General features: G+C 51.0%; 46 protein-coding genes and 1 pseudogene. 9 read left to right on the top strand and 38 right to left on the bottom strand.

Annotated features, from left to right (window positions below; translation table 11 throughout):
- Positions 1-1,327: 1,327 nt before the first annotated feature.
- Positions 1,328-1,666 carry a helix-turn-helix transcriptional regulator gene (locus B5G34_RS19525; protein ID WP_343286577.1) on the top strand — a complete coding sequence of 113 codons (339 nt, stop codon included), beginning with the start codon at positions 1,328-1,330 and terminating at the stop codon, positions 1,664-1,666.
- On the opposite strand, the gene mobP3 (B5G34_RS15775) is transcribed toward B5G34_RS19525, so the two are convergent.
- From mobP3 (B5G34_RS15775) to B5G34_RS15705, 17 genes and pseudogenes are all read right to left on the bottom strand, one after another.
- Positions 1,663-3,084, bottom strand: coding sequence for a MobP3 family relaxase (gene mobP3, locus B5G34_RS15775; RefSeq protein ID WP_242957088.1), 1,422 nt, complete (start codon positions 3,082-3,084; stop codon positions 1,663-1,665). The genes B5G34_RS19525 and mobP3 (B5G34_RS15775) overlap by 4 nt on opposite strands.
- Positions 3,072-3,491 carry a hypothetical protein gene (locus B5G34_RS15770; RefSeq protein WP_087339739.1) on the bottom strand — a complete coding sequence of 140 codons (420 nt, stop codon included), beginning with the start codon at positions 3,489-3,491 and terminating at the stop codon, positions 3,072-3,074. Before B5G34_RS15770 ends, mobP3 (B5G34_RS15775) begins: the two co-directional genes overlap by 13 nt.
- A gap of 187 nt (positions 3,492-3,678) precedes the next feature.
- Positions 3,679-4,224, bottom strand: coding sequence for a helix-turn-helix domain-containing protein (locus tag B5G34_RS15765; protein WP_087339736.1), 546 nt, complete (start codon positions 4,222-4,224; stop codon positions 3,679-3,681).
- Positions 4,221-4,409 (bottom strand): DNA-binding protein, encoded by a 189-nt coding sequence (locus B5G34_RS15760; protein ID WP_087339733.1) that lies wholly within the window; start codon positions 4,407-4,409, stop codon positions 4,221-4,223. The genes B5G34_RS15765 and B5G34_RS15760 overlap by 4 nt, the downstream gene beginning before the upstream one ends.
- 190 nt (positions 4,410-4,599) lie before the next feature.
- Entirely contained in the window at positions 4,600-4,761 is a 162-nt protein-coding gene (locus tag B5G34_RS19300; protein WP_242957087.1) for a hypothetical protein, read from the bottom strand.
- Between the two features lie 21 nt (positions 4,762-4,782).
- Positions 4,783-5,307, bottom strand: coding sequence for a hypothetical protein (locus B5G34_RS15755; protein WP_242957086.1), 525 nt, complete (start codon positions 5,305-5,307; stop codon positions 4,783-4,785).
- 238 nt (positions 5,308-5,545) lie between these two features.
- Positions 5,546-7,606, bottom strand: coding sequence for a protease Lon-related BREX system protein BrxL (brxL, locus tag B5G34_RS15750; protein WP_087339730.1), 2,061 nt, complete (start codon positions 7,604-7,606; stop codon positions 5,546-5,548).
- Between the two features lie 28 nt (positions 7,607-7,634).
- Entirely contained in the window at positions 7,635-10,151 is a 2,517-nt protein-coding gene (pglZ, locus tag B5G34_RS15745) for a BREX-1 system phosphatase PglZ type A (RefSeq protein WP_087339727.1), read from the bottom strand.
- Between the two features lie 11 nt (positions 10,152-10,162).
- The gene (locus B5G34_RS15740; RefSeq protein WP_087339724.1) at positions 10,163-10,696 is read right to left on the bottom strand and encodes a hypothetical protein; all 534 of its coding nucleotides are present in this window, start codon (positions 10,694-10,696) and stop codon (positions 10,163-10,165) included.
- Positions 10,696-11,730 (bottom strand): AAA family ATPase, encoded by a 1,035-nt coding sequence (locus B5G34_RS15735; RefSeq protein WP_087339719.1) that lies wholly within the window; start codon positions 11,728-11,730, stop codon positions 10,696-10,698. Before B5G34_RS15735 ends, B5G34_RS15740 begins: the two co-directional genes overlap by 1 nt.
- 97 nt (positions 11,731-11,827) lie before the next feature.
- A pseudogene (pglX, locus tag B5G34_RS19520) lies at positions 11,828-15,104 on the bottom strand (BREX-1 system adenine-specific DNA-methyltransferase PglX).
- 25 nt (positions 15,105-15,129) lie between these two features.
- A complete protein-coding gene (locus B5G34_RS15725; protein WP_087339716.1) occupies positions 15,130-16,314 on the bottom strand; it encodes a hypothetical protein in 1,185 nt (394 codons plus the stop codon).
- A gap of 26 nt (positions 16,315-16,340) precedes the next feature.
- On the bottom strand, positions 16,341-16,787 hold the full coding sequence (locus B5G34_RS19515) for a hypothetical protein (protein ID WP_343286576.1): 447 nt from the start codon (positions 16,785-16,787) through the stop codon (positions 16,341-16,343).
- Entirely contained in the window at positions 16,756-18,774 is a 2,019-nt protein-coding gene (gene brxC / locus B5G34_RS15720) for a BREX system P-loop protein BrxC (RefSeq protein ID WP_343286575.1), read from the bottom strand. Before brxC ends, B5G34_RS19515 begins: the two co-directional genes overlap by 32 nt.
- Positions 18,774-19,376 carry a DUF1819 family protein gene (locus B5G34_RS15715; protein WP_087339714.1) on the bottom strand — a complete coding sequence of 201 codons (603 nt, stop codon included), beginning with the start codon at positions 19,374-19,376 and terminating at the stop codon, positions 18,774-18,776. The genes brxC and B5G34_RS15715 overlap by 1 nt, the downstream gene beginning before the upstream one ends.
- 24 nt (positions 19,377-19,400) lie before the next feature.
- Positions 19,401-19,637 (bottom strand): helix-turn-helix transcriptional regulator, encoded by a 237-nt coding sequence (locus tag B5G34_RS15710; RefSeq protein ID WP_087339711.1) that lies wholly within the window; start codon positions 19,635-19,637, stop codon positions 19,401-19,403.
- A gap of 321 nt (positions 19,638-19,958) precedes the next feature.
- Positions 19,959-20,519: a response regulator transcription factor gene (locus B5G34_RS15705; protein WP_087339707.1), complete on the bottom strand. Its 561-nt coding sequence runs from the start codon at positions 20,517-20,519 to the stop codon at positions 19,959-19,961.
- Between the two features lie 151 nt (positions 20,520-20,670).
- On the opposite strand from B5G34_RS15705, the gene B5G34_RS15700 reads away from it, so the two are divergent.
- The 3 genes from B5G34_RS15700 to B5G34_RS15690 are packed head-to-tail and all read left to right on the top strand — an operon-like array spanning position 20,671 to position 23,060.
- On the top strand, positions 20,671-21,582 hold the full coding sequence (locus B5G34_RS15700; protein WP_087339704.1) for an ATP-binding cassette domain-containing protein: 912 nt from the start codon (positions 20,671-20,673) through the stop codon (positions 21,580-21,582).
- Positions 21,579-22,328 (top strand): ABC transporter permease, encoded by a 750-nt coding sequence (locus B5G34_RS15695; protein ID WP_087339701.1) that lies wholly within the window; start codon positions 21,579-21,581, stop codon positions 22,326-22,328. Before B5G34_RS15700 ends, B5G34_RS15695 begins: the two co-directional genes overlap by 4 nt.
- A 3-nt stretch (positions 22,329-22,331) precedes the next feature.
- A complete protein-coding gene (locus B5G34_RS15690; RefSeq protein ID WP_087339698.1) occupies positions 22,332-23,060 on the top strand; it encodes an ABC transporter permease in 729 nt (242 codons plus the stop codon).
- A gap of 39 nt (positions 23,061-23,099) precedes the next feature.
- On the opposite strand, the gene B5G34_RS15685 is transcribed toward B5G34_RS15690, so the two are convergent.
- Together B5G34_RS15685 and B5G34_RS15680 are read right to left on the bottom strand one after the other, a co-directional pair.
- Entirely contained in the window at positions 23,100-23,858 is a 759-nt protein-coding gene (locus tag B5G34_RS15685) for a MerR family transcriptional regulator (RefSeq protein WP_087339695.1), read from the bottom strand.
- A 60-nt stretch (positions 23,859-23,918) separates the two neighbouring features.
- A complete protein-coding gene (locus B5G34_RS15680) occupies positions 23,919-24,536 on the bottom strand; it encodes a CatA-like O-acetyltransferase, family 2 (protein WP_087339748.1) in 618 nt (205 codons plus the stop codon).
- Positions 24,537-24,701: 165 nt separating this feature from the next.
- Between B5G34_RS15680 and B5G34_RS15675 the strand changes: the two genes are divergently transcribed.
- The gene (locus tag B5G34_RS15675) at positions 24,702-25,262 is read left to right on the top strand and encodes a flavin reductase family protein (protein ID WP_087339692.1); all 561 of its coding nucleotides are present in this window, start codon (positions 24,702-24,704) and stop codon (positions 25,260-25,262) included.
- A 74-nt stretch (positions 25,263-25,336) separates the two neighbouring features.
- On the opposite strand, the gene B5G34_RS15670 is transcribed toward B5G34_RS15675, so the two are convergent.
- The 12 genes from B5G34_RS15670 to B5G34_RS15615 form a co-directional block, all read right to left on the bottom strand.
- Positions 25,337-25,996 (bottom strand): vWA domain-containing protein, encoded by a 660-nt coding sequence (locus B5G34_RS15670; RefSeq protein ID WP_087339689.1) that lies wholly within the window; start codon positions 25,994-25,996, stop codon positions 25,337-25,339.
- Between the two features lie 90 nt (positions 25,997-26,086).
- Positions 26,087-26,575 (bottom strand): prolyl-tRNA synthetase associated domain-containing protein, encoded by a 489-nt coding sequence (locus B5G34_RS15665; RefSeq protein ID WP_087339686.1) that lies wholly within the window; start codon positions 26,573-26,575, stop codon positions 26,087-26,089.
- Between the two features lie 19 nt (positions 26,576-26,594).
- A complete protein-coding gene (locus tag B5G34_RS15660) occupies positions 26,595-27,593 on the bottom strand; it encodes an O-acetyl-ADP-ribose deacetylase (RefSeq protein ID WP_087339683.1) in 999 nt (332 codons plus the stop codon).
- A gap of 56 nt (positions 27,594-27,649) precedes the next feature.
- Positions 27,650-27,898, bottom strand: coding sequence for a hypothetical protein (locus tag B5G34_RS15655; protein WP_087339681.1), 249 nt, complete (start codon positions 27,896-27,898; stop codon positions 27,650-27,652).
- A 2-nt stretch (positions 27,899-27,900) separates the two neighbouring features.
- On the bottom strand, positions 27,901-29,019 hold the full coding sequence (locus B5G34_RS15650; protein WP_242957083.1) for a site-specific integrase: 1,119 nt from the start codon (positions 29,017-29,019) through the stop codon (positions 27,901-27,903).
- 53 nt (positions 29,020-29,072) lie between these two features.
- A complete protein-coding gene (locus B5G34_RS15645; protein WP_087339678.1) occupies positions 29,073-29,276 on the bottom strand; it encodes a hypothetical protein in 204 nt (67 codons plus the stop codon).
- Entirely contained in the window at positions 29,273-29,587 is a 315-nt protein-coding gene (locus B5G34_RS15640) for a hypothetical protein (RefSeq protein ID WP_087339676.1), read from the bottom strand. Before B5G34_RS15640 ends, B5G34_RS15645 begins: the two co-directional genes overlap by 4 nt.
- 140 nt (positions 29,588-29,727) lie before the next feature.
- Positions 29,728-31,518 carry a MobP3 family relaxase gene (gene mobP3 / locus B5G34_RS15635; protein WP_087339673.1) on the bottom strand — a complete coding sequence of 597 codons (1,791 nt, stop codon included), beginning with the start codon at positions 31,516-31,518 and terminating at the stop codon, positions 29,728-29,730.
- Positions 31,515-31,925 carry a hypothetical protein gene (locus B5G34_RS15630; RefSeq protein WP_087339669.1) on the bottom strand — a complete coding sequence of 137 codons (411 nt, stop codon included), beginning with the start codon at positions 31,923-31,925 and terminating at the stop codon, positions 31,515-31,517. The genes mobP3 (B5G34_RS15635) and B5G34_RS15630 overlap by 4 nt, the downstream gene beginning before the upstream one ends.
- Before the next feature lie 305 nt (positions 31,926-32,230).
- The gene (locus tag B5G34_RS15625) at positions 32,231-32,602 is read right to left on the bottom strand and encodes a hypothetical protein (protein WP_140397273.1); all 372 of its coding nucleotides are present in this window, start codon (positions 32,600-32,602) and stop codon (positions 32,231-32,233) included.
- Complete coding sequence (locus B5G34_RS15620) at positions 32,583-33,035, bottom strand: helix-turn-helix domain-containing protein (protein ID WP_087339662.1); 453 nt, start codon at positions 33,033-33,035, stop codon at positions 32,583-32,585. The genes B5G34_RS15625 and B5G34_RS15620 overlap by 20 nt, the downstream gene beginning before the upstream one ends.
- Positions 33,032-33,241, bottom strand: coding sequence for a helix-turn-helix domain-containing protein (locus tag B5G34_RS15615; protein ID WP_087339659.1), 210 nt, complete (start codon positions 33,239-33,241; stop codon positions 33,032-33,034). Before B5G34_RS15615 ends, B5G34_RS15620 begins: the two co-directional genes overlap by 4 nt.
- A gap of 394 nt (positions 33,242-33,635) precedes the next feature.
- Between B5G34_RS15615 and B5G34_RS15610 the strand changes: the two genes are divergently transcribed.
- Positions 33,636-34,865, top strand: coding sequence for a DUF6076 domain-containing protein (locus tag B5G34_RS15610; RefSeq protein WP_087339656.1), 1,230 nt, complete (start codon positions 33,636-33,638; stop codon positions 34,863-34,865).
- Between the two features lie 172 nt (positions 34,866-35,037).
- Here B5G34_RS15610 and B5G34_RS15605 read toward each other — a convergent pair whose 3' ends face one another.
- The 7 genes from B5G34_RS15605 to B5G34_RS15575 are packed head-to-tail and all read right to left on the bottom strand — an operon-like array spanning position 35,038 to position 46,853.
- A complete protein-coding gene (locus B5G34_RS15605; protein ID WP_087339652.1) occupies positions 35,038-35,673 on the bottom strand; it encodes a hypothetical protein in 636 nt (211 codons plus the stop codon).
- A gap of 23 nt (positions 35,674-35,696) precedes the next feature.
- A complete protein-coding gene (locus B5G34_RS15600; protein ID WP_087339649.1) occupies positions 35,697-36,080 on the bottom strand; it encodes a rhodanese-like domain-containing protein in 384 nt (127 codons plus the stop codon).
- Complete coding sequence (locus tag B5G34_RS15595) at positions 36,077-36,610, bottom strand: GDSL-type esterase/lipase family protein (RefSeq protein ID WP_087339646.1); 534 nt, start codon at positions 36,608-36,610, stop codon at positions 36,077-36,079. The genes B5G34_RS15600 and B5G34_RS15595 overlap by 4 nt, the downstream gene beginning before the upstream one ends.
- A 38-nt stretch (positions 36,611-36,648) precedes the next feature.
- Positions 36,649-39,366: an AAA domain-containing protein gene (locus tag B5G34_RS15590; protein ID WP_087339643.1), complete on the bottom strand. Its 2,718-nt coding sequence runs from the start codon at positions 39,364-39,366 to the stop codon at positions 36,649-36,651.
- Between the two features lie 54 nt (positions 39,367-39,420).
- A complete protein-coding gene (locus B5G34_RS15585) occupies positions 39,421-40,731 on the bottom strand; it encodes an McrC family protein (protein WP_242957082.1) in 1,311 nt (436 codons plus the stop codon).
- A gap of 30 nt (positions 40,732-40,761) precedes the next feature.
- Positions 40,762-44,106 (bottom strand): AAA family ATPase, encoded by a 3,345-nt coding sequence (locus B5G34_RS15580; protein WP_162609500.1) that lies wholly within the window; start codon positions 44,104-44,106, stop codon positions 40,762-40,764.
- Complete coding sequence (locus tag B5G34_RS15575; RefSeq protein ID WP_087339638.1) at positions 44,106-46,853, bottom strand: DUF3427 domain-containing protein; 2,748 nt, start codon at positions 46,851-46,853, stop codon at positions 44,106-44,108. Before B5G34_RS15575 ends, B5G34_RS15580 begins: the two co-directional genes overlap by 1 nt.
- Before the next feature lie 490 nt (positions 46,854-47,343).
- Between B5G34_RS15575 and B5G34_RS15570 the strand changes: the two genes are divergently transcribed.
- The 3 genes from B5G34_RS15570 (at position 47,344) to B5G34_RS15560 (ending at position 49,976) form a co-directional block, all read left to right on the top strand.
- Positions 47,344-48,108, top strand: a complete 765-nt coding sequence (locus B5G34_RS15570) for a DUF5986 family protein (RefSeq protein WP_087339635.1) — start codon at positions 47,344-47,346, stop codon at positions 48,106-48,108.
- Positions 48,109-48,214: 106 nt separating this feature from the next.
- Positions 48,215-49,366 (top strand): XRE family transcriptional regulator, encoded by a 1,152-nt coding sequence (locus tag B5G34_RS15565; RefSeq protein ID WP_087339632.1) that lies wholly within the window; start codon positions 48,215-48,217, stop codon positions 49,364-49,366.
- 55 nt (positions 49,367-49,421) lie between these two features.
- Positions 49,422-49,976: a hypothetical protein gene (locus tag B5G34_RS15560; RefSeq protein WP_242957081.1), complete on the top strand. Its 555-nt coding sequence runs from the start codon at positions 49,422-49,424 to the stop codon at positions 49,974-49,976.
- Positions 49,977-50,144 lie beyond the last annotated feature (168 nt).

Raw genomic sequence — 50,144 nt, 5'->3', positions numbered from 1 at the left:
AGTGGCCATCCTGTCAATGCACCATGACTGCGGTGACCATGCACCATTTCAGCGGTCTGAGTGCACCATTCGTGCGGTCTAAGGGCACCGTTTCAGGCGGCGTATTCACGGATGCCGTACCTGGTCAAGAAGGGCTCTTTGACCACATGTTTGACCACAGACAGCGCCGGAGCACTCGGAAACAATGGAATTAAGAGCGTCAAAGAGTGAGTGAAATGTAGCGGAAAGGGTTAAAACCAATTGGAAATAACCACAAAAAATTTACTTCAACCGTTTGGGAGCAGGATGCCGCAGGTTCGAATCCTGTCACTCGGACCACCTTTCTTAGAAAAACCGCCTGTTTAGGCGGTTTTTCTGCGTTTTGAGTTCAGTTTTTGTGGTTTGGAGATTGCTGTTTTGCGGCGGTTCCAAGGGCGGAGATGCGGTGGACACACGAACGAGGATAGCCGCCGAAACCACCAAATCCCTAACCCATCCCTAACGGGGAAACTTCCGCATTTTGCCGTTTCTATCGGTCCGGTTGTCGGCTACTCCTGATCGTATGTCTACGCTGTGTAGGTCGTGAAGCAGGATTTCTCTTGCTATAAGTCAATCTTTGACCAATCTTAAATTCAATAGAGCGTCCACCAGTATTCGAACACTTTGCGATACTGGTTGCCCTTCTTCGATAGGTCGAAATACTTACGGACCTTTCGATTGGATCTTCGCTTCAGATACCGTTGACAATTGCTGGACTTCATATACTGAACATGCAGTCCAGAATGAAGTAACGTTCTTAATCTCTCATAGTCTCCCTTGATATACCCCATGTTTGGTGCATACCTGCTGTGTTGAATCAAAAACAGAAGATGGTCTGAGTGCCTGACACACTGGGTGCGGCGATATTGGCGGCCAGAACGTCGATCGCACCCGGGCTCGTTTTTAGTAGATCCCAAGATCTCGGCGATCCGCTTGTTTAACTCTTGCTCTGTCATAAGTCTTCCTGTTCTGTACGGCTCGGGTGATAGGGTTGACCCCGTGCCAGGAGCCACGCTGTTTCGCGTGGTATTCCCGCTGGGCTTTCTTACTGCGTTTGTCCAATGGAACCAACTGCGTCACAGCTGATCATCTCCTTTTTTTGTCTTGGTATAATCACCCCAGAGGGCATGGCACAGTGATAGCCAGTTGATATGCTGATAGCACTGTGGGTGTTTCAATCATGGACTCTTCTATAACAATCTCATTACAAATGGCAAAAATCGCTTGCTATTTCAGAACATATCAGGTATGCTGAAGTACTCCGCTGAGGCTGAGGCGGAGATCATCCTGATGAATGGAGGCGATCCATATGTCCATGATTCAGTTTCCTGTCATCGATCCCGTGGCTACCGGGGCGAATATCTGCCGGCTCCGGAAGGATCGCGGCCTGACAGTCCGAGATCTCCAGCACTATTTCGGATTTGAGGAGCCGCAAGCCATCTACAAATGGCAGCGGGGCCAGAGCCTTCCCAGTGTAGATAACCTCTATGCACTGAGCGCTTTACTCCAGGTGCCGATGAACGAGATCATCATCTCCACTTCTCATATCGTTTCTTGGGAGCAGCAGGCAGTCGCCTGCTGCTCAGGTCTTTTTATGGGGACATTTCTTCAGGTACAGTGGGCATGGCAGAATTTCAAAACCGCTTAGATCCTTATCCGCTTGTGCCCATACTGTGCTTCCGGCAGACCTTGTTTCGCTGCCTGGGTGAGCCAGCGCTTTGCCTTATGGTTGTCCGGGATTAGCAGAGGACCGTCCCGGTAGAGCTGCCCCATCCGGTATTGCGCGTGGGCGTCGCCGCGCTCCGCCACCTGCTCCAGCTTCTCCACCGCCCGGTCACGGTAGTCCAGAGAAATGTCCTCATTCCCAATGATTCGCCACAGTTCCCGGCAGGCTTGGGATTCATTCCGCGCGTGTTCCGGTTCATCAGTTTGAGATATGCCATCGTCCTCGAAAGAGATCTCGCCCAGCCGGATGCGCTCCGCTTCCTGGATGACAGCGTTTTTGATCTGCCGGAACTCTTTCTCCTGGGACAGCTTTTTTCGCTCTCTGGGGTTGTTGTGGTAGTAGCTCTCTACCTCATCCTGGAGCCAGCACCACCGGTCGTAGCACTCACGCACCACTGGCAGCTCCTCCAGCTTGTCCACTACCTCGTCCACGGTTTTCTTCACGGACTTGGGAAGGTAGCCGTAGGATTTTTTGCCTTTGACCGTTTCCAGTTGTCCGGCCAGCTGCTCCATCTTCTGCTCAATCTCAGGAGTCGTACAGATACTTCGTGTCATCTCCTGGGTGAGCTGCCGGATCGCGCGGCGTGCCTCCCGCACCAGTTCATCCCTCGATTGTGACTTCTGTTCGTAGGTGTGGAGCATCTCCTGTTTGAAGATCTGATTGGTGAGCGCAGATTTGATGTTGCGGATACCATCCCGCGTGAGATATGCTTCTCCCGGCTGTGTCGACCACGCCATCATGTGGACATGGGGATGCTTGCCCTCATCGTGGAAGGCGGCATACCAGCGGAAGTGATTTGGTTGGATGTTCATAGCGGTAGCGACTTCATTGCGATTGGCTCGGAGCAGGTTCCGCCACGCTTTGGCATTGTCATATCCAAGACGCGCAGCGTCCTCACGCTTCAGTGAGAGGATATGCGTCCACACATTCCCGTTGTATTGATCCAGCTCTCGCATGGCCTGTTCCAAATTCACGGCCTCCTCATCACCAAAGAGCCCGTGGTCACCAAGCCGCTCCGCGCGAGGCCGAGTAGCGATGTACTTCATGTAGCCATCTGATTGCTGCACTTGAGACCAGTTTTCCTCCAGTGCTCGGGTGATAAAGACCGAGGCATTGGCCTTGGTGGGCTTGTCTTTGTAATCGGAATACTCGCCCAGCTCCCTGGCCTCCGGAAAATCCTTTGTCAGTTTGGTGATGAGCTGCTCCTGCTTTCGAGTGGGCGGACGGTCATCTGTGAGGATCTCAACCCGTTCCCGTGTGCCGATGTACCTCAGATAGCCACTGACCGAACTGCCGCCTCCGCACTTGAGATAAGGGCTCTTCACAATCAATCCTGCCACTCATCGTCCTCCTCCCAAGCATCACGCACCCGTTGCTCCAGCGAGATGCGGCCATTGGTTTTCCGTACATTTTGAACGCTCTCCGCCCGCCGCCGGCGCAGATCCTCGCCGCTGAACTGATACGCGTCGGCGAGGATACCGGCCACCATGTCCTGCTCCACCGCCTGCCGGAAGGCGATGGAGGACAGCCGCTCTTCCAGTTGTCCCATCCTTCCGTCCAGATAGGACTTGATGGAGGTGGGAAGAAACAGTCCGGCGCTGTTGGCACTGAGGTAGTCCAGATAAAAGTCCACCGCCCGTTCAATGAAGGCGGTGATGCTCCGGCTCCCGTCCTCCTGATACCGGCGCTCCAGGATGGCCTTTTTCTCCGGTGAGAGGTAGAGGGGGAATTTTTCTTTTTTGCTCATAATGTTCTCCTTTCCGGGGGTTGACCCCTGTTTTTTCCTTGTGACAGTAGGCTTTTGGGGATAGTGACCGCAGAGACGATATCACTGCCCGGATTTCGACCCCATTTCCAATCCCCGCAAAAGCCCCCGCAACTGCCCGCACTGCGGGCAGAGATGCTTCTGACGGGGGCGCTTGCGACCCCGTCGTTTATCCTGCTTTTTCTTTCGTCCTTGAGAGTTCCTCCGAAAGCGGGCCAAATCGGGCCTTCAACCCCGGGTCGGCACTGGGACTCGCTTCCTCCCCGAAAGGCGCACACAGGGCGTTCTGGGGGCTTTCACGGGCCGATTCTGCGAAGCGTGCCATCGCCCTCTGACGGGCAGCATCCTCCTCCAGCTGCTGGAACTGCCGCTCGTAGAACAATTCGATTGCTGCCTGGATCGGACGGATGGTGTAGAGCAGATTTCCGTTGAGAGGCCTGCCGTCTTTGCTTCGCACCATCGTCGGCTCAGTACGGATGAGACCTTTCTCCTCCAGGCTGCGCACATACTTGCTCACGGTGTTCTCACTCATACCCAGCGCCTTACCGATAGTTTTGTAGCTGGGGTAGCACTGGTAGGTTTCTCTGTCCTCGATGCTCAGCAGATAGCAGTAGATGGAGATCTCCGGGTAGCTGAGACCGATGTGAAAAATTTCGTTGGGAACCTTGAAATAGTTTTTGTCGGGATCTCGTTTGGGCCACTGTTGGAACTTCATATAACACCTCCTGTATGCTCCGCCATCCACTGAATGTACTTTTCTTTCGGCACCACCATGCAGTTGCCCACACGCAGCACCGTGAAATCCGGTTGGTGCATCAGTTCATACCCGCTGGACGGTGATACGCCCAGCGCCCTTGCCTCGGTGTGGTTTTTGTAGACAGATTTTTTCGTGTTGACCATCTCCTTCTCAAAACTCCCTCTACTTCTTTAGCCGCGAACATTTGCGCGTGACATAGGTTTGACATAACCTTTGGATGGTGTCCGAGTTACCTCTCTACTTGTATAGGGGAAAATATATCCCACTGACATATATTTGACAGAAAAACGGAGCGCCTGCTTTGTGCAGACGCTCCGTTTGAGGTTGGATTATTTACTTTTGTGCTGGTTTCAGCAGCCGGCATGTTCCCTCCGCCTCGTCCCGCTCTTTCAGCAGAGAGGCCAAGGCAGAGAAGAATTTCTTTTGCTGATAGTCCACGCTGCCACGGTTCAGCTGATGGGCTTCCGCGTACTTGCGGATGGACAGGCCATCCATGAATCGTTCCCGGAAATAATCCTAGTATGCAGCCAGCACCGTTTTCAGGGCATTGTCCAGAAACTGCAGGTCCTCTTTCAGCTTGGCGAAGTTACTTTTGGTGATGGCAACGAACCTCTTTTCCTTTACGCAGAGGCGATATTTGCTCCGGTCAAAGTTGTAGTGCTCGCAGAGATCTTTTGCGTATGCGTAGTAGGTAAGAGATTGCTGGTACTTGCGGGAGTCGTATGTTTCATCCGGCTGTGGTCGCTGCCGTTTACGAACCGGTCCCCGGAAGCCTTCTTCCTCCAGCCGTTCTATTACTTCACCTGAGATCTTCATGTTGAGCAGCCGCTTATACTTGGCTTTCCGCTCACCGTTCACTTCCACAAAGGCACAGAAGGACTTTTTGCTGGAGGTGTAGTATCTGGGGACAGCCGCAAAAGGGTAGGTGGTCCAGATGGCACTTTCCTCGCCGGTGTCGGCGTCGGTGGCCAGGGAGACCACATAGACCACCTTGCCGTCATACCGCCGGTAGTACCCAGCGCGAATTTTTCTTTCTGCCATCTGGTCACCTCACATTTCTGTATACGCTTTTGGTTACTGCCTACAGAGTGATCATTGCAATTTTTCAACAACCACTCTCACGTTTTTTGGAAGATAAATCTGTGCTTGGAGTAGTTACCCAGGTTTACTTTGGAACTGTCTCATCTTTCGCGTTTTCATGTTCGACAGTACCATTGCATAGCTATAGGGGCAGCCTGAATGTAGCGTAGAAAAGAAATGCATGTTGAAAAGGTCATCATCACTCAACACCTAAAGCCTTAAACACCGCATCTTCTGCACTTTGGTAGAAAATTAGATTAAAGCAACCGATCAGCTCAGATGGAACAGAACCAAGATCTGCTGCTGATGTGATAGGTAACAACACTTTCTTTGCACCGCTATCCAAACAGACTTGCAGAGCATTTGCCAGTTCATCAACCTTCATCATTGTTCCGGCTATGCTAATCTCTCCCATAACCGCCAGACTGCTCACAGTAGGCTTATTCAGTGCAATGGAGGCCAGCGCAATCAGAGTGGGAAGAGCAAGCTTATTCGTCATGCCGATTCCCTGCAAATCCTGATAGTTGACGATATAATCCTTCGTCGTGGTACTAATCATCCCGCTGATGTGTCCTGCATTGGCTTTGAGAAAGTTAAAGGCAGTGTTCGTCGCTTCCTTGACCTCGCGATCTGAGCCAAGGCCGGTGCGCTCGAACTTTCCGTTGCCGGGAAGCATCTGCGACTCCAGACGAAATACGCCAATCATACCGGACTTTCCTTGAGATACGGTATAGACCTGACCGGGATTGCACATTCCCTCTGGGATCAGTTTGCCACCGCCTTGTTCCGGTACAGACACATAGGTTTCCTCAAAGCTGTCCTTGTCAATGTAGGAGAAGTTCACATCATAGAACTCCATGCCTCCCAGTTTTTTCAACTGCTCTTTGACGCGGCGGCGCATCTCCAGCGCAAGTTTCAGGATCTCTTCCAGCTGCGCTTTTGTGAACTCGCCGTCTGGATAGATCAGCTTGACCAGTCCATCCACCATTCGTCTCACCGCTATGGTGTCTCGCTGATTGAGGTTGGAACCTAAGCGAAAATACTTGTCGAGGGCATCTCCGTATTGTTCCTTGCGCAACTCGCGGATAAATTCGGCCAGATAGTCTGTGATAAAGCCGTAGTCATCAGTAAAATGCTCAGGACGGAATTTGGGAATCTCCCAACCGGGGAGATAACAGTGAATGCGGTCAAGGAAGGCCGTATCGGTCCCCATCTCCGGCGGGAAAGGATCAAATAGGCTGGAGGTCTTGAGCAGCACATCCACGCTCTGATTAATGTTGCCCACAAAAACCATCGAAGCATTGGCCGCTTTTTCTTCCTTACCACGGGCAAAGGAACCGGAGGCCATATAGTCCTTCATGATCTGAACTCCATCTTTGTCCTTGAATTTGATACCGGCAACCTCATCAAAGGCCACGCAGTCCCAAAGGCCAACCAGACCTACGGTCTTGCGACCCATGTTGTAAAAGAGATTGGCAACGGTGGTCTGTCCACCGGAGACCAGAATGCTGTTGGGGGAAATCTCTTTATAGAGATGAGATTTGCCTGTGCTTCTCGGCCCCAGCTCGCAGAGATTGAAGTTGTTCTCCACAAGCGGCAGCATACGGATGATGAGCAACCACTTCTCGCGGTAGGAAAGCGTATTCGGCTCCATGCCAATAGAGCGTAGCAGCACATCCATCCACTCGTCTTGCGTGAACGCCTTACGCCCTTGTTTCAGATCAGCGATGTCCACATGGGGCATTTGGATGGGCGTGAGCTTGCGAATGCGGATCGGCGTTCCGTTTCGGTCTTCTTCCATGTATTCGTAATCCAGCTGAACAATGCACCAGATACCACCACAGAGCAGCCTGTCAAACTTGGCAGGATATTCTTCATCAATGGGGATGTCTTTCAGGCCAAGATTGGAGAACTCGGCCTCGTAGTAGTCCCGCTTGATGTTCAGGTTGACCGTGATCTTGTCGATCACGGTGTAGCTGCCCCGCTGCCGGAGAATGGAGAGGATCTTCTGCGCCTCATCCGGGCGGACGAAGTTGTCTGCCAAAATGCGCTTGACATTGTTCACCCCGTCCTCAACGACTTCCGGGTCATCTGAGCTACAGTACTGTCCCAGAAGGAATTCCAAAACATAGACCGGGACATTTGCGCCCTCTTTGATTTTCTTGGTCAAGTCCTTGCGGACGATCTTTCCATCGAACTGTTGCCGCAGTTTCTCTTTGATCACAGACCGTTTATCTTCGGTCTCCATAAAATCAGCCATTGATACCACCCCCCGTTATGTTCTTTTCTCAAAACCCGTAATCATCGGCAAACGCCAAGTCCATGATGACAGGATGACGGAACACTTCAAGCCCTGTTGCATCGTCGCACACGACAAAGAAATACTGCTTGTCCTTGTCGTACTTTTTGTCTTTGAACTGGAACTTCATACGGGAAATTCGCTTCTGTGCGTCCTGATCCCGGCTATCCGCAATGTAGGTGTTCTCGTTGGAAATGCGCTCGTTGTCTTCGGAGAGGAAGAATAAGCGGTAGGTCGCTGACTTCACTATATCGCTGACCGGCTCGGACTGGATGAAGTCCAGAATAGTAATCTTGTTGGTGATCTTGCGTACCATGCTCACCAGCGCAATTCCGGCGTTACGGGTCTCCATGTGTCCGCGTTCCATCTTGATGTCAAGCACCGGCACCAACATTTCCTGCGGGGAAGAGCCACCGTGGACATAGTTCTGACCGCCACCAGCTACCTTGAATACATCGTCGCTGATGGGAAAAGACACCCATTTGGTGTCTGCGCTGCGCAGGATCGTTCCCATGCTTATGCTGGCAATACCATCCCCGGAAATCGGCTCTGATGCAACCACAAAGCGGCGGTTGGCAAAAGCGGTCTTACTTTTGATGCCGCCGATCTTGTCGCTCTCGGCCACCTTGTCCCGCTTATAGATAAAACCGTGATCCGCTGTGACGATGAAGCGGTATGTATTGGCACTGGTGGAGATGCGTCGGATCAGGTCAATAATCTCCGAAACTGCCTCACTGCAAGCCACAAACACCTCATCCTCGGTGTTCGGCTTGTCGCCTCTTGCGTCGATCTGGTTGTGGTAGATATAGACCACCTGTTTGCCGGTAAAGATGCTGCGCAGCTCCGCAATTTTCAGCGACTTGATGCTGTCAAACTGTACACAAACCGCGTCGCTGTTGTACTTTTGCAGGACGGCTTCCCGCTCTGAGAGGTTATCGCAGGGCAAACCGTCTACCAGCACCTTGAAGTCATCGGTCATAGTCAGCTCGGCGTGTGGGAGCAGTGCCGCCATACCAAGGCGAGTATAGGAGGGCAGTACACTCAGCTGCACTTCCAGCTTTGCCGAGCACTTGGGATCGTCCTGCATTCTGCAAAACAGTTCCTTGCCCACTTCATAGCGCATGGCATCCGAGATAATCACCACAGTGCGTTCCTTGGCATTCTTGAGATTCCGGTCGTAGAAGTCCCGCTGCAAGGGCAGCTGCATGAAAACATTCGGCTCCTGCATGGCGCTATTCCACTTGGGCAGTAGCGTCTCCAGATACTCGTTGGTGTAGATGTTCTCCACGAAGTCGCGCAGCGGCTCAAAGGCCGTGGTGTCCTCGATCTGGTCATAGGCGGAGTAGAAACGGCGGTACTCGTAGTCGAGCCCGGAGTCTGTCTCCCGATACTGCCGCAGGATGTCCTTGAAGCTGTCCGGGCAGTGGTAATTTCCGGCCTGAATCATCTGGTATGCGCTGCTGAGCATCTGATATCGGCTTCCGGCCTTTTCCCCGAAGTGCATCTTGCTTCTCTTCTCACAAAGCTGGGGGATGGTCAGCTCATCCAGCTTTGCACCGGTGTCCTCGGCCAACAGCCGCTCCACAAGCCATTTTATGAGGATCTGGTCAATGACAGCAAAGGTATCGCAGCTCACCAAATCCTCCGACGGATAGTCGGAGAAAACCGTCTGTGCGTTTAGCCTTTCCGCAACATGAGCAGACAGTTCATCGTACCGGCTGCGGTATAGAATGTTGTTCATCAGGTTATCCATGAAGGCAATGATGTTACCGGCCTTGTAGGAGGAAAATACTTTCCACGGCTTCGGAAGCTCGGATGGCACATACTTAGCTGTATAAGTAACAAACATGGTCACAACCAGCTTTTCCAGCGTGGGTTTCACATCCGCATATCCGAAGTGCTGCTCACACAACTTCCAGAAGTCGCTCAAAAGCCCGTACTTCTCAATCTCAATCAGGAATTTATTGTCTTCCAGCGTATTGTCCGTCAGCATGACCCTGATAACTTCCTCGAAAGAGCAAGTCCGGGTGCGGCAAATAGCCGACAGAAGGCCGGTGATGATGTTTTCCTCGTTGAAGTTCTCGATCTCCAGATCGTAGAAACGCTGCGTCCGCTCCTTGCTGGCAAAGAACTTTATGTATTTTTCGATAATTGGCTTGTACTTTTCATCAATACCCAAGTCCACAGAAAGCAGCGAAGCACGGTCTGCGAAGAAGCGTTTGGAGTACAACAAGGTGTCTTCCAAATGATTATCCCGGACATCGGGCTTCGGGAAGGGTGCATAGATCAGATAATTGGTTGTTGTGTCAGTCCGCTCCAGAAAGAGTTTAGTGGCAAACTGGTTGTCCGGTTGCAAGAAGTAGACTTTGGCATTGTCCAGCATCACATTCTGCATATCCTCTACGAACTCGCCGTTGTCATCGTACCAGAAAACCAGTTTACGGGTATCCCCGGTGAACTCCTCATTGAGCCTGTTTATGATTTGAGTTAAACTTAATCCTGCCATATTTTAGTCCCTCAGATAATAAACTGTTTCTTTCTGGCTTGCTGTGGGGTGATTACAAACAGAGATTCTATTCCCCAGATTCTCATCTCATCTTTCAAATGTAGCCGCAAGTCGTCTTGAAGCTCCGGTTCCGGCATCCATTCTCCTTCCGGTGGATTGATGACCAATATCAGATAGATGAGGGAATTAGACAAATCCGGATTTGCCAGTTTCTCGGGAACGTTGTCTTGTGGCTGCCGCTTTAGAAGGATATTTCCATAGAGAGAAAGAGAATGGCGCATTTTCAAAACAATTTCTTCTATGAACTCATCATACTGTTTTTTCTTTTCATCTTTATCCGGAATATCCTTCATAATCTGCTTTGGACATGATTGTTTCGCTTCAAAGAAATAAAGTTTTTTGCCCTTACGCAGAATAAATTCGCAAGTTTTTATACCATTGTCTCGCAGACTCTTTGTATATTGCGGACTTTTTTCAATTTGGAAAACTTGATTCTCATAATATTCGCCAAATCGAAGCCCCGATTCCTCTATAATCACTCCCATCACAGCACCTCTGTAACTTCTTGCTTATAAAGGTCGATCGATGCTTGAATGATAGAGTTTTCCGGCATTCCATCGCTGAGATTACAAATTTGAGGCTCTTTCCCCTTGGCGAGAGAGATGCAGGCTACTTCGTCAGGATATTTTAATGCAATCAAATACAGTTTTTTAATTACAAAATACGAATGAGTAGAAATAAACACCTGAATTCCCATTTCGTGAGAAATGTAAGAAATCATATCGAGAAAATCACAAATTGCATCTGGGTGCAGGGCAGATTCCAATTCATCGATAAAAAGCACGGATTCCTTGTTTACATAGCCGTTGCCCAGCAAACGGTCCATAATTGAAATCTTCTTGACGCCTTCTGATGTTGCGCCAATAGAGAACTTCTGGTTGGCATCATTTTTATAGTACCACTTGCCGCTATTGTCATCATAGTCTACTTTTCCATTGATAACAGCACTCAGTTCTTTTCGCGCTTTTGAGAAAGCGGTGAAATTTTTTCCCTTGGAGGGGGCGATTCGGAGCGCTTTTACCAGATCATAATAGGTGTCATCAAACCCAAAAGACTTATCCACCTCTCGCGACTTCAGAATAACAGAAAAAAGCGAAAGGACTTCTTTTGCCGGGATAAAGATAGAATTTCCCTCTTTTTGAGCCTCTGGCGCAGTCACATTGACAACCTTTGTAGTAGTGCTTTGGGAAAACTGATACTCAAGGCAGTTCTGGGGATGGTCCGTTTTTAATTTGAAGCGCAAAGACTCACTTGTGGAGCGGTTCACAATATCGCCCAACTTATCAACCTGAAATGTCCAGCGCAGCTTTTCGGCCAGAATCTCATTCATGGAGCGAACATCGTCTCCGCGCTTGTAATCCTCCATAGAGCGGATAGCAGAATACAGCGCTTTCAGCAAAAAGGTTTTGCCTGTTGCATTTTCGCCAATGATAAGGTTAATGTTGGCAAAATCAGAGCACTTAAATAGCGGAATATTTCCGTAGTTTTGCATTTTAACCGCTTGGAGCCTAAAACCCATTGTTGATTCCTTCCTTTCATCCAGATTAGAGTTTTCACATTATATTATTGTAGCCTATCCGATTCTTTCAGATACACCAGAGAGTAAAATCGCCTGCTTATTTTTCTTTTGCCATGATGCTCTTGGAATCTACCAGGACCTCATAGAGCTTGCCGTCAGCTGCGGTCTGTATCTTGCGGTAATTGACCTTCACACCATCGTCCAAGTCCAGTTCGATACGGCTCAGGGCCAGGTGGGCGATCATCTCATCGTAATCACGGCACTCCTTGAGCTGTTTCTGGAGTTTTTCCTTCCGCTTGCTGGCGGCAGCCACTTCACGGGTATTGGTGCTGTGGTCGATCATGTCCTGCATACGGCCAATCTCCGACTCATAGACCCGCTGCATCTTGTGGAGGTAGTCTACGCGAAGGTTGCCGATGGTGTCCGGCGTGTAGCGGTGGAGGTAAATCAGCGCCTTGAAGCCGTTCTGCTTTCCACTGTCGAACTGCCAGTAAATAGGCCGTTTCTGATAGATCTTGCAGTGGTCTTTGAAGAAATCTTTGAGAAAATAATTACGGATAATCTCCCGGCTACTGTTTCCTCTGCCACTGAGGGCTTTGGCAATGAAGTCCAGATTTTCTTCCAGGGTATCTTCTCCATAAACTACCTTCAGCCAGCTGCACAAACGGGTAACAATATCGTCCTCCAGATACTCTTCGTCGGTGATGGGCAGAATGCCATCTGCGTCCGGCAAAAAGGTATTGTATTTGCTCTCATCCCAGTTCCCACCCGCATAGACCAGCCCCTCGGTATCCAACGAATAGCGGCCAAACATGCAGCCCACGGCGTAGGAAAGCAGAGAGACGATCTCATCCCGCTTGGTGCGGATATAGTTGCTGCCCTTCATGCTCTCAGGTACATTGTCCTTGGTATTGTAAATGCGATGGACGGTAATATCCTTATCCGCCACCTCAGGGGTCAGCTCATCTTGGAGGGCGTAGATGTCGATAAAGATGCGGTTCAGCTCTTCCTCGTTGGCTTTCAGCTGGTTGAAATGTTTATTACAAACTGTTTCCCACATTTCAAACGCAGATTGAATCGTATATGCTTTCGGCATATCTTTCTCATGAATTTTGAAGGTTGTTTCATTTTTTTCAACCGCAAAATATGATGTAGGCGGATTTGCTCCATCACCGAGCCCACTATAAATTGATATACCATAGTTCAATAATGGATGCCGCTTGAAATCCCAAGAGGTTTCAAAGGAGTCCCAGTCGTGCTTAGAAATAGAGATACAGTCCTTAACTAGCATCATTTAGCCAATAGACAATTGGTGTATCAGTAATCTCCATAAAGGACTCTTGTATTGCAAAAAACCATTTTTTGTCACTAAAAAAGAGCTTTTGCTTTGCGGCTTCGTTATCTACTAAACTTGGCTTGTCAAACAGTCTTCGATAAACGCCCTTGAACGAAAAAATGCGCTCATTTCTGATAACAAATGCTGTCGTGCCAAAATCGGCTCCAAACACCCCACGCCCCAAGTGAAGCATCGAGCTTATTGTTTTAAGAGATAAGAGTTCTTTTCTTAGTTTGGTATACGATGTTAAAAACATCCATACAGGAATGTTAATCATCGCCACATAGCCGCTTGATTTGCACATCGTCATGGCCTTTTCCATGCACACAGTGCTCATATCGCTTTTGCTATCAGGATAGTGCTTTTTCACATAGCCAGAAAGTTTCGCCTCCATGCCAGCAGAACCCATATATGGCGGATTAGTGACTACTGCATCGTACTTCCTCGTCATTGTTTCCACGATGCTGATGAGAGTCATCAGCTGCTCCTCCGTCACTTCCAAGCCCGTGCTATCCATAGTTATCTGCGTCCCGGCATCCGCAGCGGACACAAAACGACGCAGCAGTTCCCAGTTGTAGCTCTCCACCTTGAGGATAGAGCCATACTCTTTGGCATCCTGCAGGGTGTCCAGCAGACCTTCCAACTGCACACGGGCCGTGTTGACCTCCAGATCATCCATGCCCGCACCGAGATATTTCAGGTGGGCGCGGTTGATGTTGTTACTCTCCTGAATGGCATAGACATGGCAGGCTATTTCACCGTTCAGAATGCGGCGGTTGTACTGCCGCGCCTTCATCATCACGGCAAAATAGGCCAGCTGATAGGCACGGTCATCAATATCGAGGCCGTAGAGGTTGTTTTCGAGGATGCTCTTGGCTGCATCCCGTTGGCTGTATCCGGCATCTTCATACATCTGCATCAGCACATCGAAGGCATAGACCAAAATGTGGCCGCTGCCCATGCAGGGGTCGATGACCTTGATGTCCCGCACATCTTTGTACTCACTCTGTTGCTGAATTTTATCGAGCTGTTCCCGCACTTCCTTTGTCTGCGCAGCTTCGGGCAGATAGTATTTCCACTCCATCTGCTCGGCAAGCTGCTTTTCGGTAGCAATCCGCGTTTCCTCTGCCTCATCCCAAGTCATCTCATCCAGACTACGCCCATCAGCAAAGATACCTTCGCTCTTACGCTTGTCGATGAAGAGACGGCCTAAGCTGTTCTGCACCATGTAGCGGACGATCCAGTCCGGGGTGAACAACTGGGTTACGGCAGGGATTTCATCCTTGGTAATCTTGCCATTCTTGGCAAAGGCGGCATTCTTCGGCTCGGTGTTGTAATACTGGTACAGCCAGCCGATGATCTCCACCTGACCGCCCTTTTCGATGTTGAAATCGTCTTCGTCAATATCGTGGATGAGGTGATAGACCACGCCGTCCTGATCCACCACTGAGAGGTTCAGCAACAGCTCGGTATAATCGCTGGTCTTCTCAAAGAGGGCGGGAAGAATCTCGTTCAGGGCGTTGCACTGCTTGATGAAGAGCAGCCGGAATAGCTCGTCCAATGCATTGTCAGTCTTCAGCCGCTGGATGGTCGCTTCCTCGGCGGGGGTGAAGTCCAGATCTGCATCAAAGGGGGTCGTGACCAGATCGGGCTCCAGCTTACCGCTCTCGGAAGACAGAACCCGGATGCGGGAAGGAAGGTAGTCGTTGACCTCCATGAAACGGATAGCAATGAGCCGGTTGAACCAGGTGTAGGCCACCTCTTCCAGAATGTATTTGTAGGCGGTGGAATAATCGCTGTCCCACTCCTTCTGGCGGATGATCTCCACCAGCTTCTGCCGCTGCTGAATCGCATTGCCGGTGATGGAGTACGGTTCAGCAGTGCCGATGTCGTAGAATTCCATCGTCGGAGTGGACTGGGGAAGGGCATTTTTGATGCCCTGTGCCGTAATTCCCATCAATCCGGCGCGGTACTGAATATCGGCAATCAGCTTATTCCGCGCCCAGATTGCAAAGTTTTTAATTGCTGTTTTGTTCATTGGCTCATTCCTTCCCCCTTAAAAATCAAATCTTTGATGCGAGATAATAATAATACATCACATTTTTCCTTGCGGCGTCTGTCTTTTCTGTTGCCTCGGTTCGTGCCTTATTGTATAGGTCTGCAATCTTGAGGAACCCCGTTACTGCTTCCTTGGAGATTGCAGCTATCCCAGCAACAAGAATAAAGGCCTTTATGGAATTAAAAACGCCAAACAGGTCTGTTGAGGTCGTGATTGCCGTCGTTAAACCCGCAGCAGCATATCCGGCTTTTTTCCTCAGCTCCTCGTCAGCTAAAGCCTGTTTTCCTAAATTCTTTAATACGCTTGTTTGCGTTAAAATTTCGTTGATTTCCTGTAACTGCGGTACAACCTGAGTATTATATAACTGCAAGCAGTCATATTGAAAATTCTCATCCCAAGGAAGCGATTGAATCCGGTCTGAAAAATCATAGATTGCTTTACGAAAATTTGTAAGAGGAAGTTGATTTTCTTTTCTTAACGAAATCAATTCATCTATCGATGCAGATGCTAATGTTGGTAATGTCATAAGTATTTTCGAAGCAACTCCAGCGTGCCGTAAAACTTTATTATCCAGTTTACCAATATCTAATAATTTCGTTTTAATAACGGAATCAATCAAGTTACTACTTGTGCTATCAAAAAGAGGGTATGCCGTTCCATTGTACATAGCATTCATCAAATTCGCAAAATATCCCCCGCACAGTTCATTGACATCAAACCCCTCAAATCCATAGTCATAAACGGAGACGATCTGCTGATCTAAGAGGTCCTTTATTTCTTGTGAACTTGGGTGAATGTAAAGCTCTTGTATACTACTTGCGAGTTGTTCTCTGCATTGGGCTTCAAAATTTCTTAATTGCATTTGAGCAAGTATCTCTTGCCTCGAGCGATACTTTCTCTTTTTGAAACGTGATGTATAGGTCTTAATTTGTGCATCAATATAATCTAATTGTTCTAATAGCTCCTCGCTTTCATTGAACTTTATAGACTGCAGAAATGTTCTCAACATTGGAATCATTACATCCAAGTCCTTTGCGTTGAAAAGGTACTTTGGAATATAGTGATATAATGCATATTCTGCCATTCCAATTAATTCTATTTCGTCGGCATAAAGAATGGAACTTTTAATCAACTTCAGGTCTTCAGATAAATCAAACGAGTTAGATACTGTTCCTATTGTAAATTTCATTTCTGTTCCAGTCCAATCTCTTATTTTTAGAACTCTACATTCACAATTGTATCCTCTTCCAGCTGTGCCTCCAATGTCTCACGCAAACCGGCGATATATTTGTCGATGTCCGCCTTGCTCTCCAGACGCCAAGAAGAAGTCCCTGTCATCATCTTAATGGAGACATTCTTCGTCTTGCGGATTTTTACCGGTGCGGGTGTAACATTCACCTCATCGGCAGGTGTTCCATTCTTCTGAGCTTCCTCAGCACTGCGGCGCGCTTCTTCCTTAGCTTTCTTCTCTGCCAGCTGAGTGTCCACGGCAGCCATCTCGTTGAGCAGCCGGAGCTTGAGCGCATCGGCCTTGTCCCCATAACTTCTGAGGGAAGACACATTGTTGCAATGCTCTGCTCCATCTCTGAGCTCCTGGAACTGAGAGAAGTAGTCGCTGCGTTTCTGGTCGTTATATTCCTTGGTAGCAAGAACTTCCAGCACCCGCTTTCTTGCCTGATCGATGGAATCCAGTAGCCTCTTTCAATGCCTCGGTCAGATAGAGCTTTGCATTAGCGTTGCGCTCTCGCATTTCCGCGCGCTTTGCTTCCTTGATGGTCTCATACTTTGCCAGCTGGGTAGAGGTGTTCTTGCGCAGAAAGCCTTCAATTTTCAAGTAGGACTGAATTTCTTTCAGGAACTCTGCATCGCCGGGAAGCACAACCAGAACTTCCTTGCCTTGACCGGACATCATACGAAGGGTGGCATCATCAGTGCTGCCATCATACCAAGGAGTCAGAATGCGAACTCCCACATCGTAGCTCTGGTTTGCCTTATAAGGGCGGTCATCCACGGCCTGATTGAAGAAGAATGCATAGCGGCCATTGAATGCAGGGTATATGTATTTTTTGCCGGGAAAAATGTCCTCAAAAATCATCTCCGACACCTTGGTGATGATCTCAGGGGTCTCCACATTCTCCTTTTCAATTTCGTTGTTGACTTCCTGTTCCTCATCGGTCAGGAAGACATAGATGCTGCCATTTTTCTGTACGAGCATTTGCCGTATCAGGACCTTTAGCGCATCCTCCACGCGGCCTTTCAGCTCTATGCGGTCATCGTCAATGTTCTCGATCATCAGGCTGGTGATGTTTTCGATGTTTGCTTCAATCTCCAGCACATATTTGATCATGAAGAGGGTTTTCAGGACATTGATGGCAAAGACATCCTTATCTTTCTTTTCCGGGTTGATGTAGCTGTTGTCATAGGCGCGGATAATTACGCCGCTATGACTGTGATCCAAGAAGTTTTCCAGCGCATCATAAAAGCGGTGGAAGGGTACGATCACGCCTATCTCTTCGTTCATGATGTTGACGGCGGACTCCTTGAAGAGCGCCAGCATGGAGCGCTCACCGCCGGACAGATGCTTGCCAGACGCGCCGTGGGTTCGGATGGAGGTTAATACGCTGGAAAGCAAGTTAAACTGATATGGAACAAAGGGATAGACCTCTGCAAAATCGGTTTCATTGGCATACAGCTTTTTCTCAGCCGTGTCGTTGAAGACGATGAGGTTTTTGATGATAGTTGCTTTTTGCTCATAGAGCAGCCGGAGGGACTGCGCTGCCGCATCCGTCTTTTCGAGGATTCTCTTCTTGATAACCGCATCCACATTGGCAGAAGAGAGGGAAAGACGGGTGTCAAAGCGCCCCTGAATTTTAGAGAAGTCGTTGCCCTTAACCTTGGTGATAGAGTCAATGTCCTGCTGGCTGGTCACGATGACCCATGCCTTGCCCATACATTCCTTGCCCAGTTCTTCGGTCACGGTCTGGAGGTTGAGCATGAGCTTGGAATCCTCTCCGATATACTGACCAATCTCATCAACGAGGAAGACAACATGATGGTTGTTTCCCTTTCGGTCAATGTAGGATTTGACGCGCCTTGCGAAGTCTTCAATACTGATAATCTCATTAAAGAGAATCAGTTCTTGCTCGTTGTATGTTCCGGGGAAAAACATAACCACAGGAGCGCGGAGGTAGGACTGATGAAGATTATTCAGCACATTATGGGAGCGCAGGAGAGGATAGCTTTTGCCCACTCCTGTCAGAAAGACGATGGCATTTTCCGGTGTGTTCTCCTGAATATATTGGACGATCAGGCTATCGTTTTCACTTACTTTCATGGAGTTGCTGACTGCCTTTACGATCCGCCCGAAGCCCCGTTTTTTCTCGAAGTCACAACACTTGGCTACGAAATTCTTTCGCTCCAAAAAGTCAATGATAATGTCGTAGAGGTCGAAGACAAGCAATTGATATTCGTCAGTACCTTTCTGGTTTTTGTTCTTCATATACTCGATCCGCTCACGGACTTCCAGTTCCTTCTCTGGCGGATAATCAAAAATCCAGTAGTTGATCTCATTAGCCTTTCCGCTGCTCTGCCGGAAGGAAGGCTTCTTGATTGCCGCCTCCATTGCATCAAGTCTTGCGGTTAAATCCATTACCTCACCCCCGTCAGTGCCTTCTCGTAGATTGCCATGTCATTTTGCTCCAACCAATGGGACAACTCTGGATCGAAGATTGGTTTCAATATCGTTCTGGCCATTTTCGATTTATCAATGACCCCGGCTTCGTAAAGCATCGTCTTATAACAACGCCCCAAGCGAACCAAGGTTGCGTCCGTCCATCCAGCCACTTTTTCGTTTTGTTGCTGCTTGTTTTTGAAAAAGACGCGCACATCACTGTCTGTCAGCTCGTTGCTGCCGACGATCATCTTCTCCCGGATGACCTCATAGACAAAATCAAAGAAGAGTGTGTCATATGCCATTGCTGCAATCAACGCATAGAGTTTCTGTGTCGCCAGGTCGCCGGACAGGAAGAATGGGATAAAACTCTGATCCAGCGATCTGATTCTCCCGGCCACAGTACTATAAATTTGATTGCAGCGCAGCGCGGTCGGTGCTGCGAAGATATTTTCGCTCTGTGCGAGTGCTTTTATCTCATCCATGCTTTTCCCGTCGTGAAGAAGCTGGACAACCTTGCGGAACTCGACAAACCAGAAGGACATCTTCACTGCGCCCGCACTATATTCTTTTCTTTCCATCCTGCTGATTGTTCCTCCCCAATATTACTCTACACCTCGACCTGTTCCATTATCAGGACTGTCCGGTAGAATTTCCATAATATCATCAATACCACAGCTGAGCTTTAGACAAATTCTCTCCAACACTTCGACATTTGTGTTTTCGCCTTTTTCCAGTTTGTTTAAGGTGGAATAGCTAATGCCCACAAACTCGCGAAAATCCTTCTTCTTCATATCTCGGTCAATAAGCATTTTAAATAGTTTTTTATAAGATACTGCCATTTTTCGCACCTCGTCTTAAAACTGACTGTATGAACTGGAATGTCATATTTATCAGTATATCACATTTTTCCGCGTGCGACGATGACAATTATGCGAACGCATTAATTTTTCTTTGAAATCATTTGTTTTAAAGGCGATTACTTTTCTATAACTCTAAGGCAACATCAAATCCGAACATGAAAAGAGCCCTTCTGGCCGGACAACGGTAGCAGCTACCACACCTGATCAAGAAGTATTTTTTTGCACATATGACTATATTGAAGTTTATTAATACAAGATATAGGAATGAAAAACTGACTTTTTTGGAGGCGACCTATCAGATTAGCCTACCAGGGGGCCGTCCCACAGGGCGGCGCACAGGGCATCGATGGTGACAATGTTGCCCCGGGCCTCCCACAGCTTCTTCAGCAGAGAGAATTCTTTGGCAGTAAGAGCAATTTCCTCTCCATTCCGGCGAATAGAACTTTTACCCCAGTCGATCTCTACATCCCCCAAACGGCAAGTGTCCGGTGTTTCTCGGTAGACCCGCCGGAGCACCGAGCGCAGCCGGAGCAGCAGTTCCTGAGGAAGAAAGGGCTTCGTGATGTAGTCGTCCGCCCCCAGGCCAAGTCCCCGGAGCCGGTCGGCGTCCTCGTCCCGTGCGGAGAGGAACAGCACCGGCACATCCCGGACCTCCCGGAGTTTCCCAAAGAGGGTAAAGCCGTCGCCGTCGGGCAGGTTCACATCCAGCAGTACTCCGTCGGGAGAGGCATCATGAAACCGCTCCAGCGCCTGGGCGCAGGTAAGAGCAGACACAGTTTCATAGCCCGACTGGGTCAGAATCTCTTTGACCATATTCTGCAGGGCGTTCTCATCGTCCACAATCAAAATGCGATAGGCCATACTACGAGCCTCCTTTGTCTCGACTGTCACCATTATACCCCCACTTTCCTCTCCGTCCAGTCTCGGGCGAGAAAGTAAGGTAAACGTAAGGTGGGCTTCATCGGGGTGTAAGGCAGAGACGCTATACTTTGGAGCGTAAGGAGGTCTTGCCATGAATATCATTGAGACACATGACCTGTGCAAGCAGTACGGAAACACCCTGCGGGTGGCCCATTTGGACTTGGATGTGCCAGAGGGCAGTATCTATGGGTTCCTCGGTCCCAACGGGGCAGGAAAGTCCACCACTCTGAAAATGATTTTAGGGTTGGTTCGCCCCACGGCGGGAAACATCAAGGTGCTGGGAAAGAAAATGGACGGCGCCAACCGTCTCTCGATTCTCCGGCAGGTGGGAAGCCTCATCGAAAGTCCCAGTTACTACGGCCATCTCACCGGGGAGGAAAACCTGCGGATCATCCAGACCCTCCGGGGCGTGCCGGAGCGAAATATCCGGGAGGTGCTGCAGATCGTCCGGCTGGACGGCCAGCGCGGCAAGAAGGTGGCCCACTACTCCCTGGGCATGAAGCAGCGGCTGGGCCTGGCGGCAGCTCTGTTGGGCTATCCCAAACTGCTGATTCTGGACGAGCCCACCAATGGCCTGGACCCGGCGGGCATCCAGGAGATGCGGGAGCTGATCTGTGAACTGCCGGGCCGGTTCGGCATGACGGTGGTGGTGTCCAGCCACCTTTTGAGCGAGATCGACCAGATGGCCGACCATGTGGCCATCATCCGTGAGGGGGAATTGGTGTTTCAGGACACTCTGGAGACCCTTCATGGCCGCAGCCGCCACCATCTGGCCCTGCGGACCACCAACAACCCCGTGGCCCAGGCTATTCTCCAGGAAAAGTCCGTGTCCTGCCGGGAGGAAGAGGGCTATCTCATTCTCCCGATCCTCACCGACGAACTGGCTGCCCAGCTTACCCGGCTGCTGGCAGAGCGCCGCTTAGGCGTCATCCGCCTGGAGGAGCGTCAAAAGAGCCTGGAGGACATCTTCCTGGAACTGACGGGAAAGGCGGCGAGCCTGTGAAACTGCTGAAACTGGAGTTTTTCAAGTGCCGCCACCGGAAGATCCTTTTGGTCTGCGCCGCCGTACTGGCCGTGGAACTGATCTGGATGGGCGCCTTCTTTACCCGGCAGGATGCCGAGGACCTGAAATGGGGCTGGATGCTTCTGCTCTACAATTTATCCATGGTGGATGCCATCATCCTGCCCATCAGTGTAGCCACTCTGGCCAGCCGTAATTGTGAGTTGGAGCATAAGGGCGGCACCTGGAAACTGCTGGAGACCATGGCGGCGCCGGGGCAGCTCTACGCCGCAAAACTCAGTTGGGGCGCCCTGGTGCTGGCCGTACTGCTGATTATCCGCTCAGCACTGTTTCTGGCAGTAGGGATGTATCAGGGCTTTCAAGGGGTCATTCCCTGGGGCAGGTTTGGCCTGTTTACTCTGATCTCCTGGGCGGTCAGTATAATGGTCTACGCCCTCCAGCAGGGGCTGTCCCTACGCTTTACAAATCAGGCCGCCGCCTTAGTGTGCGGCATCGCCGGAAGTTTCCTTGGCATTCTCTCCATGCTCTTCCCGCCGGCTCTCATTCGGTGCGTACCCTGGGGATACTACGGCCTCCTGGCCTTGGTGGATATGGACTGGGACGCCGCCACCCGGATCACCACCTTTTCCTGGCGGTGGCCGGAAGGCGCGGACCTCATCCTGCTGTTTCTCTGGGCGGCTGTATTTCTGGCCGTTGGCCGGACGCTGTTCGTCCGGAAGGAGGTGTGAGATATGCTGCTTCGTTGCCTGAAGGCGGAACTACAGAAGTGCCGCCGCTCCCCAGTGTGGCTGGCCTTTGTGCTGCTGCCCATTTTTCCCGCTATTCTGGGAACGGGGAATTACCTGGGGAACATAGAGGTGCTGGATGACGCCTGGTACAGCCTGTGGAGCCAGCACACGCTGTTCTCCTCCATGTTCTTTCTTCCGGCATTGCTGGGGGTGTTCTGCGCCTGGCAGTGGCGGCTGGAGCACACGGATCACAATTGGAACAGTTTTCTCACCGCGCCGGTGCCAGTGGAGGATCTGTACCTCGCCAAACTGGTCTGGGCCTCCGTTCTCTCCCTGCTCTCCCAGGTCTGGATTGGGACGCTGTTCGTCATCAGCGGGAAAATCGTGGGCATCTCTGCCCCTGTGCCGCCGGAACTGCCCGGGTGGCTCCTCTGCGGGGCCCTGGGGGGGATTTCCGTCTGCGCGGTGCAGCTCTTTTTCAGCATGGTGATCCGGGCCTTTGCCCCGCCGGTGGCCTTCGGTCTTGCAGGGGGCATTGTGGGACTTCTTTTCACCGCCCAAGGCTTTGGGTACGCCTTTCCCTACTCCCTCCTGTGCATCGGAATGCGGGCCAACAATCCTCAGATGGAGCTGGATTTGTTGCCTTTCGCACTCTCTGTTCTGGCTTACCTTGTTCTATTTGCGCTGCTCTCCCTGCGGTATCTCAAAAAGCGGGACATAGCGGCGGAGTAAGAGGGGCCCCCGGCGAAAAGCCGGGGGCCTGTTTCATCCTTATTTCGCCCAATAGGCCACAGCATCCCGCAAGAAGCGGGCGCAGCCGGGCACCTGTTTGTCGTAGTAGGCGGTAAACCGCTCGTCCATCACATAGAGCTCCGCGATCCCCCGGTGTCTGGCCGGGTCGTATCGGTTCCCAGTGATGGTGAGCCACCGGCGATGGAGGGCGGTGATTTCCTTGCCTTCCTCATCCTTCGGGGACAGCCCGGCCTGGACGGCAGTCTCCAGCTGTTCCTGGATCTCCCGGCCCAGCTCCGTCCACTCCTGGTACTGCGCCTGGGTTAGGTTCATCACCGCGGCGTTGGCCTCGTCCACCTCTTGGTCGCCGTACTTGGCGCGGATCTCCGCTCCGTAAACTTCCTCATTATAGGCTACAGCCCGCTGCTTGAACGCCTCAAATTTCTGCTCGTCGCTCATGATCTCATTCCTTTCTTCCGCTCCGATGGTGTCTTTCACCGATCGGATGAGCTGTTCCAGCCGCTCCCGCTCCGCTTCCAATGCGGCCAGGTGGTTTCGCAGGGCGGCCAGACGGTCAAAGGAGGGATCGTCCAGACATTCCTTGATCCGGGCCAGCTCCACCCCGAGGGCCCGGTAATAGAGAATGTCCTGCAGCCGGTCCACCTCCGCCCCGCCGTAATAGCGGTAGCCGCTCTCCGCCACCCGGCTGGGCTTCAGCAGGCCGATCTGGTCGTACCAGCGAAGGGTGCGGGTGGTCACCCCGGACAGGTGCGACAGCTCCTGAATGGAATATTCCATAGATATCCCTCCTTGGGAATAGGGTACCAGTTGACGGAGCGTCAAAGTCAAGAGGAACTGCTAAATTTCTTTGATTTCCCGTTGCAGTCGTTCCAGAAATTCTGCCGCCGGGATACCGTCCAGCTGGGTGTGGTGGAACTGGAAGGACACCGGTAGGGTGGCCCGCAGCCACTTTTTCCGGTACTTGCCCCAGATGAGGAAGGGGTTGTTGTAGCATCCGGCATAGATATTCACTGCGCCGTCGATTTCATACCCCGCCAGAGCGGAGGTGCCGATGACCATATACTCTTCGCCCAGCTCATAGCTCTCTCCACTCTCCCGGACCTGCCCAGTGAGTTTCCGGTAGTCCCGGTCAAACTGCTCCAGGTTGTCGGAGACGGGGATGTCACAGGTAGCGATGCCGCCACCCCGGGTGGCCACCACCGTATTGACGGCCAGGCGGTCATATTGCATCAGCTTGTCCCCCACTGGAAGCAGGTAGAAGTCCTTCATCCCGGCCGCCGCCTTTCCAATGCACCAGCAGAGGAGCATATTGAATTTATAATTCTGCTTTCGGCTCAGACGCACCAGCGCCGTCACATCCAGGGATTTCATCAGGGTCACCATGGGCATGGGGGCTTTCATCCACAGTTCAAAGGCCAGCGCCCGGGAGGTGCTTTGGGAATCTACTTCTCTCATGTCGTTCTCCATTCTGTTCGCAAAATCTGGTCCTCCAAGATAAGTAACCCATATCATACCATAGTGCCTTATCTTCAGCAACCGCTCCCCATGTTCCAAAGCCGGAACTTATGCTATAATAGTCCCAAACCACTTAGTATTGGAACATCATAAGGAGGGATTACCATGCGCAAGAATTTTGGAGCCAAGCCCTGGACTTATCCCCAGCCGGTCTTTATCCTGGCGGCTTACGATGAGGACGGCACCCCCAACGCCATGAACGCGGCCTGGGGTGGCATCAGCGAGGACAAGGAGCTGAGCATGTGCATCAGCGAAGACCATAAAACTACCGCCAACATCCTGGCCCGCAAGGCCTTCACCGTGAGCATGGCCACGGTGGAGCAGATGGTGGCCTGTGACTATGTGGGAATTGAGTCGGGTAACCAGGTGGCGGACAAAGTGGCAAAGGCCGGTTGGCACACCACCAAGTCGGAATTTGTAGACGCACCTCTCATCGACGAACTGCCCATGGCGGTGGAGTGCCGCCTGGTGAGCTACGACCCGGAGAGCTGCCGCCTGGTGGGCGAAATCGTCAATGTGAGCGCCGACGAGTCCGTGCTGGACGAGGACGGGAAGATCGACCCGGACAAACTACGGCCCATCACCTTTGATCCCATTCACCACACATACCGGGTACTGGGCGAGAAGGTAGGCAACGCATTCCAGGACGGTGCCAAACTGAAGTAAAGAATGGATTTTCTCCTACGCATAGATGAGGGACGGAGGTGTAGCCTCCGCCCCTCATCTGTTTTGACGGCAGATTACCGCCGCCCCTTCTTCTGCCGCTTGCGGAAATCCTCCTCAATGGCGTCCTTCCAGTGCGCATCCAAGGGGGCGCTGCACCGGACGGCGGCCACGGCCTGACCCACCACCTCGTAGTTAAGGCGGGTGCCCACGCTGTCGCAATGGTAGTTCACCGCCCGGTCAGGGGCAATACCCAGATGGCCCGCCGTCTCCACCGCGTCGATGTTGGCCCCCAGGAAGAGAAACTCCCAGCCGTAGCGGTCCTTCTGCCGCTGGATCATCTCCTTGACCCGCTGGGCGGAGTAGCGGCGGCTGGCGTTCTCCATGCCGTCAGTGGTGATGACGAAGAGAGTGTGCTCCGGCACATCTTCAGGACGGGCGTATTTGTGGATGTTCCCGATGTGGTGGATGGCCCCGCCGATGGCATCCAGCAGAGCGGTGCAGCCCCGGACATAGTACTCTTTTTCGGTGATGGGGCGAACCTCGCTCACTTTTACCCGGTCGTGAAGCACCTCGGTCTGATCGTCAAAGAGGACGGTGGAGACAAAGGCCTCGCCCGGCTCCTTCTTCTGCTTTTCGATCATGGCGTTGAAGCCGCCGATGGTGTCGCCCTCCAGCCCCTGCATGGAGCCGCTGCGGTCCAGAATGAACACCAGTTCCGTCAAATTCTTCTTCATAAAAAATCCCCCTATGCTGTGTTGTTTGATTTACAAGCACAGTATAGGGGAATTTTGATTTGGACAGGTCGCCCGGCGGGCGACAAATTGCTATGTTTCAAACAGGGTGATCTGCGTGCCGTTCTCCTCCAGGAGCCGGAGCAGGTCCTGGGTTTTGAGCCATACGGTGGCGGTATTGTCATTGGGGTGTACACCGATCAGGCCGGAGCCCCCCAGAAAGGACTTATCCAGCCAGAAGGTCACCTTGTGTTCCCGGTCATTGAGCAGACCAAGAGGCGTCACCGCGCCGGGGATTAGCCCCAGAATATCCATCAGATCCAGATCCGAGGCAAAGGTCAGTGGCCGGGTGCCGTTCTGTTGCCGGAAAGCCTTTAGGTCAACCCGCTTGTCTCCTTTGACCGTGATGAGATAGTAATTGCGCTTTTTGTCGTCCCGGATGAAGAGGTTTTTGGCATCGGCCTCCGGGTAGGGCAGGCGGATCTCCGCTACCTCTGCCATGTTATAAACAGCTTTGTGCTCCGTCACCTCATGCCAGATGTTTCTGGTACTGAGGAGCGCGTAAATCTCCTTCTTGTTCATATTCCAATTCTCCTCGCCATTACCCACCCAGTAGGCTCTGGTCAAAGGCGAAGAGAGCCTCGTTAATCTCAAAAATGTTGTAGTTTCGGTGGGCGATGAAATACTCCACGATGATATCGAACTTGCTGGCGTGAGAAAAGGCAAAACCTGCTTTCCCCAGCATCTCCCGTGCCTCCTCCAGAGGCAATTCCAGGGCAATGGCGAAGGCCATGGCGGTGGGCTTGGAGGGCTTATAGTGGACATCCGAGCGAATCTTGGAGAACAGCTTGCGGTCGATGTTGGCCTTTTTATAGCACTGGGCGTCGGTCATGCCCCGCTCGTCGATCTTCCGCAACAGCATCTGAGAAAAGCTCTCATCCAGTTTGCCGAGGGCTTCGTCCAGTCCGAAGGGAGCCGAGGTGCAAGGGGCAGGCATCCAATCTTCTTCCTCCATGGCCATGGAGGCCATGGCTATCCGGCGGCGCTGAGTCTCCCTGCTGTCGGTGTGGGCATCCACATAGCGGTCATCGATGTACGCGGCAATGTCAGCAAAGAGCTTCCCACCGATGGTGTAGGCGGCCCGGTCGAAGATCACAAGATATACCGTCATATCATGGGCAAGCAGAAAATCTCCAATGGTATCCACGGCCACCTTCAGTGCCTGATCCTTAGGGTAGCCATACACCCCGGAGGAAATCAGCGGAAAGGCTACCGTTTCACAGTGGTTGCTCAGGGCCAGTTCCAGAGAGGAGCGGTAGGCTGATACCAGCAGTTTCCGCTCTCCGTGACTGCCGCCCCGCCAGATGGGACCCACGGTGTGGATCACAAACTTTGCCGGCAGGCGATATCCCTTTGTGATCTTGGCCTGCCCGGTTTTACAGCCGCCCAGGGTGCGGCACTCAGCCAGCAGCTCCGGCCCGGCGGCACGGTGGATAGCGCCGTCCACACCTCCGCCGCCCAGCAGGCTCTCGTTGGCGGCGTTGACGATGGCGTCCACCTTCATGGTGGTGATATCATTTCGCACGATGTGCAGGGGCATGACGGCACCTCCTCACTTGATAGGGCTATCATACCATAAGCGGGACTACCTGGCAATCAGGGTAGTGCAGGGGGAGGGTTTTCCTTCATCCCCAACATCTTTTGGATCATCGCAAAGTGCTTGGCCACCGTGTGCCGAGTCACCTTTGCCCCCTTGGCGATGACACTGTAGTTTGTCTCGTCGGGGTAAATTTTCATATACTCCCAGATCTGCCGCTGCTTCTTGGTAAGTTTCTCAGGCGATGGGATCCCTCGCAGCCGGTCCAGAATTGCTTTCCGTTCTGCGTTCAGCTGCTGGATGAGCACCTTCAGTTTCTCCTCACATTCTTCACGAGTATGAGCATAGACGCATTTAGAGTGCTTGGTGCCGTCCGGCCAGGTGGGTGAGTACCGGAGAGAGTCTTGGCATCCACACCGCTGGCCAAGGCGTGGGTGGCAAAAGTGTGCCGGAGATCATGGAACCTGATGTGAGGCAGTCCCGCCTCTTTCAGCAGCACCTTCATCCAGTAGTAGGCGGCACTGGGCCGCACCGGTTTCTCCGGAGCCAGAGGATCCGGGAAGATCCACTGACTGATAGCGTGTTTCTTTCGCTCCTTCAGCCGCTGGACAGTACTGGGGGGCAGACGGATAGTGCGTCTACCCCTCTCAGTCTTGGTCTCGCCAATCTCCAGTTCACCCCGCTTAGGTACATTCACCGAGCGGAGGATTTTCAGCGTCCCTGCGTTTTCATCGAAGTCTCTCCACATGAGACCGCAGATCTCACCTCGACGAAGGCCGGTGGTCAACTCCGTGTAGAAGAAGTCCCGCCAGATTTCATTCTTGTCCACTGCCGCCAGGAAGGCATCCATCTGCTCTCGGTCGAGAACCTGCTTTGGTTTGTAGTTGCTCTTGGGCAGCTTGACACCGTCCGTTGGGTTGTAAGGAACGATGTGGTCCCGTTCCGCATCCTTGAGACAGCGGTGGAGCATGGCGTGGATGCGGAGCACCATGCTGTCCGATAGCTCGTGTCCATATTCCGGGTGGTCGTGGACACGCCCCTCTTTCTTCAGCTTCCGGTACAGTTTTTGAATGTCCAGCCGTGTGACTCGGGAGACGATCTTGCCGCCGAGATACGGCTTCACATAGCACCGGATGTACTGCTCATAGCTGCGCAGGGTGTTAGGCCGCAGGGTGACGGCACCGTATTCTTCCATCCAGCGATCCAGCCACTCGCCAAGAGTCATGCGGCTGTCCTCTGTGAGCTGTGCGTCCTGATAGATATCCATGTCACGGTGAAGCTTAGCCAGCAACTCTTTTTGAGTTTTGGCCAACACATATCGGAAGATGGGCTCACCGTTTTCCTTGTGTCCCACCACGATGCGGCCCTCCCAGCGGCCATCCTCCCGCTTGCGGACCATGCCATCTCCGGATGGTCGTCTTTTTGCCATGTTGTTTCACCTCCAGTATTTCAGTTTCATTTGTCGTGCGGTTACTGTGCAGCCTATTTCACAGGAGGATACTTGTCAGGCTCCGCCACGCACTGATAGAGCACAGCGCCGCAGCGGCGGCAGATCAGATACCGCAGCCGGTTGCCCAGCATTCCGTGTTTCTTGAATGTGACCAGCGCTTCGCCGTGCTGCCAGCCAAGACCGATGTCCTCGCATCCACAGTACTGGCACCGCTGAATGGGAAGTCGATTTGTCATCTTGATCCCTCCTCCTGTTCCATTCTGCGGCAGACGCGTTCCGTCTCCTCCTCATCGAAGGAGTACAAGCCATCCGCCTCCAGTTCTTTGCTCAGTCCCCAGGCCAGTTTGAACCCAGCGGTAAAGCTGGCCAAGGAAATCTCTTCTTTCAATAGATTCTGACTGTCCACCAGATGCATGAGCCTGCGCCGCTGTATCTTATCCAAGAAGTCTCGGACCTCCTGGCGGGTGTTCTCGATATCCTCTTCCAACTCTGACACATCCGGTTCCCGGAAGAACCTCTGGTGCAGTGCTCTCATGTAGTCGTTCATTGCGCGTCGCCTCCTTATCAGCAACACACAATACCCGAACTGTCTCCCAATATCCACCCCTTATTTGAAACTTTTTCAGAAAGATTTTTGGACTGTGAAGAGATTTTATCTTTGTTTTGGCATGTCAGATTTTAATACGCCTACATCCCGCCCATGGTCATGCCACCCATGTTCTGCTCCTCCTCATGGTCATCCGGCTTGTGGCCCATGGCGATTTTCTTCTGACGGATCTTCTGGAGCAGTTTACGGTCCGCCCTCTGACTGCCCGGCGGGCAGGGCGGAATAGAGTTGTCCTGAAAGATCCGGCCCATGTGGTGGAGGAGTTTGGTGGCAGACAGGAGCACATTGGGACTGTGGTTGTCATTGAAGTGATCCAGAAAGAACTGGGCATACTCGTTTCCTTGTGACGCGGATTCCCAGAACCAGCGGTATGCCTGTTCTCTGTCCTGACTCACATCCTCACCGGCAAGGTACAGCTTACCCAGGGTGTACTGGGCATACTGGTTGCCCTCCTGCGCGGCATCGCTCAGATACTCCACAGCCCTGGCCGCATTTTTCGGGACATCCGTTCCCTCCAGATACAGTTTCCCCAGCCGGTAGGCGGCGTAGGGATTGCCCTGCGCCGCCGCTTTCTCATACCAGGACACCGCTTCCTCCATCCGCTTTTTCCCCTGCAATAACTTCCCCAGAGCGTATTGGGAAAAGTCATGACCGGCTTCGGCTGCACGGTGGAACCACAATTCTGCTTTCTCGTCATCCGGCAGCACACCCATTCCATCCCGCCAGCACTTGCCCAGCAGGTGAGCGGCCACGGTGAAGCCGGCGCCCCAGAGCTGCTCCATCAACTGCACCTGCTCCGCCTTTTCCGCTTCTGTGTTTTCATATTCCAACAGAATCTCCTTGGCGTTCTGGTAGGCTTCCGCCATCTGCCAGCGGGAGGACCAGGCGTAGTACACCTCCTCCTGGTCCTCATCCACTTCATCTTTCATGGCCGTATCTTCGAATGTGAAAGCACCCAAACGCAGTTCCTCTGCTTCACGGATGACCATGTTCTTGACGGCCTTGAATTCTTGTTGCTGTGACAATGGTTTGTGTTCTCGTGGCGTGTCTTTGTAGTACCGCTCCAACTCATCCCGCATTCGGTTCCAGTGTTCATAGCACTCCGCCACCTCCGGGAGTCTGGCCAGCTCATCCACGATGGCATCCACCTGGGCCTTAACCGGCTTTTTGAGATAACCGTACACCTTCTTGCCCTTGACCTCCGACAGCATTCCGGCCAGCGTTTCCATCTGCCCGGCGATGACAGGACTGTCGCAGAGTCCGGACTTCATCTCTCGGATGAGACGGCCCATGGCCTCTATTGCCGCGTCCCGTACCTGCTGATAGGTCAGATCCTTCTCTTGATAGAGGGACAGCAGCTCATCCTGGAAGATGTCGTTGGACAGCTGGGAGCGCATCTGCTCGATGCCTTTCTCCGTCAGATAGCCCTGCCTGGGATCGGCAGACCAGGCCATCATGTGGATGTGAGGGTGGTGCTTTTCATCGTGGAAGGCGGCCCGCCAGCGAAAGCTGCTGGGCGGGATTTTCATGGCCGCCGCCAGTTCTGTTTGATGGGCCAGCAGCAATCTGCGCCAGCTCTCGCCGTTTTCGTAGCCCAGCCGTGCGGCGTCCTCCCGCTTCAGGGAGTAGATGAAGGTCCACACCGGACCGGCGTGTGCGTTGATCTCCTCCATGGTCTGCTCCAGATTAGCAGCACCGTCCGCTGAAAACAGGCCGTGAGAGCGGGGACGCTCCGCAATGTACTCCAGGTAGCCACCGCCTGCCGTGGGTTCCATCAGTTCCACGCCATCTCGGGTGGCGATGTACTCAGCGTAGTGTCCGCCGCCGCTTCCCGGCTTGATGTAGCCGGACTTTTGAATGAGACCCTTCATTCCTCGATCCTCTTCTGAAACCGAAACGCATCCTGGAAATCAATTTCCCCGTTGGTCTCTTTCACATTTTTTACGCAGCGTACCCGAAGTTTTTGCACCGTATCCAGGTCGACATTGGTACCGCTGGCGAACAGATTCGCCATCAGATCCTGGTCCACTGCCTGCTTGAAGAGCAGATGCCCCATGCGTTTTCCAAAGGCACCCAGCTTTCCCTCCAGCACATCAGAGAGAATACGAGGCAGATATTCCTCCGCGTGTTCCGTGTCCAGGTAGCCGGAATAGAACTGGATCGCCTTTTCGATGTACTCGTTTTTGGTGGAGCAGTTGTCCGCCTGGTAGTGATGTTCCACATTGGCCCAGGCCGATTCACTCAGCCACACCGAGTGTTTCTTCTTCAACTCTTTCATCGCCAAAATCGCCTCCTTTTCTCATCAGCGCCGCCTGAAATCCCACAACAGCGGGGATTCAGGCGATTTTTTACAAGAACAGCGCCAATCTCAAAGCCTACTGGCCGAAACAGCGCCAACTTCAAATCCCCGAAACCGCCCGCACTGCGGGCGGATGTGACTGCCCGGGCGCACAAAAGCGCCAGGGGTTTCTCCTGCTCCTCGTCCCTCCGTGGTTCCTGTTCCGAAAATCCGGCCCAAAGCCGTCCAAAAGCCCTCGGTAGGGCAGGGACTCTGCCCTGTCCCCAGGGAGGGCACACAGCCCCTCACAGGCCGTTACACGGGGGGATTTGGCGGCCAGTCTCACCGTCTTTTGGCTTGGAAAAGACAGTGGCGAAATCCTCGGGGCCGGACACCAGATGCAGGCTGTGCATGACCTGATACAGAATGAGTTCATACACGCTGAGAGAAAAACTGCTGTGTACTTCTGCCTTCTTCTCCTTGGCGAAGGCACGCTGCTCCTCCGTGAGATCGCCCCGCTGTTCATCACAGAGAAAGAGCATCACCGCATTTTCATCCATGGTGTCATCATGACTTTCGTTGTACCGGTTGATGATGTACCACTTTGTTTTCACGGTGCGCCGGGCGGCGAGCACAGGGGTGTGCTCGATGAGACTGTTAAGCATTTGCATCAGCATTGTTTGCACCTTCCTTTCTCTCCAGCGCGGCCAGGCGCTTTGTTACCTTCTGCCGCTCCAGTGCCAGGTCGGCCTCCTGGAACTGCCGCTCGTAGTACTGGTTGATGGACATCTGGATGGGCAGGATGTGATAGAGCAGACGGCCGTTGCGCTTGCGGCCGTCCCTGGTAATGACAGAGGTGTGCTCCGTGCGGATCAGCGATCGCTCCTCCAGCTCCGCCACATACTTTCTCACTGTGGTCACGCACATGCCAACGCCGTCGCCGATCTCCCGGTAGCTGAGCAGACACTGATAGGTCCTGCGGTCCTCCCGGCGCAGCAGGAAGCTGTACACCGAGATCGCGCCCCGGGACAATCCCAGATCGTAGATCTCATTGGGCAGCGGGAAATAGTTTTTGATGGGATCACGCTTGGGCCAGTTCTGCTTTCTCATTTGGCACCTCCAGACTGCTCCTCCGCCCACTGAATGAACTTCTCTTTCGGTACCACCATGCGGCTGCCCACACGCAGTACCGGAAAACCGGGTTCGTGCATCACCTCATAGGCGGTGGAGATGGACACGCCCAGCACCTGCGCCAACAGATTCGCGTTGAGAAACAGCGGCAGGTCGTCATAGCTTTTACAGACTGACATCTTCATTTCAATACCTCCGATCATTTTTAATGCAGAGAAAAATTGTTCTTGCGTTTCGGAGGTCTCTCTGATAGACTGAACACAGTTAGGGCTGTGTTTTCCGAAACGCGGCGGGCCGTTGAACTGTTGCAGCAGTTCAGCGGTCTTTTTTGTTTCTGTCCGGCCATCACCATACCTGTTCCTGCCCTGCGGCCTTGTTTGACACACACAGCGTTTTCTTCCCCCTGGTACGCTCAGCTGTTTGTCCGCGACAGCGTCATGGCAGTACTTCCCCGGTGAGTATCGTTTTTGGTGATGGGTATTTATTTTTCAAGGTGCAGTTGCCCTTCCGGCTGCGTTCATTGTAAAATAAAAAGAGAATCGCTTACATCAGGAAGTGATCTTGAAAGGAGGCGAGCAGATGGCAGATGGAATGACCGCATTGCTGCTGAAGGCAGAGGATAAAAATAGATGGTCCGTGACCCTGCACCATGCAAACGGCTGGGAGATTGCACTTCCCGCCGCAACTCCCGCCGAGTATCTGATCGCCGCTTCGGAGATCGATTACAGCGCGTACCGCCGGGAGATCCGAAACCTGCGGGAACAACATCCTCTGCTCGAGGAGCGGCTTGAGGTTTCGATGGCAGACTTTGAGGATTTTGTCGCCGAGGCACTGCTGCTGCCAAGTATGCTCCGGGACATCGATCCGGTGGGTTACTTTGTACTGGGGCATTTGTTGGAGCAGTCCCTGCGGCAGGAAGATGACGGCAGTGCGCTGTTCCTCCTCAATGCCGCGGCACAGCTGCTTCAGATTCTGGAGGAGCCCATTCGGGCTCAGGTGTACTTACGCAACGCACTGGAGATTGCCTGCGACGGCATGGAGCGGGCCACGCAGCAGGAGCGGTATGAAAAACTGGTTGAAACTTATCCGGAGCTAAAATCGTTGTGTGATCCGATCCTGCTCCCGAAGGAGCCGGGAGAGCACCCGGTCTATGCCGCCTACTCCATCTTTGGATTGCTGGCGCTGCAGTTTGCCCTGTACTTTCATCAGGACAAACAGCGTATTGCCCGCTGTGATTACTGCTGGCGCTATTTCATTCCCAAGACCAGAAAGGAAACCCACTACTGTGACCGGGAGACGGACGGTTTTCCTTGCAAGCAGAGAGGTTCCCGCTTTAAACGCAACCTGGACACGGAACAGGACGAGGCACTGCTGGTCTATAAAAAACTACGGGATCGCATGTATGCCCGTATGCAGCGCTACATCACTGCTCTCCCTGAAAACCGGCAAGACCTGATTCCCATGGACTACCTGCAATATGGAGATTGGAGCGAGAATGCCCGTCTGGCCCGAATTGACTATCTGGACGGAAAGTTGACTGCGGAGGAATTTCTCCGGAAGATCGACACCATGCATGATCTGGAGGACTATTCCGTGGGTGCGGCGCAGACTTCGCCGACGGAAACAGCCTGGCAAAGAATGGTGGCTGACGATATCGGCTTTGACCCGGAACTGCACTACCCGAAAGGATTTATGCTGCTGGATCTCAGAACAGACGATCCCAAATGGCAGACCTTTTCAGCGGACGATCTGCGGCGGAAGTATCAGGAGGGTCACCAGAGTCTGCGTGAAAAATACGGAAGGAAATGACAATCAAAATGTCCCTTCACCTTACAACGGACATTTTTGAGACAATACACAACCCTCATTAGAAAAAATTTTTGAAAATATGCACGAGAAAATAAAATGAGCCGGCGGGCGCTTCATACCGAAGCGCCCACCGGCCTTATTCTTTGTATAGGCGATGTAGATTTTATTCCGTTTACAGGCTCCCGTCCCCTTTGTTGCCGCCAAACTCACAGCCGTACTGATGGCCCTTTCCGTAGTACCAGCGGCCATAGCGATAGCCGTAATGGGGCGGACAGTTGGCGCAGTCACCGTCGCAGTGTCCGTCATGCTTCTTGTTGAGATGACCGGCGACTGCCGCTCCGGCTGCGAAGGCTGCCAATGCCGACAGCAGGCCGCCTTTCTTTTTCGGACGGGCAGCAGAGGATGCCGCTGCCTGCCGCCGGAGTTCTTTCACATCATCAAACACATCAATGCGTGACCGCCTGGAGATTTTTCGGAAGGAGAAATCATCAATCATCAGGTAGATCTCTTCCAACTGCTCCCGGTTGAAGGGAACCGTTGTCTGTTCCGCCATTTTGCTCAGGAGGGACTGATCCACCATAGCCACCATTTCCAGCACCTGCTCCGGGGTGAACCGGACACCGGCAGAGAAGGCCTTTTCCAAAAATTTAGCGGCAAAGGCACTATCCACAAAATCGAGTTCCTCTGCGATCTCCCATACCTCGTCTGCGGGACCATAATCGGACAGGCGATAGGCGTAGCTCTTCTGGGTGCTGGACGACCAGTCATAAAATCCGTCGTAGTATTCTTCCCAGGTCAGTTGCTTCATGCCGGACACCTCGTACTGTTTTCTTACGGCTCGGTTTCATAGGGACAGGTATTGATGCCGCCGAACTCATAGATATTGGTGTAGCCCAACTCGGCCAGAGTGGATGATGCGGTCTTGCTGCGGTTTCCGCTGCGGCAGTAGACCAGCACCGTAGAGTCCTTCCCAGGGATCACCTCAGCGGCAGTATCTTCATCAATGGTACCCACCGGCAGCAGGACAGCGCCGGGGATGTGCCCGCTGTCATACTCGTCCTGCTCACGCACATCCAGGATGATGACCTCCTGGGAGTCCATCATCTCTTTGGCTTCTTCCTGGGTGATCTGCTGGTAGGAGCCGTCGGCGGAATTTCCGCCGCATCCAGTCAGTAACAGCAAAAGGGAAATGAGCAGGGGTAAGATTCGTTTCATTTGAGTTCCTCCAGAAGTTTGGCAGCAAAGGCCCTGTGCCCCTGCTCCGTGAAGTGTACGCCGTCATAGGCAAGAGGGATGTCCCATCTTCCGGCATCGGCAAAGCGGATACCCATTTGCTTAGCCAGGGTTTGACAGAGCCGGGCGAAGGCACGGGAGTCATCAATGAGCTGCGGGCTGGGTACCCATGCTCCCAGGGCCACCGGCGGCGGTGCGATCAGCAGGAGCTTGTTTCGGTCTAATGGAACAGCCGCAAGGAATCGCTCCAATCTCTCAGCAGCCTGCTGAGGACTACATCCTTGGAGCAGATCGTTGGTTCCCAGCATGACGATCAGCAGATCTGTGTCAGCAGGGAAAGCGGGAGTGGCGGACGGAATCTCGCGGCCGTTTTGTCCCATGTTCGAGATCGTCCATCCGGTTTCCGCAGCCAGGATATCCACCCACCGGTTGTCCCCGTCATAGCGCCCGCCGAAATAACCTCGGGGATCGTATCCGTAGGTATTGGAGTCGCCGAAGCAGATAACGTTCATCTTGCCCTTCCTCTTCTCTGTATGGTGTCAATGTTCTATTAACTGTTGGAAACTGCCGCCAACAGCGCCTGCTCCATGCGCTCCTTCTCGCCGCTTCCATCCGTCCGAAGCCGCAGCAGCGGAATCCCACACAGCTCAAAAATCCGGTTTTTCTTTTCATCTCTGCCCGCCTGGATGCTCCCTTCGGCATGGAAAGCGGCACCGTCTACTTCGATGGCCAGCAGAGGCGATTTGTCCATGCGGCGGAACAAGAGAAAGTCCACATGGGTCAAGGGATTGCGGGCGTACACAGTTTCTTCCTCCGTCAATATGGAGTAGTCTTTCACCAGATTGACCAGGGACACATGGGCTGCGCAGTCCACAAAAGAAAACTCTGCTTTTTGAAGGATATTCTGGATCACAGCATAGGCAAGATTTTCCGAGTCGTATTCTGAAACTCGCCCGTGCTTTTTCAAAAAGGCCCGCCGCTGCTCAGCGTACCCCTGATAGAGCAAATCGAAAACGGAGTACACCGCGCTCTCAATCACCGCACAGTTGTTGTACTCAATGTAGCGGGCCAGATCGCCGTAGTTGGTTCGGTCATTCTGCGGGTCCTGGGAGGTAACGACGGTCAGGGACTTAACTGCACGGGACACCGCTACATTCAGCATCCGGGGATCATCCACAAAGTCCGTAATGACATTGTCCACGGAAGTCAGGACGATGGCATCTTTCTCCCGCCCCTGGAATTTATGGACGGTAGCCACTTCCAGTCCCTTGCCCAGTTGGGTTTGGATCGCCGCCACCTGGTCTCGGTACGGCGTGATGATGCCAATACTCCCATATCCCTGTCTTTCCAGGCTGGGAAGGACCTCCTGTCGGATCACATCAATTTGTCTCTGGTTCAGATGGCCACGGGCGTGGTTGCCGGGCGCTGTCCGGTACATGGTCAGGACATCCGATTCTTCATGGTCCTCTGTCATGACGATGAGTTTCCCGCCATAGAATTTCTGGTTGCAGAAATTGATGATCTTGGGATGGCAGCGATAGTGTTCCCGCAAAAGGACAGTAGGAGCCTCTGGCCATGCAGCAATCGCAGAGGAGAGCAGACTGTGGGCGGAGAAATGGTAAGTCTCCGGGAGAGAATACTGTTCCCAGATTTCCTCGCTTTTATGGATATTCTGGCTGTCCAGTACATTGGGAAGCTGCTGGAGATCGCCTACAATGACGATATTCCTGGCGCTGGCGAAGGCCAGTACACCGGTGGCCAGATCCACCTGAGAAGCCTCATCTACGATGAGATAATCGTAGGTATGTTCAAAGTTCAGGGTGCCCTTGATGGAGTAGGTCGTGCTCAGGATTACCGGATATTCTCGATTGAATTCCTGGGATCTTCCCCGGAAATCCCGCGTTTCAAAACACTTGCGGGCCTCTTGCCAATGGAACTTTTCACTCAGTTCTGCCCGGAATAACCGCAGAGACTTTTCCGTCAGTTCCTCCATCTTTTGGTCAAAGGCATACTGCTCCAGCTTTTTCTCCAGCTGCGCCCGCTCTTCCATCAATTCCCGCCGGCGCACCACATAGAATTGCCGTTGGAGATACGGGATCACCAGTTCCGGTGTTTGGAGGAACACTTTCAGCGCACTGCGGTTGAAGCGAAACAGGATGCATATCTTCTGGAGCAGGCCCAATTTGCTCTGCTGCTGAGCATGCTGTTCGTACTCTAACCAGAGGGACAAAATCTTTTGAGAGGAGAGCCCTTTCACCTCATCTTTGGGCGCCTGGGCATAGGTGCTGTAGTACTCACCGAAATAATGCTGCTCCGGTGTCAACTGCAGAAGTTCCTGCTCAATGGCGGCAATGCGGTTCTTCCCGTTGAGCATCTTGCTGAGTTCTTTGGAGAGCCCCGTCACTTCCTGGTCCAACTGGGACTTCTCCTCCGGTTCCAGAACCCATGCCGACATATCGGGATATCGGCCCGTCTGTGCCTCCAGAAAGTGATCCTTATTGGCACGGCTCCCCAGAAAAGCGGTCAGGAAAGAAAGGCCCTTTTTCTCCAATTTTTCCGCCACATTCAAGGTGGCGGAGTTGTTGTTGGAGACAACGGCCACGGTCTGGCCGTTTCGGACCGCATTGGCGATGATATTCAGAATGGTCTGTGTCTTTCCGGTACCGGGAGGCCCCTGGATAATGCTGACTTGGGAGGAAAGGGCGTTCTCCACCGCTGTTTTCTGGCTCTGATTCAGGCCAAAGGGATAGATGACTGCCTCGGGAAGCGCCCGCACCGCAGGCTTCTTGGAAGAATCCAGGTAGCAGGAGAGAACGGTTGCGTCGCTGACACTTTTGACCCGCTCGTACTGGGCACTCAGGATATTGAGACCGCCTTCGGCTACCAGACTAACCGCCGCTGCCGTTTCTTTGAAATATTCAAAAACACCAGCCTGTTTCTGGTTTGTGAGGCAGTTTTTCTGAAGTTCCACCTGGCTTTTGGGGTATGTAAGAGCTGTTTTCCCAGTTCTGAGGAACCGATAAAAGGGGCCAAAATCCAAAATCTCATCGACCTGCGAAAGAGGATTTCCGTCCACGGTAATGATAAACTGCGTGGGATCAATTCGGCTCTGTACTTTTAGGAGCTGCACTTTTTCGGCACGGTAGCGATACGTTTTAGGGGAAGTGGCATAGACCACCTCGCACATGCCGTCCTGGAAACGGAAACTGGCGACGGAGTCAGTCTTATCCTGCCCGTTGATCAGGAGCATGTATTTTGGGCTATCCATCGCAGACCTCCTTTCGCCGTTTCGCTGTACGCTCTTCATGATGACCGTATATTGCTATTTTGAAGGCTGGGACGCTATATCCAGTAACTCTCTTACCGCTTCAACCATAGCAATCGGAGAATCCAAATGCAAGGTCTGCACCCTGACCAGGCTCCCGCTGGAAGAAGAATAGCAAAAAGGAATTTTCTGATCTGCTATTGCCTCACAATCCGGATAAAGCAGCACCGTCTGTTTTGCCGCATATTCTTTCTGGTATGCGTACATCTGGTACATATCAGCCTGTGAGATTCCGTAATTGTGCCACTGAGGGGACAGAAGTTTCCACTTGGTGTCTAATACGGTCTTTTCCCCGCTGTTCAAATCTTCAATCACCAAGTCTGGCCGCAGGGCAAACTGTTTTTGAGGCAGTTCAAAGAGATATTTACCTTTTGCCTGCACATAAACACGATATTGCCTGGAGTCCAAATTTTTCCGCAAGACCGCCGCCACATAGCTTTCAAACACGCGCTCCATGGGGAAAAGAAGGGGCAGGGCGGCCTGCCCGCCGGAAAAGGCTGTAAAACTCTTCCCCTGCAAAAACACCCGGCACAGCTCCAGAAGCCGCTGGTAGTCTGCCATAGAACGGGATTGCCCGCAGCGCAGGAAGTCCTGCTCCACATTTTGGGATACCGGGACTTGCTCCATGACAGATAGCACGACCCGAAGATCCCTGCGGTTTTGTAGATCTGTGGTGTGCCGCTGCAGGTAGAGCGCTGTGGACTTCACCAGGCGGTTTTCCGGACAATCCACGCTGAATACATCGTACTCCACGAAGATCCGTTCCCGATGCAGCAGGTTTTTTCGAATATGCTCTGAGAATACGATTTTCCCACGGACACAAGTTTCGTTGTCCTGCTTTGTCGTATAATCCGATTTCAAGCCGCGTTGAATCAGCCGATGGGCCTCGTCCAAAAACATACGCACGAACAGGTCCAGCAAACGCATGCGGGAAGTATTCAAGTGGGCAGTGCGAAATGTCTTGAATGGGGCTTCCTGAACTGTTCGAAGCATGGTGAGAAACACCTTGCGAACAGCTTGGTCACTGTTGTCCCCTGCCAACGTCAGTTTGGGCAGAATTTCAATCTCTGTTCCGTCTTTGGTAGTGATCACTCCCACATAGTTTTTGGCGGTGATCACTTTGCCCACGCCGGGCCTTGCACTCAGACTCATCAACTCCAGCGGCTGGGTACTGGAGCCTTTCTCCCGATTGGATAAAATAAACTGCTCCAGCTGATCGAAAGCGTGTTCCGGCAAAGAGATCATACCTGCCCGCGGCGGGCCATTCCGGGTAAACCCCATGTATTCCCGAATGGTATATTGTTTCAATGGAGTTCACCTCCCAATGGACTGCGCCAGTCAGAGATTCCGGTACACTTCTGCATCAAAGAATGCATCTGGATTGATGCGGTATGTGGGGTTTACCTCAAATTCAAGTTCTGTACCGAACAAGCTCTGCAGATCGGCTGTTTCCACCTTGAAAAATCGCTGACGATCCGGACGCTTTTTATCCCCCAGCACAAGGCAGATTTTCTCATAGTCGTCATAGAAGTACTCCTGAAGAAGCGGAATGACTTTATCCCGGAAGATCTCACCCAGGGTCTGGATGGACGGAGACTGACGCAGAGGGGTAAAGAAGGCATGTCCCAGCGTATGCTCCCGGTCAAACAGCACCTCGATCCGGCGGTTCAGCGTCGTAAGCAGGCCGCTGACGGAAATACCCTCGACTTCTATGCCATTCAGGATGCCGCTGTCCGGCATCATCTCTACAAAGCTGAACCGGCGCCGGAGGGCGGTATCCAGCAGAGCGATGGAACGGTCCGCCGTATTCATGGTGCCCAGCAGATAGACATTATCCGGAATCCCGAAAAGTTTTTGAGAATACGGCAGTCTGACTTGTAACTCCTCACTTTGGCCGAGACGTTTGGAGGGTTCAATTAATGTGATCAGTTCTCCAAAAATTTTGGAAATATTTCCACGATTGATCTCGTCAATAATAAATACATAAGGCTTTGTTTCTACCGCAGTTGTCGGTGTAAAGCCATTTTTCTCAAGGACTTTGATGACTTCAGCTGCGGTGGTATCCAGCTGATACACCGTAGATTGAACCAGGGATCGAGATAATTGAAACTCTTCAATATCAATTTTTTTGCCCTTCAAAAGCCAGTTTACTTTTCGGGAACGCTTATAGTGATCTTCATTTGGGAGCCATTCCGGATCACCGGTGATAACGCCGATGGCATCAATGGTTCGGGCAGAATAGCAAGAAAGGACAATATCTCCTAACTGCATCCGGTTCAGAAATGCGTTCAGCACATATTTTCCGCCAACAAAGTAATTCGTTTCGTCTGTGACGGTTTCGCCATACTCATCCCATCCAATGCGAATACAGTTGTTTTGCATGCAGGAGTTACGCAGCGGATGCCCTCCTGTACCACCGAGAGAGACCTTCCATACAGAAGGCGTGTCGGAAAAGCCGTAGGGGGATTGTTTAGCATCTGCGATTGGGATCTGTGCTTTCAAGCAAAATGCTTTAAATACACCCTTCGTAATCTCATATTGGATCTCACCGGCCTCTTCTTCGTTTTCGCCGAAGAACTTGGGACGAATTCCCTCGATAAAATCTTCATACCCAAAAGACTGGTGGAAGGTAGTGAACTCAATCCGCCCATCCTGCCGGTACTGCCGATACCGCTCCAAGACCTTTTCGTGGTTTTCTGCCTGGATATCTTCCAGCGATTTCCCCTCTATGATCGCCACAGCATAGTTGACGGTCTGGTAGGTCTTTCCCGTCCCAGGAGGGCCATAAAGAATTGTGTTCTTTGCAAAAGGCATCGGTTTTTTCACCTCTATCTGCGGCAGACGTTGTAATGCATCTGCTAATTCATCACGAAGTTTCCAGGAGTATGTACCAGGCTGATCCTGGAGCGCTGTACGGCCCACAAACAAAATCGGCCACCATTTCTGATCGTTGTTTTCATTCTGAACCAGGGGGCACCCCGTTTTTTCCTGCACTCTCCGGGCAAGCTGAACCATACTGCCGTTATAATGAGCAGACGTATCCCCTAATCTTAGACTCAGCTGTTTGCAGGTCGCCTCTCCGCCTGCCTGTTGAATGGCTTTCAGAATTTGCAGATTTTCCACCGTGCAGACTGTTCTGTCCGCAAGAAGTCCCAACCACTGTTCCGTGTTGATCTCCGGATCATACTCTGCCAAGGAGGGCCAATAATCGCTTTTATTCAACTGGCTTCCAAAGTAGACGATATCGTCGGCTAACAGATGATGTCCATCGTCCGGATAATATTCACGCCCCAACTCGGCTCGCTTGATCTGGAACATATTCAGCAGTTCGCTGTCCTGTTGGACACAAGCAAGGACCCGGTCAGCCACCTCCTGATAGGTAAGTACATTCTGGGGATCTCCCATTTTGCAGGTGGCCTGTAAATCTGTCTCAGCCAGAAAAGCTTTGAGTTTCCCGTATTGATAGAGGAAATACCGGTCGGGCTGCGCAAAGAACAGATAGGTGCAAATGGTGCGGTCCCCTTGATAATGCTGTTTCATGCTTTCTTTGAACTGATATTTGGCTAACAGGGTGTCTGCACTTTTCTCAAAATTCTGAATTTCTTCCACTATATCTGCTTGAGGGGCCAGAAGTCGCTGAAACATGTCCCAAACCGTATCGGGTTCTTTTTCCGCAAAAAATGTGATCATCTTGCGTGGAAAGGAGTAATTGGTGTCCATCAGATTGCCCGCCTGTGCCAGAGATTCCTTCAGCATTTCAGCAAAATCTGATCTCCCCGGATTCCAATGCTCCTGGAAACACTGGACGGCCCGCCACTTATATGCTTCTTCTGGAAACCATGCGTCAAAGGATTCTTTATATTGGCTGACAACACGGCGGATGGGATCGGCAGACAGCTCCCACGCTGCCATATCCAGAATCCGATAATTCTTGAAAGAGAAATTAGCATCCCGGAAAGTTTTGATTTTCCGGCAGTTATCTATATAACTTTCCAATTTTCCGCGGGATTTCAGCTCAATTCCCAGTGCGGCAAAAATATCCTCACTGCCCACATTGCTGTTGATGACCGGGAAGGTAAGCGGTTTTAGGCAGTGCAGTACCACAGAGGCTGCAGCGGCCTGCATTCCACGAAACGATTTCGTCAGCACCGATACGGCACGCTGGAACATCTCCTCATCGTCCGTCATATCCAGAAGATCTACGCACATCCTGATAAAAGTGCGCACGGATTGGATATCTGTCTTGCCTTGGAATGAGTAGAACCCAGTACCAAACATTCCAATATGGCCTGTGCCGGAGACGGCTTTTTCCTGGTACTTGTACACGCCGGCATCCGCCCGGTTTTTCAGGTCATCAATCAGATGGTCCAACTCTTGTTTACGCACTTCGGACAGATGTGTCGCATGGATAGGAGCATACTTTGCCACACGCTGTGGGAGATCCTTCAAGGCAGCATCAGCCAGGGCGTGAATTTCTTCCACTGTAAACGGAGTTTCTTTTTCTTCGTTACGCTTCTTTACAATTTGCAGATGTTTCTCGATCCATCGTTGCTTTTCCATCACAAACCGCTGAATATCATTGTCCTTCATCTCCAGCGGTACTCGGGCAACAATACGCAAATCTTTTTTAACTTCAATCGCAATTGTCCGTCGTTTAGAACGAATAATTTCAAGTTGTTCCATCATTTCGTCAGCCCAAAATCATATTGCAAATAATCCGGCAGACTATGCTCCATTACCACATCAAATAGGTATGTGCCATTCCCGGTTTCTGTTTTACGGCAATTATGTAGCGTCCCTTTTCCTACATAGGTGAATGGTAGAACGATGCCGTTTTCACTGGATACCTTTCGAATAAACAAATGGGCATAGCTGCTGGCCCTTAGCTTTGCTAAATCAGACACGGGAAGATGCGCCATAGATTCCCACTGAAATACGTCTGGTTGCAAAAATTTATCTTTGTAGTTGAGTTTATCTGCTTCCGGCAAATCCTTTTTCAAAGAAGCAAAGATTACTACATAGTCATCGTAGTAGTAGGTCCCAACGGCTGTATAGCCGGGATTTTTCAGCAGCTTCAGCTGCACCTGATCCATACGGTAGTTCTGCCACAGTTTGAAGCCAGTCTCCTCCCCGTTGTCGGCATAATAGCGGGTGATACCATAGGTCAGGAGGTCATCCACATACTCCTGCAACTGATCATCCAATTTGATGCAAAGAGACAGAGTATCGTTGCCGCTGGTGACAACCTTCAAAAACTGCAAAGCGTGTTCCAGCTGCTCTTTTCTGTAACCAGGGATCTTTTCCGACAATTCCTGATCGAGTTCTTCTATCCTGCTGGTACCGTTCATGAGGCAGCGGACGATCTCAAACTCATGGAGGCGCACCAGAGGGAGCAGGCCCGAAAGGTATCCAATGAAAGCCGTCTGTTCTTCGGTAAATACCGGCAGATGTTCTTCTCCGATCCCTGTCAGGAAATTGTAATAACAGCCCGTCTTTTTGCCGCCAATTTTGATACTCATGAAGCGGATCAAATCCGGGGCGCAGTCGTTATTCAGGTAGTCCATGTGCCGCGGGTAAAATTCGGAGCTCATATACTTTTTGAAGTTAAAATAGTCCTGCTTCAGGTACTTGATGGCATTGAAGTTCTCCTGGTCAATAAAGTCCAAAATTTCTTCTTTACTCAGATCATCAATACGTATCTCTACACCGTACTCAGAAAGCCCGAGTGCTACAAAATCATCCCGCACCAGAGAGGCCATCAAGCGCTTCTCCACAACAAAGTTTTCTGCCAAAGAGGACAGTGCAAATGCGATCTGCACACTACGTTTATAGCTGTTTCCGATGAAGTCCAGCACTGTTACATAGGGTTTGTTATCATATTTTCGCAAGCCACGGCCAAGCTGTTGAATAAAAATGGTGGAGGATTCGGTGGGGCGCAAAAAGAGAACCATATTTACGCCGGGAATATCCACACCTTCATTGAGAATGTCCACTGTAAAAAGAATTTCCAGCGAGGCGCTGTCGCTTTGCAGATCATTATAGGCGCGGATTCGTTCACCAATGTCATTTCGCCCTGTCAGGTAGGCAGTATGATATCGTTCCCCCATCACTTCACTCATCATACGGGCATGGGTGACATTGCGGCAAAAGGCAAGTGCCTTCAGCTTACCTTTCGGACGATGGGCTTCAATTTGTTCCGCAATAAATTCACAATGCTCATCATTGGCCATCTGTGCAATTAAGCGCCGCTCTTCTTTGGCAGTCAGGCCATAGTCCACCAGAGAATCACGGATGCCATAGTATTTGAATGGGACCACCAGATCGTTGACAATCGCATCTCGAAGCCGCAGTTCATAGGGTACATTCTTATCAAACAGCTCAAAAACATCCTGGTTGTCCATCCGCTCCGGCGTAGCGGTAAGTCCCAGCAAAAACTCCGGCTCAAAATAAGCAATGATTTTCTTGTAGGTCTCAGCTGTAGCGTGATGACATTCATCAATAATGATGTAGTCAAATTCGTCTTTACGAAAGAGCTCCAGTGTTTTGCACATGGTAATATTCGTAGCAAAGACAAAGTCCGCATCGGATTCCTTACTGGTTCCACTGTATATGCCGTAGGACACGGCGCTGCCAAACACATCCTGGAATGTTTCCAGTGATTTTTTCAGAATAGACCCCTCATGCACTACATAGAGCAGACGTTTGGGATTGAAATTCAGTGCGTCAAAAGCTGCCAGATATGTTTTACCACTGCCTGCCGCCGCAACCACCAGTGCTCGATTTGTACCTACTGCCCGGTAGCGATTCAACTCTTTTAGAGCCTTGCGTTGCATAAAGTTAGGCTTTACAAGCGCAGCTGACAGGTCATAATCCATATCCCACCGCTCAATTGCAAAATTCAGCTTGTTGGCATACAGATTTAGAATTTCTGAATTCAGTAGATGAGTAGCATTCCACTTATCTTCAAATTCCTCCATGGCCTGTCTATATACAGCATCATCCTGCACCACTACATCCCACTCAATATTCTTGAGCAGGGCATACCGGGTAATGTTTGAGGAGCCTACAATGACCTCTTGGTGATCGTTAAACGCGAACAGATATCCCTTGGAATGGTACCCAAGCGTGGCATAACCCGAATCATGAAAACACTCATAATCCAGATGGCACTGGAAATTAGGACAACGCCCCATGAGCGAGAAGAAACTTTTCAGTGACTCAAGATCCGTGAAGTTTTGATAGGTGGAAGTAATGATACGACCTCTACACCCTCGCTCCACAGCAGCCTCTATATCTTTGAATAACAAAACCAGGCCAGCTTTTTTTATAAAGCTGACCGAAAAACAAAAGGAAGTACACCGGCGCAAATTATCCTTGAGTTTTTCTAAAAAAGTGGTTTCCGTATAATTCGTTAGAAATTGATTTGTCATACTGGTGCCCCCAGCTTCTGGTGTGTTCCATGTCCATCAAAACATTTGAAATAGTACATTTTATGAGCAGACCATACGGACAAGCAAAAATGCTCTGCCATGCGGCAGAGCATTTGGTTTATACATTCGTGCCGCCAAGGCTACTTCCAACACCTGACAGCGTTGTGTCTAATAATAGCACATCCAATAGAGATTCGCAAGAAAATCATGTCTTCATATAGTTTTAGTCTCTCCATAACATAGAAGAAGGGCGGTTTCTGCATCTGTTGTGTTTGCAGTTATGTTACTGCACAATCAAAATAATCAGGCTGTAGAACGTACATCTACTGGAGTTCACTGGATTCTAAGTAGATGAGATGAGTTTTTCTCGTATCAAGCTGTATTCTTTTTGCTTTATGGTGTAGAAATTGAAGAATCTTGCCAAATAGAGTCCTTGACATTTTTCGATAAAACGCCTATAATTAAGTCAAACTTTGCAAGGAGGTGCAGCATGCACACAGACATCATTTCCTTTTCTACTGACTTGGTTTCCAAAGTCGTTCGTTGCGTAGAAGATGCCGTTGGCGATGACATTCAAGCTGACATCCAGCGGAATGACCTTCAAACACGAAACAGCGTTCCTTCTCGCATCTGGGATTTCTTGAATACAAATGTTGTCAAGGCTCTGGATATAGAGGATTGCACTATCGCAAAAGCACATCGTGGCCCGTGGGAGATGTTAGTGATTTTTGAAAAATCCACACAGTGCATACTCACCTTTATGCGCGAAAAACGATTTGCGGAATTGCAGAAACGGCAACGGCAGCGCAAACGGATGCACTATATTGACATGATGGCTCGCCAGTTTAATCAAGATCTTCTGATAGACCAACAGCAGCTCTGTCTAATTCCTCACCAGTTTTCTGATGAAGAAAGGCTTGCGGAGTTAGTGCAAACGCTGTTACGTGATTTAGGAAGCGACGCCGATCTTGTTCGTCACCATGTCCTTGTGTTATTTGATACAACAGGGTATCGTCTTACGCATATCCGTGCGGTTATGGTCACTCCCTCCCTGGATATTGCCCGGGGCAGCGAACAAGACTGGTCTAAGTACATTAACGCAGACGAAAGTATTGTCGTAGAGAAGGTTTCCGATCCTACAGCACCGGAAAACAAGCCGGGACGTGGACTCTCTCTTACAGCGAAAGCCATGGCTCGCAAGAAAGACAGACCTGAGAGAAAGGATACAAAAATTTCTTTCCAAAAGGATGGCTAATAGATTAGCCATATAAGGATCACCAAAGCAACACCCTTATATGGCTTTCTGAAAGTACAGATACTTAGCCAACCAACAATTACTGTTTTGAAGAGGAGCACCCCATATGAAAGCCCAGTTTAATGGTGAGCGCTTGAAAAAGGCACGCATATATAGAGGGTTAACTGTTGCCGAATTAGCAGAGAGAGTCGGTTGTCAGCGCCAAACCCTCTCAATGTATGAGATTTCTAAAAGCCAGCCAACAGGAAAAGAACTCGTTGAACATTTATCACGTGTGCTTAGATTTCCTGTTAAATTCTTTTATGAGCATCCAGTATCCAGTGCAGAGAGTACAGTATATTTTCGGTCACTTCTTACTACCAGCAAGAAATACCGCAGCGAACAGATTGTAAAAATGAGTTTTCTTTCTCAGATATATTCACTGTTACAGGATTACATTTCTTTTCCAGTATATGAACAACCTGCTTTCCCAGAAGGTATTACTCCTGAAGAAGCTGCCTATGCATTAAGAGACGCATGGGGACTTGGTCGTGGTCCAATTGACAACATCATATCTCTTGTGGAACAACACGGTATTTTAGTCACTTCTTTTTCTACAAGCACGGATGATGTTGATGCGTTTAGTCAGCTTGTAGGGACATCTGGCACGCCAACCTATCTTATCGCATATTCCAATAATAAAACATCTGCTGCACGGATTCACTTTGATATTGCTCATGAACTCGGACATATTTGTCTACATGAATGGAGCGAAGATATTGAAGACCTTTCAAAAGAGGAATTTAAGCGCAGAGAACGTGAAGCAAATGATTTTGCGGCAGCTTTCTTGCTTCCAGAAGATACCTTCAGAAAAGATGCAGAAGCTGGCCCACAGACAATCGTTTATTACAAACAGCTCAAGAAGAAATGGAGAGTTTCGATCGCGGCAATGATTCGAAGAGCTGAAAAGCTTGCCGTAATCTCTAAAGAGGACTATCAGTCGTTGATTAGAATCATGCAACGGCGTGGTCAAAGGAAAGAAGAACCGCTGGATGATGTACTTATTACAGCTTCCCCGGCACTGTTGAAAGCATCCGTTATGATGCTGCTTCAGGAAAATGTTTTTACTGCTAAAGAGTTTATGGATGAATTATCCGTAGAATATGGATTGAGCATTGACTCAACAGAAGTCGAGTATTTGCTGGATCTGCCGGCTGGCACGTTATCTGCTTCAAAAATTCTCGATTTTCCGGCAATTCAGATTAAGCGCAACAAATAATAACTGTACTTTACTTTGTAGTAAAACCTGAACGGAGAAGGGAGGTATAATACTTATGGCCAGTGTTTATTGGGAACGACTTATACGAAGAGTACTTGAATTATCTACAGCAAATGATTGGGATACTGCTGTAACGGAATGGGAAATTGCTGATTGCGAAGAAGATGATACTCTGAGTGAATCCTGCGTTTGTGGCAAGGAGCATTTATACTATCTATTTACCATTGAAAATGTCGTAAATGGGAATACTCTATTTCCCATTGGAAGTTCCTGCATTAAAAAATTTGGTCGAGAAGATTTGGATGACGAAGTGGCAGTTCGAGAAAAGATGTTCAAACTGTATCATGCAGTGGAAAATAACCAGTTTATTTCTCTTTCTCCAGAGTTTTTTTCGCGAAAGATTCTAAAGAAGCTGTATGAAGATGGAGCGTTTGATTGTGAATACAATGGTTACGACGGATATGACGATTATGAGTTCATTTTGAAAATGTTTAACAAGAGAGATAAATTCTCCATCACTATTAACCAGGAAAAAAAGATCCGAGCTATCATTGTTGCTTCAATTCGTCCATATTTGCATGATCAGTTAGCGGGAAAGATAAAGTATTAATATTGTTTTGGAATATTCCATTTGAATTCAGGCAATTACTATAATCAGGCTGTATTCTTTGTGTCAACGCCGGACGGAAAAAAATCTAAAACGCCGGACAGAAAATGACCCAAACGCCGGAACTCCGTCCGCCGGTCAGTTATCCGCCGGAAGCTCAGCTGGAGGAAC

The organism is Flavonifractor sp. An82 (assembly GCF_002159265.1).
Lineage (GTDB): Bacteria > Bacillota > Clostridia > Oscillospirales > Oscillospiraceae > Flavonifractor.
This window is presented reverse-complemented; position numbering and strand designations above follow the sequence as displayed.

What these genes read in the sequence shown, in the direction of transcription:
- B5G34_RS19525 (WP_343286577.1), top strand. Translation starts at nt 1,328, where the DNA reads ATGTCCATGATTCAGTTTCCTGTCATCGATCCCGTGGCTACCGGGGCG.
- B5G34_RS15770 (WP_087339739.1), bottom strand. Translation starts at nt 3,491, where the DNA reads ATGAGCAAAAAAGAAAAATTCCCCCTCTACCTCTCACCGGAGAAAAAG.
- B5G34_RS15765 (WP_087339736.1), bottom strand. Translation starts at nt 4,224, where the DNA reads ATGAAGTTCCAACAGTGGCCCAAACGAGATCCCGACAAAAACTATTTC.
- B5G34_RS15760 (WP_087339733.1), bottom strand. Translation starts at nt 4,409, where the DNA reads ATGGTCAACACGAAAAAATCTGTCTACAAAAACCACACCGAGGCAAGG.
- B5G34_RS19300 (WP_242957087.1), bottom strand. Translation starts at nt 4,761, where the DNA reads ATGGATGGCCTGTCCATCCGCAAGTACGCGGAAGCCCATCAGCTGAAC.
- B5G34_RS15755 (WP_242957086.1), bottom strand. Translation starts at nt 5,307, where the DNA reads ATGGCAGAAAGAAAAATTCGCGCTGGGTACTACCGGCGGTATGACGGC.
- brxL (WP_087339730.1), bottom strand. Translation starts at nt 7,606, where the DNA reads ATGGCTGATTTTATGGAGACCGAAGATAAACGGTCTGTGATCAAAGAG.
- pglZ (WP_087339727.1), bottom strand. Translation starts at nt 10,151, where the DNA reads ATGGCAGGATTAAGTTTAACTCAAATCATAAACAGGCTCAATGAGGAG.
- B5G34_RS15740 (WP_087339724.1), bottom strand. Translation starts at nt 10,696, where the DNA reads ATGGGAGTGATTATAGAGGAATCGGGGCTTCGATTTGGCGAATATTAT.
- B5G34_RS15735 (WP_087339719.1), bottom strand. Translation starts at nt 11,730, where the DNA reads ATGGGTTTTAGGCTCCAAGCGGTTAAAATGCAAAACTACGGAAATATT.
- B5G34_RS15725 (WP_087339716.1), bottom strand. Translation starts at nt 16,314, where the DNA reads ATGAAATTTACAATAGGAACAGTATCTAACTCGTTTGATTTATCTGAA.
- brxC (WP_343286575.1), bottom strand. Translation starts at nt 18,774, where the DNA reads ATGGATTTAACCGCAAGACTTGATGCAATGGAGGCGGCAATCAAGAAG.
- B5G34_RS15715 (WP_087339714.1), bottom strand. Translation starts at nt 19,376, where the DNA reads ATGGAAAGAAAAGAATATAGTGCGGGCGCAGTGAAGATGTCCTTCTGG.
- B5G34_RS15710 (WP_087339711.1), bottom strand. Translation starts at nt 19,637, where the DNA reads ATGGCAGTATCTTATAAAAAACTATTTAAAATGCTTATTGACCGAGAT.
- B5G34_RS15705 (WP_087339707.1), bottom strand. Translation starts at nt 20,519, where the DNA reads ATGGCCTATCGCATTTTGATTGTGGACGATGAGAACGCCCTGCAGAAT.
- B5G34_RS15700 (WP_087339704.1), top strand. Translation starts at nt 20,671, where the DNA reads ATGAATATCATTGAGACACATGACCTGTGCAAGCAGTACGGAAACACC.
- B5G34_RS15690 (WP_087339698.1), top strand. Translation starts at nt 22,332, where the DNA reads ATGCTGCTTCGTTGCCTGAAGGCGGAACTACAGAAGTGCCGCCGCTCC.
- B5G34_RS15685 (WP_087339695.1), bottom strand. Translation starts at nt 23,858, where the DNA reads ATGGAATATTCCATTCAGGAGCTGTCGCACCTGTCCGGGGTGACCACC.
- B5G34_RS15680 (WP_087339748.1), bottom strand. Translation starts at nt 24,536, where the DNA reads ATGAGAGAAGTAGATTCCCAAAGCACCTCCCGGGCGCTGGCCTTTGAA.
- B5G34_RS15675 (WP_087339692.1), top strand. Translation starts at nt 24,702, where the DNA reads ATGCGCAAGAATTTTGGAGCCAAGCCCTGGACTTATCCCCAGCCGGTC.
- B5G34_RS15670 (WP_087339689.1), bottom strand. Translation starts at nt 25,996, where the DNA reads ATGAAGAAGAATTTGACGGAACTGGTGTTCATTCTGGACCGCAGCGGC.
- B5G34_RS15665 (WP_087339686.1), bottom strand. Translation starts at nt 26,575, where the DNA reads ATGAACAAGAAGGAGATTTACGCGCTCCTCAGTACCAGAAACATCTGG.
- B5G34_RS15660 (WP_087339683.1), bottom strand. Translation starts at nt 27,593, where the DNA reads ATGCCCCTGCACATCGTGCGAAATGATATCACCACCATGAAGGTGGAC.
- B5G34_RS15650 (WP_242957083.1), bottom strand. Translation starts at nt 29,019, where the DNA reads ATGGCAAAAAGACGACCATCCGGAGATGGCATGGTCCGCAAGCGGGAG.
- B5G34_RS15645 (WP_087339678.1), bottom strand. Translation starts at nt 29,276, where the DNA reads ATGACAAATCGACTTCCCATTCAGCGGTGCCAGTACTGTGGATGCGAG.
- B5G34_RS15640 (WP_087339676.1), bottom strand. Translation starts at nt 29,587, where the DNA reads ATGAACGACTACATGAGAGCACTGCACCAGAGGTTCTTCCGGGAACCG.
- mobP3 (WP_087339673.1), bottom strand. Translation starts at nt 31,518, where the DNA reads ATGAAGGGTCTCATTCAAAAGTCCGGCTACATCAAGCCGGGAAGCGGC.
- B5G34_RS15630 (WP_087339669.1), bottom strand. Translation starts at nt 31,925, where the DNA reads ATGAAAGAGTTGAAGAAGAAACACTCGGTGTGGCTGAGTGAATCGGCC.
- B5G34_RS15625 (WP_140397273.1), bottom strand. Translation starts at nt 32,602, where the DNA reads ATGCTGATGCAAATGCTTAACAGTCTCATCGAGCACACCCCTGTGCTC.
- B5G34_RS15620 (WP_087339662.1), bottom strand. Translation starts at nt 33,035, where the DNA reads ATGAGAAAGCAGAACTGGCCCAAGCGTGATCCCATCAAAAACTATTTC.
- B5G34_RS15615 (WP_087339659.1), bottom strand. Translation starts at nt 33,241, where the DNA reads ATGAAGATGTCAGTCTGTAAAAGCTATGACGACCTGCCGCTGTTTCTC.
- B5G34_RS15610 (WP_087339656.1), top strand. Translation starts at nt 33,636, where the DNA reads ATGGCAGATGGAATGACCGCATTGCTGCTGAAGGCAGAGGATAAAAAT.
- B5G34_RS15605 (WP_087339652.1), bottom strand. Translation starts at nt 35,673, where the DNA reads ATGAAGCAACTGACCTGGGAAGAATACTACGACGGATTTTATGACTGG.
- B5G34_RS15600 (WP_087339649.1), bottom strand. Translation starts at nt 36,080, where the DNA reads ATGAAACGAATCTTACCCCTGCTCATTTCCCTTTTGCTGTTACTGACT.
- B5G34_RS15595 (WP_087339646.1), bottom strand. Translation starts at nt 36,610, where the DNA reads ATGAACGTTATCTGCTTCGGCGACTCCAATACCTACGGATACGATCCC.
- B5G34_RS15590 (WP_087339643.1), bottom strand. Translation starts at nt 39,366, where the DNA reads ATGGATAGCCCAAAATACATGCTCCTGATCAACGGGCAGGATAAGACT.
- B5G34_RS15580 (WP_162609500.1), bottom strand. Translation starts at nt 44,106, where the DNA reads ATGGAACAACTTGAAATTATTCGTTCTAAACGACGGACAATTGCGATT.
- B5G34_RS15575 (WP_087339638.1), bottom strand. Translation starts at nt 46,853, where the DNA reads ATGACAAATCAATTTCTAACGAATTATACGGAAACCACTTTTTTAGAA.
- B5G34_RS15570 (WP_087339635.1), top strand. Translation starts at nt 47,344, where the DNA reads ATGCACACAGACATCATTTCCTTTTCTACTGACTTGGTTTCCAAAGTC.
- B5G34_RS15565 (WP_087339632.1), top strand. Translation starts at nt 48,215, where the DNA reads ATGAAAGCCCAGTTTAATGGTGAGCGCTTGAAAAAGGCACGCATATAT.
- B5G34_RS15560 (WP_242957081.1), top strand. Translation starts at nt 49,422, where the DNA reads ATGGCCAGTGTTTATTGGGAACGACTTATACGAAGAGTACTTGAATTA.